At 59.8% G+C, this 57,671-nt stretch carries 49 protein-coding genes, 1 tRNA gene and 2 rRNA genes (1 of these 52 running past the window's edge); 19 read left to right on the forward strand and 33 right to left on the reverse strand.

Going from position 1 to position 57,671, the window contains the following annotated elements; all coding sequences use genetic code 11:
- The 3 genes from SPBM01_RS12940 to SPBM01_RS12950 all read left to right on the forward strand — a co-directional run.
- Nucleotides 1–1,654, forward strand: a 23S ribosomal RNA gene (locus SPBM01_RS12940) (it extends 1,146 nt beyond the left edge of the window).
- Nucleotides 1,655–1,823: 169 nt separating this feature from the next.
- Nucleotides 1,824–1,938, forward strand: a 5S ribosomal RNA gene (gene rrf / locus SPBM01_RS12945).
- Nucleotides 1,939–2,026: 88 nt separating this feature from the next.
- Nucleotides 2,027–2,103 (forward strand) — tRNA-Met (locus SPBM01_RS12950).
- Here the strand turns inward: SPBM01_RS12950 and SPBM01_RS12955 are convergent.
- The 4 genes from SPBM01_RS12955 to SPBM01_RS12970 all read right to left on the reverse strand — a co-directional run bounded on the left by SPBM01_RS12955 (nt 2,060) and on the right by SPBM01_RS12970 (nt 6,068).
- Nucleotides 2,060–3,736, reverse strand: coding sequence for a recombinase family protein (locus tag SPBM01_RS12955; protein WP_188065713.1), 1,677 nt, complete (start codon nt 3,734–3,736; stop codon nt 2,060–2,062). The two genes, SPBM01_RS12950 and SPBM01_RS12955, sit on opposite strands and share 44 nt — an antisense overlap.
- 18 nt (nt 3,737–3,754) lie before the next feature.
- On the reverse strand, nt 3,755–3,940 hold the full coding sequence (locus tag SPBM01_RS12960) for a hypothetical protein (protein ID WP_119750733.1): 186 nt from the start codon (nt 3,938–3,940) through the stop codon (nt 3,755–3,757).
- A 393-nt stretch (nt 3,941–4,333) separates the two neighbouring features.
- A complete protein-coding gene (locus tag SPBM01_RS12965; RefSeq protein WP_119750731.1) occupies nt 4,334–4,669 on the reverse strand; it encodes a TfoX/Sxy family protein in 336 nt (111 codons plus the stop codon).
- A 358-nt stretch (nt 4,670–5,027) separates the two neighbouring features.
- A complete protein-coding gene (locus tag SPBM01_RS12970; RefSeq protein ID WP_188062203.1) occupies nt 5,028–6,068 on the reverse strand; it encodes an IS110 family transposase in 1,041 nt (346 codons plus the stop codon).
- Nucleotides 6,069–6,496: 428 nt separating this feature from the next.
- Between SPBM01_RS12970 and SPBM01_RS12975 the strand changes: the two genes are divergently transcribed.
- The 3 genes from SPBM01_RS12975 to SPBM01_RS12985 all read left to right on the forward strand — a co-directional run bounded on the left by SPBM01_RS12975 (nt 6,497) and on the right by SPBM01_RS12985 (nt 8,438).
- Nucleotides 6,497–6,994 carry a helix-turn-helix domain-containing protein gene (locus SPBM01_RS12975; protein ID WP_188062204.1) on the forward strand — a complete coding sequence of 166 codons (498 nt, stop codon included), beginning with the start codon at nt 6,497–6,499 and terminating at the stop codon, nt 6,992–6,994.
- Between the two features lie 257 nt (nt 6,995–7,251).
- Nucleotides 7,252–7,539 carry a hypothetical protein gene (locus SPBM01_RS12980; protein ID WP_169575103.1) on the forward strand — a complete coding sequence of 96 codons (288 nt, stop codon included), beginning with the start codon at nt 7,252–7,254 and terminating at the stop codon, nt 7,537–7,539.
- Nucleotides 7,536–8,438: a TIR domain-containing protein gene (locus tag SPBM01_RS12985; protein WP_188062205.1), complete on the forward strand. Its 903-nt coding sequence runs from the start codon at nt 7,536–7,538 to the stop codon at nt 8,436–8,438. Before SPBM01_RS12980 ends, SPBM01_RS12985 begins: the two co-directional genes overlap by 4 nt.
- A gap of 114 nt (nt 8,439–8,552) precedes the next feature.
- Here SPBM01_RS12985 and SPBM01_RS12990 read toward each other — a convergent pair whose 3' ends face one another.
- The gene (locus tag SPBM01_RS12990) at nt 8,553–11,531 is read right to left on the reverse strand and encodes a RelA/SpoT domain-containing protein (protein ID WP_188062206.1); all 2,979 of its coding nucleotides are present in this window, start codon (nt 11,529–11,531) and stop codon (nt 8,553–8,555) included.
- Nucleotides 11,532–11,587: 56 nt separating this feature from the next.
- Between SPBM01_RS12990 and SPBM01_RS12995 the strand changes: the two genes are divergently transcribed.
- Nucleotides 11,588–12,862 (forward strand): hypothetical protein, encoded by a 1,275-nt coding sequence (locus SPBM01_RS12995; RefSeq protein ID WP_188062207.1) that lies wholly within the window; start codon nt 11,588–11,590, stop codon nt 12,860–12,862.
- 31 nt (nt 12,863–12,893) lie between these two features.
- Here the strand turns inward: SPBM01_RS12995 and SPBM01_RS13000 are convergent, their stop codons facing one another.
- From SPBM01_RS13000 to SPBM01_RS13015, 4 genes are all read right to left on the reverse strand, one after another.
- Complete coding sequence (locus tag SPBM01_RS13000) at nt 12,894–13,187, reverse strand: hypothetical protein (RefSeq protein WP_169575099.1); 294 nt, start codon at nt 13,185–13,187, stop codon at nt 12,894–12,896.
- Complete coding sequence (locus tag SPBM01_RS13005) at nt 13,187–13,825, reverse strand: hypothetical protein (protein WP_188062208.1); 639 nt, start codon at nt 13,823–13,825, stop codon at nt 13,187–13,189. The genes SPBM01_RS13000 and SPBM01_RS13005 overlap by 1 nt, the downstream gene beginning before the upstream one ends.
- Nucleotides 13,822–14,514 carry an HNH endonuclease gene (locus tag SPBM01_RS13010; RefSeq protein ID WP_188062209.1) on the reverse strand — a complete coding sequence of 231 codons (693 nt, stop codon included), beginning with the start codon at nt 14,512–14,514 and terminating at the stop codon, nt 13,822–13,824. Before SPBM01_RS13010 ends, SPBM01_RS13005 begins: the two co-directional genes overlap by 4 nt.
- Nucleotides 14,515–14,809: 295 nt before the next feature.
- Nucleotides 14,810–16,180, reverse strand: a complete 1,371-nt coding sequence (locus tag SPBM01_RS13015; RefSeq protein ID WP_119748350.1) for a Fic family protein — start codon at nt 16,178–16,180, stop codon at nt 14,810–14,812.
- 336 nt (nt 16,181–16,516) lie between these two features.
- Here SPBM01_RS13015 and SPBM01_RS13020 point away from each other — a divergent pair, with 336 nt between their 5' ends.
- Nucleotides 16,517–16,960 (forward strand): hypothetical protein, encoded by a 444-nt coding sequence (locus SPBM01_RS13020; protein ID WP_188062210.1) that lies wholly within the window; start codon nt 16,517–16,519, stop codon nt 16,958–16,960.
- On the opposite strand, the gene SPBM01_RS13025 is transcribed toward SPBM01_RS13020, so the two are convergent.
- The 20 genes from SPBM01_RS13025 to SPBM01_RS13120 all read right to left on the reverse strand — a co-directional run bounded on the left by SPBM01_RS13025 (nt 16,957) and on the right by SPBM01_RS13120 (nt 38,300).
- A complete protein-coding gene (locus SPBM01_RS13025; protein WP_188062211.1) occupies nt 16,957–20,667 on the reverse strand; it encodes a conjugal transfer protein TraG N-terminal domain-containing protein in 3,711 nt (1,236 codons plus the stop codon). The genes SPBM01_RS13020 and SPBM01_RS13025 overlap by 4 nt on opposite strands.
- A 22-nt stretch (nt 20,668–20,689) precedes the next feature.
- A complete protein-coding gene (locus SPBM01_RS13030; protein ID WP_119748346.1) occupies nt 20,690–22,111 on the reverse strand; it encodes a conjugal transfer protein TraH in 1,422 nt (473 codons plus the stop codon).
- Nucleotides 22,112–22,202: 91 nt separating this feature from the next.
- Nucleotides 22,203–22,784, reverse strand: a complete 582-nt coding sequence (locus SPBM01_RS13035) for a hypothetical protein (protein WP_188062212.1) — start codon at nt 22,782–22,784, stop codon at nt 22,203–22,205.
- Entirely contained in the window at nt 22,781–23,572 is a 792-nt protein-coding gene (locus tag SPBM01_RS13040) for a conjugal transfer protein TraF (protein WP_370569406.1), read from the reverse strand. Before SPBM01_RS13040 ends, SPBM01_RS13035 begins: the two co-directional genes overlap by 4 nt.
- Before the next feature lie 113 nt (nt 23,573–23,685).
- Nucleotides 23,686–24,282 (reverse strand): S26 family signal peptidase, encoded by a 597-nt coding sequence (locus SPBM01_RS13045; RefSeq protein ID WP_188062213.1) that lies wholly within the window; start codon nt 24,280–24,282, stop codon nt 23,686–23,688.
- Nucleotides 24,254–24,985: a type-F conjugative transfer system pilin assembly protein TrbC gene (locus SPBM01_RS13050; protein WP_262504158.1), complete on the reverse strand. Its 732-nt coding sequence runs from the start codon at nt 24,983–24,985 to the stop codon at nt 24,254–24,256. The genes SPBM01_RS13045 and SPBM01_RS13050 overlap by 29 nt, the downstream gene beginning before the upstream one ends.
- Before the next feature lie 112 nt (nt 24,986–25,097).
- Nucleotides 25,098–26,201 (reverse strand): conjugal transfer protein TraN, encoded by a 1,104-nt coding sequence (traN, locus tag SPBM01_RS13055; RefSeq protein ID WP_188062215.1) that lies wholly within the window; start codon nt 26,199–26,201, stop codon nt 25,098–25,100.
- Nucleotides 26,201–28,132, reverse strand: a complete 1,932-nt coding sequence (locus SPBM01_RS13060; protein ID WP_188062216.1) for a hypothetical protein — start codon at nt 28,130–28,132, stop codon at nt 26,201–26,203. The genes traN and SPBM01_RS13060 overlap by 1 nt, the downstream gene beginning before the upstream one ends.
- Nucleotides 28,133–28,379: 247 nt before the next feature.
- Nucleotides 28,380–29,396 (reverse strand): TraU family protein, encoded by a 1,017-nt coding sequence (locus tag SPBM01_RS13065; RefSeq protein WP_188062217.1) that lies wholly within the window; start codon nt 29,394–29,396, stop codon nt 28,380–28,382.
- Complete coding sequence (locus tag SPBM01_RS13070) at nt 29,393–29,989, reverse strand: conjugal transfer protein TraW (RefSeq protein WP_188065714.1); 597 nt, start codon at nt 29,987–29,989, stop codon at nt 29,393–29,395. The genes SPBM01_RS13065 and SPBM01_RS13070 overlap by 4 nt, the downstream gene beginning before the upstream one ends.
- Before the next feature lie 50 nt (nt 29,990–30,039).
- A complete protein-coding gene (locus SPBM01_RS13075) occupies nt 30,040–30,306 on the reverse strand; it encodes a hypothetical protein (protein ID WP_223177693.1) in 267 nt (88 codons plus the stop codon).
- The gene (locus SPBM01_RS13080; protein ID WP_188062219.1) at nt 30,303–30,662 is read right to left on the reverse strand and encodes a hypothetical protein; all 360 of its coding nucleotides are present in this window, start codon (nt 30,660–30,662) and stop codon (nt 30,303–30,305) included. The genes SPBM01_RS13075 and SPBM01_RS13080 overlap by 4 nt, the downstream gene beginning before the upstream one ends.
- Complete coding sequence (locus SPBM01_RS13085) at nt 30,662–33,181, reverse strand: TraC family protein (protein WP_188062220.1); 2,520 nt, start codon at nt 33,179–33,181, stop codon at nt 30,662–30,664. The genes SPBM01_RS13080 and SPBM01_RS13085 overlap by 1 nt, the downstream gene beginning before the upstream one ends.
- On the reverse strand, nt 33,178–33,843 hold the full coding sequence (locus SPBM01_RS13090) for a TraV family lipoprotein (RefSeq protein WP_188062221.1): 666 nt from the start codon (nt 33,841–33,843) through the stop codon (nt 33,178–33,180). The genes SPBM01_RS13085 and SPBM01_RS13090 overlap by 4 nt, the downstream gene beginning before the upstream one ends.
- Nucleotides 33,843–35,093, reverse strand: coding sequence for a TraB/VirB10 family protein (locus tag SPBM01_RS13095; RefSeq protein WP_410483058.1), 1,251 nt, complete (start codon nt 35,091–35,093; stop codon nt 33,843–33,845). Before SPBM01_RS13095 ends, SPBM01_RS13090 begins: the two co-directional genes overlap by 1 nt.
- Before the next feature lie 95 nt (nt 35,094–35,188).
- Nucleotides 35,189–35,986: a type-F conjugative transfer system secretin TraK gene (locus SPBM01_RS13100; protein WP_188062223.1), complete on the reverse strand. Its 798-nt coding sequence runs from the start codon at nt 35,984–35,986 to the stop codon at nt 35,189–35,191.
- Nucleotides 35,970–36,608, reverse strand: coding sequence for a TraE/TraK family type IV conjugative transfer system protein (locus SPBM01_RS13105; RefSeq protein ID WP_188062224.1), 639 nt, complete (start codon nt 36,606–36,608; stop codon nt 35,970–35,972). The genes SPBM01_RS13100 and SPBM01_RS13105 overlap by 17 nt, the downstream gene beginning before the upstream one ends.
- Nucleotides 36,609–36,620: 12 nt before the next feature.
- Nucleotides 36,621–36,887: a type IV conjugative transfer system protein TraL gene (locus tag SPBM01_RS13110; protein WP_188062225.1), complete on the reverse strand. Its 267-nt coding sequence runs from the start codon at nt 36,885–36,887 to the stop codon at nt 36,621–36,623.
- Between the two features lie 120 nt (nt 36,888–37,007).
- Nucleotides 37,008–37,325, reverse strand: coding sequence for a hypothetical protein (locus SPBM01_RS13115; RefSeq protein ID WP_188062226.1), 318 nt, complete (start codon nt 37,323–37,325; stop codon nt 37,008–37,010).
- A gap of 174 nt (nt 37,326–37,499) precedes the next feature.
- A complete protein-coding gene (locus SPBM01_RS13120; RefSeq protein ID WP_188062227.1) occupies nt 37,500–38,300 on the reverse strand; it encodes a DsbC family protein in 801 nt (266 codons plus the stop codon).
- A 585-nt stretch (nt 38,301–38,885) separates the two neighbouring features.
- On the opposite strand from SPBM01_RS13120, the gene SPBM01_RS13125 reads away from it, so the two are divergent.
- The 6 genes from SPBM01_RS13125 to SPBM01_RS13150 all read left to right on the forward strand — a co-directional run bounded on the left by SPBM01_RS13125 (nt 38,886) and on the right by SPBM01_RS13150 (nt 43,342).
- On the forward strand, nt 38,886–39,305 hold the full coding sequence (locus SPBM01_RS13125; protein WP_188062228.1) for a hypothetical protein: 420 nt from the start codon (nt 38,886–38,888) through the stop codon (nt 39,303–39,305).
- 210 nt (nt 39,306–39,515) lie between these two features.
- Nucleotides 39,516–39,938, forward strand: coding sequence for a helix-turn-helix domain-containing protein (locus SPBM01_RS13130; RefSeq protein ID WP_188062229.1), 423 nt, complete (start codon nt 39,516–39,518; stop codon nt 39,936–39,938).
- A gap of 8 nt (nt 39,939–39,946) precedes the next feature.
- Nucleotides 39,947–40,576, forward strand: a complete 630-nt coding sequence (locus SPBM01_RS13135) for a GntR family transcriptional regulator (RefSeq protein WP_188062230.1) — start codon at nt 39,947–39,949, stop codon at nt 40,574–40,576.
- Between the two features lie 171 nt (nt 40,577–40,747).
- Nucleotides 40,748–40,882 carry a benenodin family lasso peptide gene (locus tag SPBM01_RS13140; RefSeq protein ID WP_119748366.1) on the forward strand — a complete coding sequence of 45 codons (135 nt, stop codon included), beginning with the start codon at nt 40,748–40,750 and terminating at the stop codon, nt 40,880–40,882.
- A gap of 67 nt (nt 40,883–40,949) precedes the next feature.
- A complete protein-coding gene (locus SPBM01_RS13145) occupies nt 40,950–41,594 on the forward strand; it encodes a lasso peptide biosynthesis B2 protein (protein ID WP_223177695.1) in 645 nt (214 codons plus the stop codon).
- Nucleotides 41,594–43,342 (forward strand): asparagine synthase C-terminal domain-containing protein, encoded by a 1,749-nt coding sequence (locus SPBM01_RS13150; RefSeq protein ID WP_262504441.1) that lies wholly within the window; start codon nt 41,594–41,596, stop codon nt 43,340–43,342. The genes SPBM01_RS13145 and SPBM01_RS13150 overlap by 1 nt, the downstream gene beginning before the upstream one ends.
- A gap of 34 nt (nt 43,343–43,376) precedes the next feature.
- Here the strand turns inward: SPBM01_RS13150 and SPBM01_RS13155 are convergent, their stop codons facing one another.
- The 4 genes from SPBM01_RS13155 to SPBM01_RS13170 all read right to left on the reverse strand — a co-directional run bounded on the left by SPBM01_RS13155 (nt 43,377) and on the right by SPBM01_RS13170 (nt 49,697).
- Entirely contained in the window at nt 43,377–45,440 is a 2,064-nt protein-coding gene (locus tag SPBM01_RS13155) for an Atxe2 family lasso peptide isopeptidase (protein ID WP_188062233.1), read from the reverse strand.
- Nucleotides 45,440–48,013 carry a TonB-dependent receptor gene (locus tag SPBM01_RS13160; protein WP_188062234.1) on the reverse strand — a complete coding sequence of 858 codons (2,574 nt, stop codon included), beginning with the start codon at nt 48,011–48,013 and terminating at the stop codon, nt 45,440–45,442. Before SPBM01_RS13160 ends, SPBM01_RS13155 begins: the two co-directional genes overlap by 1 nt.
- An 87-nt stretch (nt 48,014–48,100) precedes the next feature.
- A complete protein-coding gene (locus tag SPBM01_RS13165; protein ID WP_188062235.1) occupies nt 48,101–49,147 on the reverse strand; it encodes a FecR family protein in 1,047 nt (348 codons plus the stop codon).
- Nucleotides 49,137–49,697 (reverse strand): RNA polymerase sigma factor, encoded by a 561-nt coding sequence (locus SPBM01_RS13170; RefSeq protein ID WP_188062236.1) that lies wholly within the window; start codon nt 49,695–49,697, stop codon nt 49,137–49,139. Before SPBM01_RS13170 ends, SPBM01_RS13165 begins: the two co-directional genes overlap by 11 nt.
- 580 nt (nt 49,698–50,277) lie before the next feature.
- Here SPBM01_RS13170 and SPBM01_RS13175 point away from each other — a divergent pair.
- From SPBM01_RS13175 to SPBM01_RS13195, 5 genes are all read left to right on the forward strand, one after another.
- The gene (locus tag SPBM01_RS13175) at nt 50,278–50,604 is read left to right on the forward strand and encodes a hypothetical protein (protein ID WP_223177696.1); all 327 of its coding nucleotides are present in this window, start codon (nt 50,278–50,280) and stop codon (nt 50,602–50,604) included.
- Nucleotides 50,605–50,957: 353 nt separating this feature from the next.
- Nucleotides 50,958–52,580 carry a hypothetical protein gene (locus SPBM01_RS13180; RefSeq protein ID WP_188062238.1) on the forward strand — a complete coding sequence of 541 codons (1,623 nt, stop codon included), beginning with the start codon at nt 50,958–50,960 and terminating at the stop codon, nt 52,578–52,580.
- A 379-nt stretch (nt 52,581–52,959) separates the two neighbouring features.
- Nucleotides 52,960–53,739 (forward strand): hypothetical protein, encoded by a 780-nt coding sequence (locus tag SPBM01_RS13185; RefSeq protein WP_169573998.1) that lies wholly within the window; start codon nt 52,960–52,962, stop codon nt 53,737–53,739.
- A 153-nt stretch (nt 53,740–53,892) separates the two neighbouring features.
- Nucleotides 53,893–54,879: an AAA family ATPase gene (locus SPBM01_RS13190; protein ID WP_169573999.1), complete on the forward strand. Its 987-nt coding sequence runs from the start codon at nt 53,893–53,895 to the stop codon at nt 54,877–54,879.
- A gap of 10 nt (nt 54,880–54,889) precedes the next feature.
- Nucleotides 54,890–57,229, forward strand: coding sequence for a S8 family peptidase (locus SPBM01_RS13195; protein ID WP_223177697.1), 2,340 nt, complete (start codon nt 54,890–54,892; stop codon nt 57,227–57,229).
- Nucleotides 57,230–57,671 lie beyond the last annotated feature (442 nt).

A 57,671-nucleotide genomic window follows, 5' to 3' on the forward strand; every position in this document is an offset into this window, starting at 1 on the left:
AATAAGAGATCCTGCGGCGAAGATGTAACGGGGCTAAAGTGATGCACCGAAGCTTAGGGTGTGATCGTTTACGATCACGCGGTAGCGGAGCGTTCCGTAGGCCGTTGAAGCGATCTGGTAATGGGTCGTGGAGGTATCGGAAGTGCGAATGCAGACATGAGTAGCGATTAACAGTGTGAGATGCACTGTCGCCGAAATTCCAAGGGTTCCTGCTTAAAGCTAATCTGAGCAGGGTAAGCCGGCCCCTAAGACGAGCCCGAAGGGGGTAGTCGATGGGAACCACGTTAATATTCGTGGGCCTGGAGGTGTGTGACGGATGGTGTAAATGGTCTGGGCTTATTGGATTGCTCCAGGCTGTGAAATCGTCCCAGGAAATAGCCCCTCCGTATAGACCGTACCCTAAACCGACACAGGTGGAATGGTAGAGTATACCAAGGCGTTTGAGAGAAGTATCCTGAAGGAACTCGGCAAATTGCCTCCGTACCTTCGGAAGAAGGAGGCCCCACATAAGCGCAAGCTCTTGTGGGGGGCACAGGCCAGGGGGTAGCGACTGTTTAGCAAAAACACAGGGCTCTGCTAAGTCGGCTTCAAGACGACGTATAGGGCCTGACGCCTGCCCGGTGCCTGAAGGTTAAGAGGAGGTGTGCAAGCACTGAATTGAAGCCCAGGTAAACGGCGGCCGTAACTATAACGGTCCTAAGGTAGCGAAATTCCTTGTCGGGTAAGTTCCGACCTGCACGAATGGCGTAACGACTTCCCCACTGTCTCCAGGATATGCTCAGCGAAATTGAATTCTCCGTGAAGATGCGGAGTACCCGCGGTTAGACGGAAAGACCCCGTGCACCTTTACTGCAACTTCAGAGTGGCATTAGGAAAGAGCTGTGTAGCATAGGTGGGAGGCTTTGAAGCATCGACGCCAGTTGATGTGGAGCCATAGGTGAAATACCACCCTGCTGTTTTCTGATGTCTAACCTCGCACCGTTATCCGGTGCAGGGACCCTCTGTGGTGGGTAGTTTGACTGGGGCGGTCGCCTCCTAAAGAGTAACGGAGGCGCGCGATGGTGGGCTCAGGACGGTTGGAAACCGTCTGTTAGAGTGCAATGGCATAAGCCCGCCTGACTGCGAGACTGACAAGTCGAGCAGAGACGAAAGTCGGTCATAGTGATCCGGTGGTCCCTCGTGGAAGGGCCATCGCTCAACGGATAAAAGGTACGCCGGGGATAACAGGCTGATGATTCCCAAGAGCTCATATCGACGGAATCGTTTGGCACCTCGATGTCGGCTCATCACATCCTGGGGCTGGAGCAGGTCCCAAGGGTTTGGCTGTTCGCCAATTAAAGTGGTACGTGAGCTGGGTTCAGAACGTCGCGAGACAGTTTGGTCCCTATCTGCCGTGGGCGTCGAAATTTGAGAGGAGTTGACCCTAGTACGAGAGGACCGGGTTGAACATACCTCTGGTGTACCTGTCGTCACGCCAGTGGCGCAGCAGGGTAGCTATGTATGGACGGGATAACCGCTGAAAGCATCTAAGCGGGAAGCCTCCCTCAAGATAAGATTTCTTAGGACGGTCGAAGACCACGACCTTGATAGATCGGATGTGGAAGTGGAGTAATCCATGAAGCTAACCGATACTAATTGTCCTATTCGCGCTTAAAGGTCCCCTACAAAAGTATTACTTTTGCAGGAACCTAGAGTCCCACCATCAATGACAGCCCTGGAAACAGGCCGTCAGAACATGGTCGGTTGTTAAGCCAGCTAGATGAATTACAAAAACACCGTGCACGGTATCGATTAAAACCCCCTTATATGCGCCTGCTTCATTGCTTGGTGACCATAGCGTCTGTGACCCACCCGATCCCATCCCGAACTCGGCCGTGAAACCTGACTGCGCCGATGGTACTATTGCTCAAGCACTGGAAGAGTAGGGCGTCGCCAGGCATTGAAGCACGCGCATATCAGGACACAAAAACCCATTCACTTGTTCTTAAAAGGGCGACCCAAAAGGTCGCCCTTTTACCGTTGGTATCGCGGGATGGAGCAGCCCGGTAGCTCGTCAGGCTCATAACCTGAAGGTCGTAGGTTCAAATCCTACTCCCGCAACCATCTGAAATTGCGATACCCCACAGGGGGCCGCAGCCTTCGAAGAACCCGCCCTAGAGGCGGGTTTTTTGCGTTCTACAGCAATCGCGAGGATGCCCGCCAGATCGCCGCGCACGTCGATCTTGAGTTCTCCACCTTCTGGCACCAATATGATCGCGTCGATGAGCGAACGAATGACCTCAGCCGCCTCGAAGCGCTTGTTCTCGTCATCATGCTCCAGGGCCTGATAGAGATTATCAAGCTGAGCCCGATAATGGTGCGCCATATTGGGATGGAGCAGGGGAGGGGGCTCCTGGGCCTGGGCTAGGTCGCGCTCCAGCTCTTTCTTGCGCGCTTCGAGACCTACCATTTTGGCGTTGATCTTGTCTGCGGCGCCGCCGCGCAGGATCAGGTTCACAAGCACATCCAGATCCCGGTCGATCTTTTTGATCTCTGCCTGTGCGCTGGCTATGGCCGCGCCTGCATCGCCCCTTAGCCGATTGGTTTCGCGCGTGAACTCGTCGCAAAACTCGGCAAACAGGGCAGGATCCATCAGATGATGGCGAAGGGCGTGAAGCACGCGCCCTTCCAGACGATCGCGTCGGATATTGAGGCGGTTGTCACAGATACCCTTGTTCCGGGCTGCCGAGCAGCCCAGCATCATCGCTGAAATCATCGAATATCCGCCGCCGCAGCAACCGCATTGCAACAGGCCGGACAGGAGATATTTCTGGCGGCGGCGATCGCGGAAATTTGCAGAGTTCATGGGGCCATCAGCTTGATTCACCCGGCAGGATCTTTGCCGTTCCTTGGCCTGCTGCCAGAGAGCATCATTGATGAGGCGCAGTTCGGGCACGTCCTGGATGATCCATTCGGATTCTGGGTTGGGCCGGGCTTGCCGTTTGCCAGTATCTGGATCCTTGATGAAGCGTTGCCGATTCCACACCAGCTTGCCGATATAAAGCTCATTGTTGAGGATGCCGGTGCCGCGCTTGGGATTGCCATTTATGGTGCTAAAGCCCCAGGTGCCGCCGGTCGGTGCCTCGATACCCTCTTTGTTCAGTTCGGTTGCTATCCGTTTGGCCGATTTGCCAGCGACATAGTCGCGAAAGATGCGCTGGATCACGCTTGCCTGTGCGTCATTGATGGAGCGGTCGCCCCGGATCAGTTCGCCGTTGGCATCGAGCCGTTTGACGACGTCATAACCATAGCTGTTACCACCGCCCGACTTGCCTTTTTCGACCCGGCCGCGCTGGCCACGCCGTGTCTTGTCGGCGAGGTCCTTGAGAAACAGGGCGTTCATCGTACCCTTTAGGCCGATATGCAGATGGGTGATCTCGCCTTCGGACAGGGTGACCATCTTCACGTCACCATAAGCCATCCGCTTGAACAGCCCGGCAATATCCTCCTGATCGCGCGACAGGCGATCCATGGCCTCGGCCAGCACGAAGTTGAAGCGGCCGCGGCTGGCGTCTGCGATCAGCGCCTGAATGCCAGGACGGAGCAGCGAAGCGCCGGAAATGGCATGATCGGTATATTCCTCGACAATCTGCCAGCCCTGCTTTTCGGCATGCAGGCGACAGATGCGCAACTGGTCGGCAATGGAGGCGTCACGTTGATTGTCGGAAGAATAGCGGGCGTATAAAGCAACCTTCACGGAACGGAACTCCTCGTCTCAGGAGCGGGTCGTGCGGCGCTCCTCCAGCATCTCCAGATACGCCTTCCGCGCGGCACGACGGGCAAGCAGGCGAACCAGCTTGACCAGACGCGGATCGGGGCCGCTGTCGCAGGAGGCAAGGTTGAGCACCGACTCATCAGGCCGAGGGAACTTCTGTCGCTGCTGACGGCTACCGGTTGCCATCGTGAATCCGATTACAGCAGATTGCAAGATAGGTTGGGCTCAGTTCGTCGCGGATCGAGGAGTTTTTGCCTCGCGGCTCGACGTCTGCCGAACTCGCAATTAAAACAGACAAGGGCCGTCGGGGTTCGACGGGAAAAGGCACTTGGTTCACTTGGCACACCCACAAAAGGGCCTGCCCGCCACGCTTCAGATCATGCCTTGGAATGCGGCGTTCTGCAACAGCCTCAGTTTTGCAAATTGTTGCTGGCACCGAGGTTGCCGAAATTATAGCTAAGCCTAGAATCGTGATCGAAAAGTGCAACTGCCGACCCTTCCCGGGCATTCAAGGATCCCACCTCCACATTCCGAAGGCAGACACTAGTTTGTCGAAAACGGGCTGCTGCCAGGCGTGCATCAACCGGATTTGCGCTTGGTCCTGACCTTGGGAGCAGGCAATTCCTGAGATGTGATACGAACGATCTCGGCAAGCCACTCACGGTCATCCCACTTTTCCGCGTCGATCAGGAGACAAGGCTTAGCACCGGGATATGGAGGGGCTTCTTCCGAACCGGCAGCGAAGGCCCACCCTCCAACCGTGGGCTTTACGAATAGGTGGTCGTCGCAGACCAATGCGACCATTTTCCCATCGCAATAAATGCCGAATTCGCCAAACATCGCCTTGGCTGAAACGGTGCCGCCGCCTGCCATTTGCTCAACAAGGAATTCAACGGTTCTACGATCGGACGCCATAAGGCGATATCGCCGGTCCTGATGAAAAGGTCGAGGGTCAATCGACCCTTCTTTGCCATTCACGGGTAAATTTTCGATACCCAGGTCCGGACGGTCCTCTGTGGATGGCTCCCGCGTTGCAAGCATAAAGTGATGATCTGACGTTCCGTCGGGTGCAGTCGTCTGTCCGGCCTGTTGATGCAGTCGGTGTAGACTGCTGGCCCTGATGGGGTTCGCGAACAAGGTCCGATCGGCTTTGCAGGCTATTACGCCTAGGACCGTCCTTGGGTTGTCCTTGTTCCCGGTCCGACCGGTTTTGCCATCACATCCTTCGCTCTCACAACCTCGTGAAGCTGATCTCCTCAGCTAAGCTTTTGATCTATGCTGCCGCCAGCATAGGCGCATGCCCGCGTTCGAAGACGCCGCCGCGCGCCATAACTGCCCATGCGATCCGCGCCATCTTGTTAGCGATGGCGACCGAGGCGACACGCGCGGGCTTTCTGGCAAGCAGAGCGACAAAGCGCGGATCGACCGTGCTGGGTTTCTGCTTGGCGTATCGGACGAGCGCGGTTGCGCCGACAACCAGGAGCTGCCGCAGATATCGGTCGCCCATCTTGGTAATGCGCCCCAAGCGTTCCTTGCCGCCACTCGAACTCTGTCGCGGGGTCAGCCCTAGCCAGGCGGCGAATTGGCGCCCTGACGAGAACTGGCTTGGATCGGTCACCGACGCGGCGAGTGCGGTCGCGCCGATCGGCCCGATACCAGGGATCGTCGCCAGACGCCGGGCCCGCTCGTCGCTCCGCTGCAGAGCGGCGAGACGCAGGTCGAGCTTGCGTAACTGGGCGTGAAGCTGGAGCAGTTGCCCTGCCAGCACTGTGACGACGTTCGCCGCTTCGGTTGGCAGATCGAGCTCAGACTCTCCGTCGACGATTTCCCGCGCCATCTGCAGTGCCTTCACGATCCCGACCGGGATGGCGACGCCCAGTTCTGCGAGCACGCTGCGCATCATGTTCACCAGCTGCGTGCGCTGTTTGATCAACAGCTGGCGCACGCGGTGCAGCGACAACGCCGCCTGCTGCTCGCGCGACTTGATGGGCACGAACCGCATCGTCTGACGTGTAACTGCCTCGCAGATCGCCTCGGCATCGGCGGCGTCGTTTTTGCCCCGCTTTACGTAAGGCTTCACGTAAGCCGCCGGCATCAGCCGCACCTCATGACCCAGCTTGGTCAGTTCGCGCGCCCAGTGATGCGACGTCCCGCAAGCCTCGGCGCCTACCAGGCACGGCGGCAGCTTCTCGAAGAACGGTAGCATCTGCGATCGTCGCAGCGCCTTGCGAATGACGACCTCACCGGTCGCGCTGATACCGTGAACCTGAAAAACGTTCTTGGCCAAATCGAGGCCGATCGTGCTAATCTCCATGGCGGGTGGCTCCTTCTCGGGTTGCATGACAGCAACCCATCTTGGCACTTAGATGCCGTGAGCGGGAGCCATCCACCGCATCCGCTACTTGAATGGCTACGCCCAAGAAGCGCCGATTGCGGATCGTCAGCTTCTAGCAGCAGAAAGGCGGAACCTGCCGTTCGTGGCGTTCACTCAAATTCTAGACCTACTTGGCGCCGGAATTTTATTGACCGACCAGTCATCCGCGACCGGTCCGCTTAGAGTGCTATGTTCGTATGCCCTTATGTCGATGTGCAGGTTAACCGGCTGTCCTGTTTCATCGGACGTAGGCGACCTGTCAGGACCAGACGCTGATGTCCATGCGCGATCGGACATAGAAGTCCACTCGGCTGCCATTGCAAGTAGCCAGAAATCGCCACATATTGCGTTCAACGAGGTAACGCAACATGGTCAAAATCGTCTCATCTATCGAGCCTACCAAAGTCTTGCCGATCAAACCAAAGGCCGACACCCGCAAGGCGTCGGAGAAGAAATACGGCAAGCCGGTCATGGACCTGGGTTTCTGTATCGTACCATCGCTGCTGATGCAGGCGCAGGCACGCCTTGGCATTAACCCGGTGCAGTTCAACATAATTATGCATCTGGCCGACATCTGGTGGGACGTCGCGCAACGGCCTTGGCCGAAAAAGCAGCTGCTGGCTGAGCGCATGGGTATGAGCGAGCGGCAGGTGCAGCGTCAGATAGCCGAGCTGGAAAGTGCCGGCCTTGTTCAGCGTATCGAGCGCACCCGGCCTGGGCGCGGCAAAACCAGCAACGAATACGACCTGTCCGGTCTGGTGAAGCGATTGAAAGAACTGGAGCCAGAGTTCACTGAAATGAAGCAGGAGAACCAGAAGCGCCGCAAGGCGGTTTCCCTGCCCAAGCATCGCCGGGTCTCGGCGTAAGGTTTAAAGGTCGCGGTCCACCGCAGACTTTCAGGACATAGGACATGGCGCTTCGACCAGAAGCATCGGCCCCTTCCATAAGGGCAGGATGACTCCGCCACGTCCTATGTTCAATTATGTAGTGCTGTGCGCGGGATTCGCGAGAGTTTCTTACCGTAGCAGTCCGTCCAAGATTCCGTGTCGCAGGGGCACTCTGACATATTCGTTCGCCCGGCCATAGGCGTAGGATAGGCTAAAGGTTCATCTAAGGGGTACCCATGGTCAAGATTTCCGGTCTCAATAAACTGACCCGCACACTCAACGACGCCCAGAAGGCCATCGCCGCGATCGACGGCGAACTGGGAGCCGTCAATTTCAATCCCAACGATCCGGGTAGCATCGAGGCGGCTATCGCCCAGATGGAAGCAATGATCGACGAGCGCCTCGGAGGCTACGCTTCCAATCCCATTGTCGCGCCGATGATGGAAGGGATGAAGGAGCGCTATCGTGACGCAATTATTGAACGCGCCGCGCAGGCCCGTGTGGAAGGCGATAGCGACCAATGAGCCACAGTCCTGATCTGTTTGAACAAATCAATAATGCGGTGCTCGATCTTCAGAGCGCCCAATATCAGAGTTACGATCGTCCGCTGAAGACGCTGGCGCATTTGCTGAAGAACCCGGATTTGGCGCCCTACAACGTGCAACTGACCGATGGGCTGGACCTCGATGCCTTCTTAGCTGAAAATGAATCGCGTGGTGGCATGGTTGGTGGTGACAAGCTGGCCTGGCCGGTCGAACCAGAGAAAGTGTTAGGTCTAACTCTGCTACTCATTCAGCGATTCGCGGAAAAGCCGCACGACATGGCGAGTTTCGGACACACCTACTATTACACTGGCCGTAAGATCATCGGCGATGTTCGCGCCGTTACATCCCAGGTCATCATCCCCTTCGCACGAGATTATAAAGCCTATGTCATGAGCCACGGCAGCTCTGCCCCAGCACTGGCGCGCCCTTCGTCACACAATACCAAAGTGTTCATCGTCCACGGGCATGACGGCGAGGCGCGCGAGACGGTTGCCCGCTATCTGGAAAAAATCGGGTTTGCCCCGATCATTCTGCATGAGCAGGCCAATCGCGGCCGCACCGTCATCGAAAAGGTGGAGGCCAATAGCGATGTGGGTTTTGCCGTCGTTTTGCTGACCCCGGATGACGAAGGCTGTAAAAAGGGAGATTCCCCAGAACCGCGTGCCAGACAGAATGTGCTTCTTGAACTGGGCTACTTTATCGGGAAGCTGGGCCGCGACCGCGTGTGCGCTTTCCAGCGCGGTACGGTGAATATTCCGAGTGACTTCGCCGGAGTGGTTTGGACCATGATGGATGAGAGCAATGGCTGGAAGCAGGAGCTGGCGCGCGAACTTTCGGCTGCCGGTTATGCGATTGACTGGAATACTGTCATGAAGTGACCAAATGCTTGCACACGTCGAGGCGGGCGTTGAGCCGCGGCGACTATCTCTCGCTGATGCGCAAGGAGGGTTTGCTGATCGAGGTGCTGTGACCGCCGACCGTCTGGTTGGACATCATTCCTCGTTCCAGTGGCGCCGTCGTTGGGCCACGTCGCGCGCCGCCCTTCGCTGTTCCCACGCCATATGCTGGGCAAGCTCGCGCGCCCGGTCCCTCGCATAAGCCCGCACGCGCGGCCTTGCATCGTCGCGATAACGCTCGATCAACTCCTTGCGCCGGGCATGCGCCTCGACGAAGCCGAACTCACCGGTCACGACACCGGTCGCGCCCAGCATATCCGAGACCCGGTTGAGGAGCTTGTCGCCCGGCTCGAGGCGATCGACCACCTCCATCGCGACGGGATACAGCTGTTCGTCCCCCTCATAGGGTGCGAGGCTCTTGAGGATGAACTTCAGATCTCGCTCATCGCCTCGCCGGGCGAGGTCGGTGAGCTGTTCCGAGACCGCATCGGTCAGCTTGGGAAAAGTGTGCTTGAGAAGCCGGCCGCCGCGATATTCGTGGAAGCTCGGCTCCTCGTCATACCATTGACGCACCGCCGGCAGGAGGAGGTCCGCATGGGGTGACAGCACCTTCGCCAGATCATGCGGTTCGAACGGAACCGGGTCGAAGCGATCGCGGGATTCGCCGCGCTCTCTCCCCAAGCGGGTGCCGAAAAAATCTATGATCAGCTGCGGATGCCGGCTCCCGACATCAACCAGCAGCCGCACAGCCCGATAGTCGAGCATTGGGATGTCAATGAACGAGGTCAGCAGCACATCGGCTTGTTCCGGGGTCAGGTCCCGGAGAATTTGCCCATAGCCGTGCGCGTGGAAGCTGCCGATCCAGTGGGGCAGCCGATGGTCGGACGCGTAGCGGGCGACCGGTATCAGCACGAGCTCGATTAGAGCCGGATCGGCCGCGCCATTATACCATTTCGCTGCGATCGTTGCCGTGCTCACCACCGAGACCTGTTCGTCCCGCTCGATTGCCTTCGACACATAGGCGGTCAGCCGCTCTATGTCAGGAGCCGGCTTGCGGTTGAGATAGTCGCCGATCGCCGAAAGGTAGTGCCCGTCCGCAAGCCAGCGATCGATCAACGCCAGGGCCGCATCCAGGCGCCCCGCGCGCTCAAGCCCAGCGAGAATGTCGGAGAGAAAATAGGAGCCCTGCTCGCTGACACCCTCTGCCATCAGCAACCCGACCTCGGGCTTCTGTTCGGCCAGAAGGCCAAGGAAGGTACGCATCGGCATGAAATGTCCGCCATCGAAGCCGACGGCATCGCTATAACGGTCGATGCGCGCCTTCCATTCCGGAACAGTTTGAGCTGTCACCTCGGCGATGATTGCTGGGTAGCAGTCACGCCGCCACTCGTCTGTCGCCTCATAGTCGAAATGGTCGCCGTCCCAGGCCCCGGGATGGACGCTGTCGTGCCCGATCAGTGTCTTATAGAGCATGAAGTCGGGATCGGCGGCGAGCTGATCGCGCAGGCCGAGCAAAGCGTCGATCAACGCCCTCTGCGCTTCGACGAGTTCGGGCTTCTCCGCCAGGGTCGGCGGCAGGACATGGTAGCGATAATGGGTTTGGAGCGCGTCCACCTCACGGCCGCGACGCAATTCCAGTCCCCAGTGCGGCGCGCGATCGAGAATGAGGCGCGCGACGCGAGCGCCGTCCTCAAGCAGCATCAGCATGAGCTCATCCCCGCCCTGCATGGGCATGGAGTCAGCCTTGCCAAGCGCCTGCAGGATCGGCAGCCGCTCGGCATCGCTGGCCGCGGCATCAAGCCACTGTTCCAGCTCGGCGATCGACCTGTTCCGCAGGGCGCGTAGGACGTCCGACGGCCGAACCGCACCCTGGTGGATCATCACGCTGTCGGAGCGCCACGTCGCGCCGCCGACTTCGGCCGAAAGGACATGCGCCAGCATCGCCACAAGCAGCGGGCGCGCCTCGACGATCGCGTCGCCGTCGAGCCGATCCAGCTCGTCCAGGATTACCTGCTGTGCTTCCGGACCATATTGCTTCCAGACAGCAAGATTATGCTTTGCGAGTTCCTCGCCGGCCTCGATCCAGAGCCGTCGCTCATCCTCTTTGCGCGCGCCTTGGTAAAGCCGAACCAGCGCATGGAAGGTGCGGTCGGGCTCGAAATAGCGGTGCGAGCGGATCAACTGGGCGACCCGCCACGCGACATCGTGACCGGACTTCCCGGGAAGTTCACCATGCTCCCATCGAATGGGAATGACCGGATAGTCGCGCGATCGCTCGACCGCATCTATTAGAGCCTCGAGCCGGACTGAAAACTCTGCATCGGGCTCGTCGAAATGTGGCAGGACGAGATCGGTATAGGTCTCGAGCGCATCCTCGAGTTCGTTGTTATTGTCTGCGTACTCGATCGTCGCGATCATCGCTTCCGAAGCGCCATCGGCCCGTAGCAGCCGGCCGAAGTCGCCCGCGATCTTGTCGAAATCATGCCCGGCCGGAATCAGGTGATCCTGCATGACCTTGTTCATGCGTTCGCCGATCGCTGCCATCCGCGCCTTGCCGACATGAGTGAGCTTGGGCTTCTTGTAGATGGTGTCGTGCCCCATCTCGGCCCAGGCATGATTGAGGAGCGTTTGAATCTGGATTTCGGCGCTGAGGCCCTCGAATTGGCGATATTCCGTGAGCGCCAACCGCTCCGGCTTCAGCCGGACCAGGTAATTGGTGCTGTCAAACAGCTTCGTCTCGGTATCAGTGCCCGGCACCGGGTGATGGACGTTAACGCTCAGCACCTCGAAATTCTCGTGGAGTGCGCGGGTGTTATTGAAGGCGTCGACCTGGGAATTGGTCAGGAACACGACCCGACATCCTGCCAGATCCTTGATCTCGTCCATCGGCTGATCGAGCCCGATTTCGCGATCCCCTAGCTTTTTACGAAGTGAAGCAAACTCCTTCGCTCGGCCGGTCAGCCCGTGCGCGACCATCTCATGCTGGGCGAGCGCATGCCGAAGAATGTTTTGCACGGCGTCAACGAGCGCGAGATAGCGCCCGCGCCCGCCCTGCTGATAATCCTCGAATGTCATTCGCCCCCCATCTACTGTGCCAGACCGTCCCGTTACTCACACGATTGGCTAATAGCATGCGTCTCACAGTCCTCTACCCCGAAGTGATGCCGCACATTGTCGAGTTTGCCGCGGGGTTGATGCCTGTTCGTCTGGGCGATGATGAGCGGCTTTCCCTCGTCGTGAAAACGCAGAAGGAAGCGATCCTTGCTGCCCAGATGCACGGACTGTTCGCCTTCTACCTGCCGGCGCTGCCCGCGTCCTCGGGCACAACCACCTCGCTCATCACCGCGTTTTTCGATGACGATGACGAGCCGCTCGCCATTCGCACGCCCTTGTTCGGCGATGATGCCTTCTCGCAGGGCATCATCGAGATCCTGAAATATGACGAGGTCGACGTCTATTTCTTCGACGAGCACAATTACGAGTGGATGAGCTATCGAACGGCTCTGGAGGATAATGGAAGCTGCCTCATTGGCGACGAGAATATCTGCCTGCTCGGCTACCATCCTGAAACGGTGAAGAGCATCCACGCCGTGTTGAACGACTGGTTCGGTGCGCGCACGGCCGAGGATGACGAGCGCACGATCCAGGCCGTGTTCAAGGAGGCGCTATCGCCGGGCGATCTTTTCGTCCTCGACATGACGCCGGAAATGAACGGCTATCAAGGCGGCACCGGCTTCCGCCACGACACGTTGACGAGAACCGATCCCGGTTATCATCAGGAGCGGGACATTTCGGCATGCCTGCTGCGAGCCTTTGAGCCCGGCCAAATCATCATGAACCCCAGGCGCAAGGATAATTGCAAGGAAATCCTCGATCATCTGGTCCTGACCGACGAGCTGGCGATCCTCGTCCAGGCAAAGGACAGTCCAACGACGGAAGCCGGGATAACCCGAACGCTCCAGCGCAAGCGACTGGCAACCCATAACCAGATCGACGCGGCGATACGGCAGATCAACGGAGCCGCCCGTTACCTGGATCGCGACGGCGCTGCGAAGCTGGTCGTTGTCGGACAGGATATCGATGTCGACCTCGGCGATCGGCGCGTCATCGGTCTCGCGATTGTCAAGGAGATGTTCGACGATGAAGGCACCGCCTATGCGGCAGCATGCGCGAAGATGGCGGGCCTTTCCGGGGGCGGCATGGTGATGGACTATAATTCCTTCCATGCCTTCACCCATCGCTTCGCGTCGCACGATGCCTTCGTGGAGGCGCTTGAGAAGCTCATAGCCCATGTGCGGATTAAAGGATGGATTCGGGTAAAAGACGAAGTGTTTGACGGTATTCTGGATTGGATAGAGCGTTACCGCGCCAACGGATCGGAAGGCAGCGACACCCCCAGCCTGTGAGAAGGCATGCGCGAAGTTGTAGGCGCGCCGATTAACTCCGTGGGGCGATGGCCAGCTGCGCGAGCGGGACGCACTTTTCCCTCGTCACAAAATCAGTGTGGCGCGCTTCGGAGGGCTGCATGTAGAGAATGTGGAGCGGCAGGCACTCGCCTGCTGCCTGCATCTCCCGTTTGAGTTGGGACAGAGCGTCGCCGCCGAGGCCGACGATCAGGATGTCGATATCCTCGCCGATCCCGCGCAGGGTCGAACCGAACATGTATGACTCAAACTGCCCCAGCGATCCGCAACAGCTCAACAGATGGGCGGCAACCTCACCGGCGGTCATCAGGCCGTTCTCAGATATTCCCTCAGTTCGTCCCATTTCATCACCTCGCACCCAAGCTCATGCCCAGCGTTAATCGCGTCGGGCGAAGGATTTCCGTTAGGATTGATGTTCCAAACGGTGTCGACGGGCCCGAAGTCGTCCCAAAGGCTGCGAACGGCCTCGGCGGTGGGTTCATAATCTGCAATCATGCCGATCCTGACACTGGTCCCGCTTTTGAGCGAAACCCGGTGGATACGATCATATTCCCGGATCACCTCCTGCACCTGACCATATTGACGAAGGAGCCTGTCAGCGAATTTGTACACCTTGTGGGACGCGCTATTAGCATTTCCATCGAGCGCGGCCGAGCCGAGGGTTCCGAGGCTTCCCCAGCCGATGCCGGCGTCTTCGAGATACTGGATGGCTTCACCGTACCAGACGCAGGTTTTCCGATAGCCACACAGAAAATCCAGTTCGGGATACTTCTCCCTGTAACTCGCCGCCGTCGCCGCACCGATCTCGTTTGCGGCCGATATCGCAGCCGATACGTCCGGCTGATCCGGCGTCGCGATCCGGATCAGCTCGCCCTCCACATGCTCCGCGGTTGACCGCGTCTCCTTGGCAATATTGGCGAGCGCGTATTTGACCTGCCAGTTCAAGAAAAAATGCCTTCCATCGTTTCGGGGAAACGGATTGCGCGGCCGGCGACGCCGCAGACGTGGCGTTCCGACAGACCACGAACATGTTCCTGATATTCTGCAAATGTCCGGCGTTCGTCGTCAGTGGCAAGCCCCAGGTTCGCCTTGATAATCGCCTGAGCGTGATAGTGGTTGGGGAGGATGACGCTCCTCATCCGCTGCCTCCAGGCTTGGGAGGCTTCGGACTCCGGATCATACTCGAATTCGGAGCCATGCTCGGGGGCGAACTTGTCCCAGATTGCTTTGTTCTCGGCCATCACCCCGACGACGGCAGCTCTTACCTGAGCGCGATCTTCATAAGCCCTGATCCCTTGCTGTGAGGCCAGGTTAGCGAGGTGGTTCTGCTTCCACTCCAGGAGGATGGTGCGCGGGAAACCATCGGGATCCTTATCGATCTTCGTATGGCACGTCGGGCACAGCAAGATCAGGTTTTCAAAGGCGTCGGGGTCGAAATCGCCAGCCGGTCTATCTCCATGACGCGGTCCGGCCTCGCCATGCGGAATGACATGCGCCATTTCAGCAATGTGCTTGTCCCCGCCCAGTTCGACCGGGAAAAGAGCATCGAGGCATTCCGGCTTCTGACAATAACCTGCTGCTTCGGAAAACAACCGAAGTCGTGTAGCCACCGGTAATGCCTTTCGGTCTGCCATCAAGAAACCTCATCTTTTTGCTCACGGCCAACATAGGAATGGCCGCATGATCGTCAGCAGTCCAGCTTCCTTCGGTTGAAAGAATGGCGAGCGTATTTTGGCCTCCGATCAGCGCGGCAAGCCAGATGAACGTACGGCAGGTTCCAAGATCAGGAATTTAGGTGCTGAAAGGCCAGAAGAGGGCGCGAAGCGGCAACGCCGCACCACGCCGAAAATGTCCGCTATCCTATTGGATTTGCTCTGAAGCGGACCGGGCATAAAGTCCCAATGCAAGCCATTGAGGTAAGCGTAGCAATCAGCCTGCGTTCCAGATTTGTTGCCATACAGCAAATTCCGACGGACGAACCAGGTATCGCGCGAAATTGCCCTCGTGCAAGCCCAGCAACTCCGTTTCTGCGACCTCGGCAAACTGGTCCTGATCGGCCGTTGGGATGAATTCACGGGACGTCGTGACCAGATGCGCGCGTGTCGCCTGTCGGCTCATGGCACCGAGCACAACATCCCGAACGACATCGCGCAACTGTTCCCGATAGCGCAGGCGGAAGGGGTCTGGCTCACCCATTGATTGACGAACGGCGGCGTAGCGCGCTGCGGATCGCTGATAGGCCCAAAGGAATACGTCGCGCAGCAATGTTATGTCGTTGCGTTCATAGACGCCAAGCGTGGCGCGCGTGTAAAGGTCGCCTGGAACCTCGGTGAACGACAATGGCGCAAGGTTCGCCCGGATCATGGGAATATTGGCGGCGAGGCGTGATACGCGCTTATTCACATCGTCAAAGGGCTGAAGATAAGGAAGCTGCACCATTATGAAAAAGGCCTGCTCGAATGGATCGTCGATGGCCGCCGCTGTGGCAAGGATTTGATCGAAGCACTCCTCGATGAGACCCGGACCTTCCAGTGGATGAAAAGTTGAACCGTCTATCCCTACGATGATGTGGCGCAGTCGCCCCACCGCCGTCGGGTCAGCTAACAGATTGTTCGCCAATAACGCATGCAGGTTGAGTATCGTATAGCGATTGAACCCGACATCGTTGGCGTTGGCGACGAGAAACTCGATCGCATCCTTATGATTGAGGATCATCTGCGCTTCGCGCGGTCCGCGCCCCTCTGCGGCTTCCCCGAAATCCAGCAGCCGCCGCGTATCGAGCAGCGAATATGTGTTGCCTTCGAGACGGCTGGAATTCCATGCAAGGTCGATAAGCAGCCTGTTCAATATCTGCTTCGCGTAGGTGCCTGCCGCTGCGGCCTCAATCTGCGGCTTGCCGATTGTAGCCAGATGATCGCGCTGCTGCTGGGTCAGATAGAAGGTTTCGTTGGGCCGGTAACGATCCAGGAAGCTGCGTTCATAGCCGACCGGTTGTCGCACCGCGACGGGCTGGCGCACATAGGCAAGGACAGCGCTGCCTTCAGGTGATATCGGGACGATGTCGGCTGGGCCAGGCTGGGCGATGATCTCATCACCATGGTGATATCGGGCTGCACGCCCTTCGCCGATAAGGCGTAGCCGACCCGCGTCAACCAAGGCGCGAAGACGATATTGGAGGGTACGACGGGCACCAGGTTCCGCGAGCGCGCCAGTGATCTGCGCTGCTGACGCACCATCCGGGAATTGGGCCACAGCGGCCTCGATCGCTTGTAGGTCAGCTTCAGGTATTAGTCGTGCCACATAACTTCCTTAGTTGCGCAAAAGATAAATCGCGCAACTATAAGAGTCAATGCGCAACTAATCGCGGTTATGCGCAATTTCGCGGGAATTCGCGCAAGCTCGCGAGCGGGGGCCGTGTTCGGCTTGAAAGGCAGAGAAGGCGGGTCCTGGAATTGGCCGTTTTTTTTGTCTTGTTGCTCTCATGCGCTTTGCGAAGATTAAAGAAAGGGTACTTTCCGACCAACCTTTCAGCGATTCCAAGGGGAGGAGAGGGGGAGGTTGAATGCTCTCATTTTGGGAGTGATTTTTTATCTGCGGAACCCCGGGCGTGATAGTATCGACGAGAAGGAGCATTGCATGAGCGGAACGGATGACAAACCCATTCCACGTGAGCCGCCGCAGACCCCCGATCTGGCAAAGCCAAAAGCGGCACATTGGCTCTGGCGGCCATGGTATGCCAAGTCATGGTGGACAGCAGCTGCAATATTCTGGCTGATTGCGTTTTTCGCGCCCTATCTCTCTCTCAATGCAGACCATATTACCCCCATCATCCTGCTTTTCCATCCATTCTTGATCGTGCCAGTGATGGGTTTTGGTTTTTTCCGCGCGTGGATACGCTATCATTTTCTTATTGAGGCTGGCTGGATAAATGCCCGAGGCTCTATTGATCCTTTTGGCGCAGATGGAGATATGTTCCGAAGAATGGATCCCACTAATCCCGCAGACTCTCGCTATTATTGGCACCCCGGCAATCCCGGCAGTGAAGCTTGGCGCAACGAACATGTGCGTGGACTGCGTTAGCGTTTTTTGTATTCAGATGTTCCGTCACCGAGCCCTGTATCACGATCACCACTGAAACGGCCGCTCTCCAAAATACGATGTTGTTCAAAAGACGTGAGTGGCGCCATCATATCAACAGTTCCCCGACTGGCATCGGCCTGACCAAGATAGCGATTGCGTAGCCCATTCTCTCCCAGAACTTGCCGATCGAGTTCGCGCGTGAATGTTTCAGCGGGTTGTGTCGAGCGCGACGCCGAGCGCTCTGCCTCTGCAATGGCGTTACGCACGTCGTAGTTGACGATGTCGGTGCTGGCACGTGCGTCTGTCACCCCCATGCCGACATCACTTGTCTCAAAGCCAACCTGTCCTCCGGCGCGGCCATGTGTCCGACCCTTGCCACCAGAGCGCTCTCCTCCGCTCTCGACCGAACCACCTGTATTGATGTTGACGGACGAGCTATTCGATACCTGGTGGCTCGCACTGCGCGAGAGCGACCGCGTCCATCCCGTCTGCGTCATGATTGCCTGGACATCACGCTGAAGCGTATCGGCAACCTGCGGTTTCAATCGCCATTCGCCCTTGCGATCCATCTCGAATCCGCCGCGCAGCCAGTTAGCCATCATGGCATGGCCTTCCGCCCCGCCGCCCAGGAAGTGCTCGACCGTATCTGGCCCAGCCTGTTTGCCTGCCTCAAACCGAGTACTGCTGTCCGAGCGCGCCGACTGGCTGAATCCGGTGCTGCTCGATACCAATAGGTCGTTGTGGGCAAAACTCAGCCGCGCCCGCCCACCCTTTGCAATCGCGCCGAGCTGGCTTTCGTTGATAAGGCCCGCCTGCCACATCTGCGCAGCGGTCTGCGGCGTAAGATTGAGGTTGAGGTCGCCATTCTGGTCCATTGCAATCTGCCTTTTGGTAAGGTTGACACCATTGTCGCGCAGCAATCCTTGCATCCGGGTCAGCCTCTCATTCTCGACGATGCGGCCAAGCCGTTCGTTGCGCGCCCGATCGGCGATGCCCGCCGCGCCGCCCTCGGCCATGTCGACCTGGTTCCCGGCGGTACGGCTGAGCGCCTGGATGAAGCTGTCGAGCCGCGCGGCCTCGCGCACCGAAGTCCCTGCCGCTGCCGCTCCTTGCGCAAACCCAAAATTCTCGCTCTGCCGCCGCTGTTCGCCAATGCGCGCGGCCGAGCGCGTTCCGTCCGGGCCAACTTCGCGCTGCGAGTCGAGCTTTCCCGACCGCTCGGCAAAATCATAGCCCGCCGCTTCCCGCGTCCGTCCATAGACGCTCGTGCCTTCACGCGCAGCCTCCGCAGTCGCACCATCGGCTGTTCCCACCTGGGCTGCGGCATTATAGCTTTCCAGTGCATGCATAACCTGCGCCTCATTGCGCCCGGTCGCACGCGAAAGCTGAGTGATGGCACTCGAGCGTGCTTCTCCAGTCAGCGCGTTGATGAAGGATACACGCCGCCCTGTTTCGTCGATCGACAGGCCGAGCATGGAGGCTGCTTCTCTTTGCCCCGCATTGCTGCCCGTCCGCCAGCCCTGCTCGGTTGCCACATTGCCACGCTCCACCTGGGTGACATGGTCCCCGGCATAGTCACGGCGACCTTCCATCGCGCCGACCGTCACCTGCGCTGCGGTCAGGTCATTGCGCAACATCTGCTCCTGATCGAAAGCATTGGCGCTGAGCTTGGCGAAAGTCGGATCAGCAGCAGCCTGCCCGATCAGGGTCGAAGCCTTGAGCGCTGCGTCCTTCGTATCATAGCCGTTGCGCTCAAAATGGCGCTGGGTGCCAGACAACATCATGTCATAGGCGCGATTGTCGCCGAAGGCCTTCCACTGCACCATATTCTGGGCAAACGCCGCAAACGCCCGCTCGCCCGATTGCCCTTCGCCAAAATAGCTGGTGCCAAGCGCCCGCAACGCATCCTTCTGGGCAAAGTCATGAATAGCGCCGGTCGTGGCGCTGGCGCGAACCGCTTGTGCCGTCGCGGGATCGGCAAGGTTGCGCCCGCCAAGCGCTGGCGACAGCCCGCCCAACTCTCGCGCCGCATCAATGCCGCCCAGCGCCATCGCGCTGTTTCCAGCGAGCCCACTGCCATGATCGCCGATCACGCTGCCCGCTGAACCAAAGGCGCGGTTGCCGCCAAAGGTTGAGCGCTCACCAAAGTCCCCGAAGCTCGATGCTGCACCGCGCCGGGCCATCGTCCCGCTAGCCGATGCCTGCGATTCCAGCGCCGAGGCAAACCCTTCCCGCGTCATAAGGGGTGCGGCCGCCGCGCTACCCTGGCCCTGTGCCTGCAACGCGCCACCGGTGAAGGAAGAGAAGACATTGCCCGAAAAGCGGAACACCGTGAACACGAATGCGCCTGCAAGGCCAGCGGCAGCCGTGCGAAACGTCCCGAATATCGCCAGCGCCTTCATCGCCGAAGAGGGGGCGAGCATCCAGGCATTGACGGCTACATGGTTGGACCGCATTTCGGCAAGCACCCCCATCGCCCGCCCCAGGGTGAGCTGATAAATGCCCGCATCGATCACGCCCCACATGGCGACGAATACGAACAGTCCGAGCGCAAAACTGGCTACCCGAAGATTGATGGGGGTAAGGATGAACAGCAGCGCAATCGGCATCATGAACAGCATGATGCCAAAGACCGTCGCGCGAATGGTTGGCATCCATTGATTGGCGACCGACATGGTCGAAAGCCCGCTTGAAACGACTGCCCGGTTCGCCATGATCCGCGCGGCAGTCGCTGGACTATCCTCGTACAGCACCTCGCCCACGCTGTTGCCCAGCAATATGTCACTCATGAACGCCTGGAGCGTGAGCGGCGTCCCCATCATCACCTCGCCCATTTGTCCAAGACGGGTGCGACAGCGCGCGAGCTGACTGGCGTCTGCCACATCATAGCCTGTGCTCTGGCACACTTGGCGGGAATACTCCTCAAACAGCGTCGAGTCATTGAGACGCGACTGAATATGATCCCATGCCTCCTGGCAGGACATGGTCGTGCCGCCCTTGTCGGCCGAGGTGAACACTGTGCTGAACGTCGCTGGTCCCGCCATGGCGGCGAAGGCAGCGGGAAGGTCGGTCGTGCCGCGGAACAACTGGTCGTCATCCACGCCGTAGGCAGGCGATATGCGAGCCACCGGATAGCATTGCCGGACATAATCCTTGATCGTGGCATCGAGAAAGCTGTCGGTCATCGGCCCGCGCGGTGACACTGCGTTCAAGAACAGGTCGAAGGAATGACCGCCTGCGCCAAATTCCAGCTTGGCATTGGGATCAAGACTATTGTCATCGATGGTTTCCGCGAGCGCCCGTTCCATCAAGTTGGTGACGCCTGCGACCAGGACGATCAGGTTGGGCACGTCGCCGACCGCCTGATAGGCATTGCGCACCCGGTCATAGACATGGACGGTACCGGTCGTGGCGATCAGCCCGACAAAGAGGCCAACACCCATCAGCATCTGGAAGCCGAACCCGACAAGGCCCATACCCTGGCCACGAATGGAGGCCAGCACGACGCCCAGCGCTAATCCTACGACCGCGCAGATCAGGACCAGCGTTTCATAGCGTGGGTCGCCAAAGATCATCGAGACCAGGCGGAACGCATCGACCGTTTCGGCAAAGCCATCATAGGTATGGAAACTCGATTCCAGCGCAAAGGCCTGCGTGGAGCCAAGTAGAAGGGGGAGCGCGGACAGGGCGCGAACAAGGCGACGCATCGGTGGAGCCTTTCTGGGATGTTCAGCGATTAGTGCCGGAAACGGTGCCGGTCGCCTCGCGCGCGTCGCGATCGCGGGTGCGGAGCAGGCTCGCATAATTGGCCGAGAGATTGGCCTGGGCGAGCGCTGCCATATAGCTTTGCCGCATCTGCGCGCGCTGGCGCAGCACTTCGTCGCGCAGGTCGCGCAGCTGCTCCATGCCCTTGGTTAGGATGCGGGTCTGACAGATATTGGCATTCGCGCCATCGGCTGCGCCTGCAACGTTCGCCCCCCGCTCCGCATTCGACACCGCGAAGTCGATCGAGCGGGTGAGATCGTTGAGCATCTGATAGGCAAGCGTCAGCGCAACAAGTTCGTCCGTGTCGGCAATGACACTGTCGGACACGCCCTGGCGCACCCCCCATTCGAGCAGGCGATAGACCGGCAAGGTGCGCACATTGGCGACAAATTGTCGTTCCTCGGCGGACAGGGCGGCGCGTGTGCGGATTTTCGTGGCGATCGAGTTCATGCGCGCCTGCGCCAGTTCGAGCGCACCCTTGCCGCCGTCTGCGGCGCAGTCTGTGGCGGTGGGCGGTATGGCGAGCGCCCGGCTCTGGACTTTGCCGGCCAGAAAATCCTGCGAACTCTCGCTGTCCTGATGCGGGCAGGCCGGGATGGCGGAGAAGATCGGCACCTTGTCGGTCGCGTCCCAGCGCATATAGACGTCGCCGACCCGCGCGCGCATGACGCCTGCCCAGTCGCCTGCACCCACGCGGGTTGCGGCATGCGACAGCAGCGAACCGGTGCGGAAGATGTCGGTCACCTCGGCCGGACAATTGGCCAGAGCGTCCTTCAAATCCTCGGTTGGATTATTCTGGTTTGCCTGGATCTTCTCGCGGCTTTGCTGATAGCTTTTGGCAAAGCCCTGTTTCACCGATTTATAGCCAGTCATTTCCTCGATGATGCCCGACATATTCTCATCGCCTTTGGCGATCTGGACCATGCGATTGGCGAGGCGGCAGTCATTGACCTGGATGGAATTGAGGAAATTGGTCGCAGCCTCCATCTTCGAGATGATATTTCCCATTTTTTCGTCGAGCGTTTCGAGCAGATATTGGAAAGCGACGGCGGGCGCGGCCTGGAGAATGCTTTCCAGCTTCTGCACCAGATAGTCGGGGTCAAGGAAGGACATGCCGCCCAGAAACATGTCGATGCCGCCACAGCCTGCCTTCACCTTGGGCAGGGTCAGCGACATAAGATAATCGTCATGGACATCGACGCGCCCGGACATGCCGCCAGCGGTCACATAGCCGCGCGTCTGGTCCTCAAAGGAGCCAGGCGCGGTGTAGGTCACATTGTCGAACCAGCTTTCCGCCCAGCCCTGGGCATAGGCAGGAGTGGTCGCGCCGCAGGTGGCGAGAAGCGCGCAGACCGTCAGTGAAAGGCGTTGGGAAAATGAACGCATGGCGGGCTTCCTTGAGAGTGAGCAGACAAGGAGGCGTCCGCCCGCCAGCGGGACGCCTTTGCGAGATTGAGATAAATATGGTTGGGGCCACTCAACGCGATGACCCCGACTGCGCGGGTGGAGCGCCTACGATTCCAGTAAATTTCGCCATGGCGCGCAGGCCCACGGCCGGGCGAACGCCGGTCAGCATTTTGGCGGCGAGATAGGCGTTGCGCGCGAGATTTTGCGGCTGGTCGGTGCCGATCGCTATCGGGATGATGCGATTGGGGTCGCTGAGCGGTCGGACCCAGGCGACCGGGTGGCCGACCCATGGAAGCCCAAGGCGACCCGATCGCAGCAGGGCTTCCTGATCGCTGATGGTACGGACCTGCCAACGATAGGTGCGTGAGAAGCGGCCAAGCTTGGCCCAGAGATCGTCGCAGGGGAGACAGGCTGGGGTGGTGGTCATCTCGATGATGTAAAGTGGGGCTTGTTGTCCCAGCGTTGCTGCAAAATCGGCGGGGAAATCCCGCGTCACCGGCACGCGTGCCAGCCATGACTGCATGGCAGCGCTGGTAGCAACTGGATGGATGGCGGCGCGCATGGCGTCGTCGCGCGAAGGCGAACGGGCTTGCGCCAATGTCCATGGCGCGATGATCGCCGCCAGGACAAACAGGAAGCGCTGCCACTTCATGGCTCAAGCATCCCACCGGTCGCCGAAACTTGTCCCTCGACGCTGCTCGTTGAAACTGGCCCATTGGCAAGCGCATCGAAAAAGCCGTCTTCTTCACCGGCACCGGTGAGAAACTGCTCTGGCCGAATATCGCCCGACAGCAGGCGCACAGCCTGATAGGCGGTCTGGATGAGATTGGGATAGGCTTCGACCCCGGTGGCGATCACCATGCGCTGCGCGCTGCCGCGCCGGATGACCATGGTGGTCGGCGTTACCTCGACCCCATAGCGCTGGGTAATCTCTGGCCGCCGGTCGAGATCCTGGAGCGTGACCTGCCAGCCCATCTCGTCCTGGAACCGCTGGACCACAGGCCATTGCACCCGGCAATAGCCACAACTGGCGCGCGAGAACATGACGAGGGCAAAGTCCCGGGCCTGCGCGCGCAGATAGGCGCGGCGCACAGCATCCTTTTGCGCCAACATCTGGTCGCGCGCATCGCTCACCATCGGATTGGCGGATTTGGCGTTCAGTTCAGGATGCTGGAGCATGGCGATCTGGGTGACGCCGGCGAAGGCGCGCGCCTTGCGCCGGGCAAAATCTTGCAAGCGCCAGAAATCGGACACGGCTTCAACGCTCAGCACGGTCGCGGCATAGTCGCGCTGTTCCTCGATCAGCTTGCGTATTTTGGGCGGGGTCCAGCGCGCCAGTTCTGTCATCGGCGGGATGACGGGCTTATTCAAGACGTCGGGTTCGGCCTTGTCGTCGCTTGCTTTTAGCGCTGGCGCATACCACCAATAGCCCTGCTTCATGGCCGGGACGGATGGCGTTGCTGTTACAGGCGTCGATGTACCGCGGGAGAGCTGTGCATATACAGGTTGGGGCAGCAAAAGAGCGGCCCACAAGGCGGCCGTGACAGGGCGCATCATAGCAGCTTCTCCATTCGGATAAGGCGCGAGATGGCTACCGGACCATAATAACGGCTGTCGAACCCGCTCGCATGGGCTGAACCGACATAGATATGCCCTGCAGCGATGCGCTGCGCGTCCGGTGTCCAGTGGCTAAGCCGCTGGCCATCATGCCCCACCGCCTTGCTGATGCCGAGCAGATGTCCATTGCAATAATAGCGGCCATCCCATGCGCCCGGCGTTATTGAAGACGTCTCGACGATCTCTATCCGGTCACCGGGAAAACAGAGTGCATATTTGGTGACATCGACCGGCGCGGGTCCGGCCAGCGGATGGACGAGTTTGAACGAAACCAGATCGCCGCGGTGGATAGGCCCCGGCGCTTTGCGCACCACCCAGGCGTCGATCGAAGGCGACATGATGAGCGTTAGGTGCGGGAGCCCCCATGCGGTGACGGCCGCAATCGGGAGAATGATCGCGCAAGCTTTGACCAGCTGGAGGGGGCGGCCCGGTTCATCAGATCGCGCCGCTCCCAGCGCTAGCGCGGCCTCCTTTGGCAGCGCGCGCAGCCGTGGCGCGATACCTCTAGCGGTGTTCCAGGCGAGCCTGAACATCGGCGACCTCCCTGGCTCCGCCCAGACGGGCATATTCTTCCAGCAATCCCGACAGTGCCGCATCGCCATAGATGATGTGCTGGCTTTGCGGGCTGCTCTCCTCGCGTTCACAATAGGGCTGGGTCGGATCGGCAGGGATCAGACCCAGCGCGGGTACGCGTACGATCCCGTGCTGGCGGAACACCAACGGATCGACGATGATCTGCACATTGCGCATCGCGCAGGCCGGGCCTTGGCAGCCCGGGTCGATCCGTAATATCTGCGCGCTCAGCTTTGCCATCGGCGCGACCTGCGACAGTCCGCCGGGCATGCCGCGAAAGGCGATCACACCGCCGACGCGCTCAAGCTGGGCAGCATAGGAACGTAATATCGCAACAGGCATGGAGGATGAGGCAAAAAGCAGCGCAGTCCTGCCTGATTGTGCGGGCGGCGCTATGACAGCTCCTACCGCCTGCATGTCCGGCGCTTCGAGGCCCAAGGCCTGTGCCAGGCGTTTTGCGGCAATTTCGCGTTCGGCAGCTAAGCCTGTCTTGCCTTTGTCGAGAGCCGCGCGCGCCCGTGCATCCATGACCGGCGATGCGCCATGTTTTCGTAACCCCTCAAATGCCCGCCGCCGCTGTTCATCGGGAAGTGCGGGAAGTTGTGTCGGCCCGGCGGTGGTATCGGGCTTGCGTCTGGCGATACTCTCCTTCAGCCGGTCCATGGCAACAGCGCCTTGCGCTTGCGCCTGGTCGCGCGCGTTTGGCGTGGATGGTAAATCCTGCCCGATAGCGGGCATAGCGATCAGCATCAGTCCCGCCGCGCTCCAGGCGCGTTCAGGGATTGACCGTCTGCAGATACGCATCGATCCTGTCCTCCATATCGATCTGAATATCGCTCTGTGCGCGCGCCTCGATGTCGGCATAATAGTCCGACAGATCCATCCGCGAGAAATCGAGCGCCTGAAATTCCTGGGGGGTAAAGCCCCGGCAATAGGGTTGTTTTGCGGTTCCCCAGCCCAGCGCATTAAAGCTTTTAAGCTGAGGTCGGCCCTGTTCCTGAATGATCCGGCCAAGCTTGCTGTTGAAGCAGCAATGCCCTTTGGCCTTCTGCACGCAGACGCCAAGGATGCTGGAGGCGCAATAGGTGCCGACCTCATGGCACATGCCTGAGCCCCTTAGCATGCCCACTTCCATATCCTGTTGGTCACAGCCCGAGAGCAGGAAATCCATCATGACATTGATGGCAAGGCTGATCGCGATCGAGGTGGGATCAATGCCGATGATGATTGCATTGGCCCCGGCGCTGGCCGCCTGACTGGCTGACGCCCCTGCCTTGAACGCGGTATAGGCCGCTTTCATGCCGGTCCAGACGCCTTTGGCGACGGCGATCTTGGTGCCGATCGAAGAGAGGGACGATCCCATGCCGTCCTTGACGATCTTACCCTGATCTTTGCAGCAATTGGAAAAGCTGGTGTTGAGGCCGGCGGGACGGCAGCGCACAGCACGGCCCGAAAATATCTCGATCGTACCCATGCAATTGCCGTGGGCATCGACAACACCGTCATTTGACGCGCCAGGATCATCGACCAGCGGCTCCTCAACCACCACCGCTCCGCCGACAACGGGCGTGCAGGCATGGGGCGAACAGGCGGGCGTTCCGCCATTGACCGGCGTGCGGCAGGCATATTGGTTTCCCAGCGGACAGCTATAGGTGCCGCCGGCATCCTCGACACAGCTTGCCTGCTGAATGGGGCATAGCGCGCCACTACCCGTCGCTTCGTCGCATATTGCGGTTTCACCCGGATCAGCGGCATCGCCATTGCCATTGCGGTCGGCCGCGCAAAGCTGTTGGGCAGTCGCCGCGGACGGAGTAGCAAACAGGCTGGCGGTCATCACCCATGCGGCGATAGCGAGCCCGGCAGGAAGAGTGACGCGCATCACCGGGCTTCCGCTCTGCAGACAAGGTCGGCACCAGACAGACGAACCGTCTGCATCATGACGACGGCCTCGGGAAAATCATCGAGGCAGCCACAGGCCGAGATCAGTTCTTCGCCTTCGCCCAGCGGACAGGCGTTGTTAGTTGTGCAACTATGAAAATAGATGTCCCACCCGGCCGGATCATTCTGTCGGGCGCCCACGATCCCGTCGACTGCGACATCGCTATTGGCTTTGGGCGCGCGGGTCTTGCAGATGGGTTCGCACGTAGCGACCGATCCCCGGTCGGGCATGGTGAAGGGCCGGGTCGATGTGGCGACCGTCCCATCAGCGGCAATCGTGCGATCGGCGAGCAGAGTCTCGGTGGAATGGTCGAGGATATAGGCGCCACGGGTGAGATCGGGCTGCGTCGCGCTGCCCAAATCGACCGTGCAGGCATAGCGTCGGCTGCGCTCGAAAAAGTCGCGCATATATTGGACGCTGCAGGCACCGGTACCAAACAGCCTGGTTGAGGGCAGGGGTTTAAGACCGGTGTTGACGCCGTTGCGCAAGGTCGTGACGCCATCGACCGTCTCGCTGGCAAGATAGCATGCCGGATCGGCGGCATAGCCTGAGCACAGGTCCACCAACCTTTCGCTGATCTCGCAGGCAGTATCCACCTGAACTTCGAGCGTGACATAGCCCCAATTGCCCTCGCCGCCGCCGCGCACGCGTGCGCCCACGATCATGGCCCCTGCCTTAAGCTGAGCGGTCACATCGATGGTGGTATGCTCAACCCAGGGATCGTCGCTGATCCGGCAGTCGCCGGACGGCAGCGCCTCGCCCGGCCAGGGTCGCTTACCGGCAGAACCGATAATCTGGCCATTGACCCGCGCCTGCACCCAGTCGTCCGCGCCCATTTCGACGATGCGCGCCGACAGGATCCGGTCAGGCGCGATGGGGTCGAAGGTGGCGCTATGGATGGGCGGAATATTGCCGCAATTTCCCGGTCCCCGGATCTGGTAGCGGCGGCATCCCACGCCGCAACTGGTCACCGACGCAATCGAGCCGCCAACGCCCATAATGTCGTCATAGTCCCAGGACTTGACCGCAATGTCGCGGGTGATCGTGCAGACGCGGATTTCCTGGGCCTTGCCGCTGCCGATCGCGGAACCGGCAAGCGCCTGAAACAGGCTGCTGGCTTTTGCTGTATTATAGGCGTCGCCCTGTATCGCGGCAGGATCGCTCCGATAGGCGGTGGCGGTGACCGACGGATTGGCGGTGCAGGCGGTCATCTGCGCGCCGGTATATCGGATGACCGGGCCGTCGATTTGTGCCTGGGCGATGCCTATGCGCGGATCGGCGGTGGTGAGCGCGCCTACCACCCCGCCGCCCAGATCCTTCAGGACCGAAGCCATATTGCCCCAGACCAGATTGTCGCCGCAGCTATTATTGACGCAATAGCAGCCTGCCAGTGCGGTGAGCTCGACCTGGGCCAGCCTGATCTCGCCAGCGCCGCCAACGGTCCACTGGAAATTGCGACACTGGTCCCAGCTTGCCTGATTGCAGGCAATGACGCCGTTGGCGCAGATGCCTGAAATCGGCACGGGCACATTGAGCGTCTCGTCAAACGTACCGTCCAGATCCTTGTCGCGCGCCAGGCGCAGGGTCGTGATATCGCCACCGGGTCCAGGCTGTGCCAATATTTCCAGCGCCGTTGCCGATTTCTGGCAGGCAAGATTGGATGTGAACTGCTGGCTATTGTCGATGGTGGCGATCGGCTGTCCACCAATGCCTGGGGTCAGATAGTGGTTCTGCAACGCATCGCTGTCGCTGCTCTTGTTGCGGGAGGCTTGCGCGGCGGTGCGTGCCCGCTCCTCCATCGTCTGTGCCAGAACATTGCTGGTAAGGCAGGCTAGAGCACAACCGCCAGCGAGGATCAGGCCCCGCTTCATGGGCACACCTTTAAGCAGGCCCAAATAAGGTGGGTGGTCAGCACGGTCGCTGCGACGACAGGACGGAGAGGGGCATTGTCTTTTATCGCATGGGGTTTTGCGGCCGTGCTGACCATAGGTGGAGCGACAACGTCGGGGCACGACGCCATCGCTCCGTCCTCGCACCGTGCGGGACCGCAACCACGGCTGTGGCGGGCAGGCGCGGAACAAGCCCGCACCGGTGCGAGGGAGGGAAATAGAAGACTGCTCATGGGGTCGAGATCCCGGCGCAGCAGATGATCTTCTCAAACAGCATGAACTGGGCATTGTCTTTACCCGGCGCATGTTTGGCGCTCGACCAGAGCGCGCCGGGACGCCCGATGTTGACGCATTTGCCGCCCTTGACCGGCTCCATCAGCTGCAGCTTGTAGCGGCTCTTGGTCCAGATCGGCTGCGGTTTGAACGAACAGCCATCAGGCGACGAGATGGTCAGCGCGCCAAGCCGCCCCATCATGAAGGTACCGCGTGCGGCTAATCCCGCCCAGGCCTCGACACTGTCATCGAAATGGATGTCGCCTGCGATCGGATAGGTCGCGCCCCAGCTTCCCATGCACCAGAAGAGCGGATCGATGACCTTGCCCGCTGCCGCCGCGGCGCTGTCGGCCATGCAGGCAAGGCCCGCTGCGGGGTTGCCGAACAAGATGCCTTCAGGTTGAATGATCGCGCCAAGCGTGCCTGACTGCCAGGTTGGCAGGACCTCGGTAATCATCGCGACGTCGAACCCGTCATCTTCGATGCAGGGCAGGTCGGTGAACATGTTGAGCATCTTCCAGACCGGCGCGATATAATAGTGCATCTGCGCGAACATCTTGCGACTATTGGTGCCGTCGGCGATTGAGGACTGGCTGCCCTGGAGCTTGCCACCGGTCGGCATGAGATCGGCACCCAGCGCCATCATGCAGCCTGGTTCGGTCACGACATCGACCATGCGATTGGGAGACCAGAAGCTGACCTTCACCCCAAACCAGAAGCTGGCCCCCTTTCGGCAGGCGCATAAAGGTTTGGAGGCCGACTGGGCATCGAGTGCTTTGTCAAGTTTGTCAAAACTGCCGACCCGGACGCCGCCGATGGTCATCGGGAAGATGCAGTTCCAGCGAACCTTGGTTACGGGATTGAAGATCGTGCCTGCCTCGCATTTGGAGGCGAGGGCCGGTGTCGTTGGCGAAATCAGGGCAATCGTCATGCCGATCGCGGCCGAACGCAAAAGGGTGCGGGCGCGGATCATCGGCTTGCCTTTGCGCCAGCACGAGGATCAACCCGCACTTCCCGCAGTTCAAGGCGCTGCCCCATCTGGCGCACAATGACCGGCGCGTGGGTGATGCCGAGCCGCTCTTTCACCCGATCCTCCAGGATGAACAGCGCGCGGCCATGCCGCTCCCCCAGCTTAATCGCGTCCGCATCGCCAGCACTGCCCGACGCGAGCAGGATGAAATCGGTCAGCGCGGCATGATCGAGGGCCCATGGAAGGTCGCGCGGGGTGACGATCACCAGTCTTTGGGGCAGCGACACATAGGTCAGCGGGTTGAAGGTGAACCCTTTGGGATAGAGTAATCTGCCATCGGGAAGGCGGATCTCCCGATCGAGAGTGTAGAAGGGCACGACGAAGCGCGTACGATCCTGGGTCGTCTGAGCCAGAGAGGCGGACTGCATCGCCGACCAACCGGAACGCGGCCCGAAGCTGGCTGCCATATTGGCAGGCTGGCGCGCGGCCCGGGCTTCAATTTCCGCAAGTGCATCAGCCTCGGCGATAGGCCAGGTCCGTCCGATCGTAGCGCTATTGGCCAGTGCCGCGGCAGGGACAGCCGTTGCAAGTAGCATGGTCGTCGCCCGGCAGCGCGCTCGGCCAGCGGAATCAGACATTATGCGCTTCATCGCCCTGCCTCCCGCATGGCGGCGGTGGCGTGGCCGCGCCGGGGTCGCCAGACCTCTCCATCACCACCGCTTCCACCATGAACAGCGCTTGCAAAAGCGACCAGGGCAAGCATCGCGGTGCCGCCCAAGATAAGCCGGAGCGGCATATCGATGATGCTTGTCGACCAAGCGAGGAGCCCTGCCTCAATGATGAGCAGCAAATGCGCGCCGATCATCAACCGGATCGCGGTCTGGCAGGGCCGGGGCGAGAATATCCCGTTCATGGCCGCCGCCATGGGAGGATCGCATCGCTGCGCCGTGACCGCCATTGGCGGGTCCTGGACAAAAGCTTGCCCATTAAGCCGGTCAGCAAAATGAGCAGGATGCCCGTACTCAGGCACGTCGCACCAATCAAAAGCGCGCCGCGCGCAATGATCGCGGTGGGCTGGTGGAGAACCAGCCCGGTGACGATCACCATCGTGGTGAGAAGCACGGTTTCCACGATCATCAGCCGGAACCGCCAGCGTACCGCCTCAGCCTCGGCGCGGATCGCAACCCGCGCCTCGATCATGCGCTCGATCTCGGCATCCTTGCCAAATCCGAGCGGCAATTGGTCTGGATGGGGGGCTGTCCGGCGCATCAGACAATCTCCTCGCCGGATCGGGAAGGCAATATCTGCGCCGGATCGACGCCTGCCAGTTCGCACACGGCTTCCAACGGACTGCGCCCCGCCCGGATCAATGCGTCGAATGCGGCCACCTCATTGGGGGCTGACGTATTGATCCAGTAGGAGAAGGGATCGACCACGAGGCGGGCCACGCCAAGGCCCAGCGGGGAGTCGATGAAGACCTCGCTATAATGGGGCTTGTTGTTGCGGACCGACTTCAACAGATCGAGCACGAACTCGGAATAATCGAGTATCTTATTCTCTACCGCCTGGGCATAGGTCGATCCCTGCAGCAGGAAACGGGTGGCGGCATTTTCCAGGATCACCTGGCCCGTGCCACCAAAGAGCAGCAGGTCATTGAGCGACTGGAGCACCACTCCGAAACTGCCCTGATATTTGCGCGCTCGCCTGTAGCCCTGGCCGAACGCTTCGGCGAGCCGGGAGAGATCCTGGCCTTCGCTCCGCGTCATGAACTGGGCGGCTTCATCGCACAGGACAAAGCGGGGCCGGTCGCGTGCCGAAAGGTAGAGCTCCTGCGTGACTGCATTCACCACCACCATCACGATGACGTTGAACAGGTCCGGCATGGATTTGAGCCGTTCGAGCTCCAGCACGACAAATTCGTCGTGGCTGATGTCGAAGGTGGACGGCCCGTTGAAAAAATGGCCGTACGCGCCTTCGCTGCCAAAATCGCGCAGATTGAAGGCAAGCTCGCGCGCTACGGGAACCAGATGATCGACCCGGTCGAGATCGGAAGTCGCAAATTGCGGATAGGCGCCAAGCCATGCGCGGACCGCATCAATGCCTTCCTCGGCATGGCCTTCATCAATCGTCCACTGGACCGCAGATTTGAGCAGATTCCATTCCGAGGTCGAGACGCCCTTGCGGGTAGCGGCATTGGCCATTTCTGCGACGATGGCGACCGCCATGGAAATGGCCGACTGGCGGTCGTCGCCATCGAGCGCAAACCCCATGTCGAAGGGATTGAGAACCAGGCGCTCCTCGCCAATGTCGATATAGCGTCCTGAGCAGAGCGTGCAGAGTTTGCGATAGCTCCCGCCGATATCGATGATGCGGATGAGCGCGCCTTGGGCATAATATTGCTGGCACAGATTATTAAGCAGGAAGCTCTTGCCCGCGCCGCTTTCGGCCGAAACGATGAAATTATAATTGTTGATGCGCGGATCGAACAGGTCGAGCGTGATAAGCTGGCCCTTGCGCCCCGTGTAGAGCAGCGCCGGGCGCCCGCCACCGCGAAAGTCACTCTGCACCGGGGCCAGGAGCACCGCGGCTTTGACCGGCATGCGAAAGTCGCGTTCCAGCAGGCGCATCATGCGTTTCTCCGGATAAAGCCCAAAGGGCAGGCTCATCGGCAGCAGGACCGGATTGAGATAGCTCTCCTCCTGCATCATCCAGGGAAGCGGTTCGCTCTCCCACAGGCGCTTGGCGCGTGCCGCCATTTCGCGCGCCTGGGCGCTGTCGCGACCAAACACCCAGACCATCGGGATGACCGAGAGGAAGCGACTATTACCTGCTTCGTCCAGCACCCAGCCAATTTCCTCGATCTGCTTGCCGACCTCGACCGCGAAACTGCCTGCGGCCTTTTGTGCAGACAAAATCTGGGCGCGTTTGTGAATTTCAAACTGGCTATGATCAAAGAGGATGTTGAGCGTGATGAGGAAGGGACCACCAATCTGATCGCTATCTTCGGCAGCTCCGCGCATGCCGCCCAGGAGCCGGTTGGCGCGCTCTGCGGTGATACGTCGCGCGGGGGCCCGCGGCGTCAGGCAGCGCGCGACCTGGCGCCCCAGAAAGACCTCCGACCCGTCGAACAGCAGATCGGGTCCGGCATCGATGATCTGCTTGCGGATAGGTGGAGCGGGATGACCATTGCTGCCATCGGCAAATATGCCAGGTGCAGTCGCGAAGAGACCGTTGAATATCCTGCGATAGAAGCGCACCAGTTCTTCTGGCGGCAACCTGCGGATGCCAAGCTTGGACAGCTGCTCTTCGACCTGCCGTCGCAGATCCGAGCCCAGTTTCACCCGCGTCTTGATCGAGAGAAATAGCTGAAAATTACGGACGGGAATGCCATGCAGCGCGTCCAACCCCTGGGTACCGGCGCGCATATAATCGGCGGTGCGCTGCGCTGAGGCCTGGATCAGGGGATCGGGCCGGGTCTTCAGGTCCAGAAATGCGTCAAGCGCGTCATCGATCAGCGGATCGGCAAAGCCGTGGAGCTGAAGAACCGTGCCATCGGGAAAATGGACGTTGAGCAAACCCAGCAGCGCCTGATGGACATGGGCAAACATATAGGCCGATGGCACAAGTTCCCAGGCGTGGCCCCAGCCATCATCGATGCACAGGAATGCTTCTTCCTGCGCGTCCCAGGCGACCATCGGCAGAAAGTCGGAATAGGCGTCGCGCGCAACCGCGCGGTGCAACGCCGAGATGGTGAGGCCGCCGCCATGGCGCGCATCAAGCGGGCTCATTGCTGTGTCTCCACAGGCAAAGCAGGCACGGCGGCAGGTTCGCCTTGGCTGGCGCGATCAACTGAAGGCCGCTCGCGTATCTGTTCTAATATGGGGACGCGGGCTGCAGGCTGGACGGGATTGACGAGATAATCGCCGACCACCCATTGGGGTCGTTCGAGAATGGCATAGACATAGCGCGGCATGTAGAGCCGGTCGGGCCGCTCGCGGTCGGCATAGGGCAGGATCAACGTGCGGACCGTGCGCCCTGGCCGGAGCATCGGCGTAACTGGCGCGTCGACCAGACCCTGGAGCTCTCGATACACGCTGTCGCGATAGCCGTAGAAGGGAGCAGGGCCGCTGTTTCTGCGCTTGCCCGCACCGCTGTTGGCAGGACTATAGGCTTTGTCACGCAGCAGTGCCTTGTCGTTGGTCACTGCCGGGTCGGAGCGCGACGGCACATCGGCGACCGCGTCGGCATAGGCTTTGTCCGGGTGGATGCATTGGCCATGGTCGCTATTCTTGCAGCTGAACTTTTCGCTATAGGGCGACATTAGCGAGCCGACAGTTGTGCAGGCGGGCAGCAGCAACACTGCGCCAGCCAGGAGGATGCTGCGTCCGCGGTATCCCGACGCAAAAGGCAGTGGCGGCGTGGTCCTCTTATTTTCGCTAAGGATCGACATCAGAATTTGCTCCCCGCTGTGGGTTTGATTTCGAGGGTCACGCCCTCCTGGATGACGACCACCACATCCTTGGCTGCGCCGACCTCGACGATGGGGCCGGCCTGGCGGGCGAGATCGAGATAGAAGTCGGTGAGCTTATCGGAGGATTTGGAGAGGCCGCCTGCCAGCCCGCTTTTGGCGGCATCGCCCGCATCGAGCGATCGCACCGATCCGAGCGCCGAGGTCGAGAGATCGCCAAAGCTGGTCTCGACCGAACTGGCAAAGCCGCTGACGGTGCCGGCGATGAAGGTTCGCGCCAGCGCAGCGCCGGCGCGTGTCACGACTTTGCCTGACAGGCCCTTCTTGCCATCGGTATCGACGAAAAAGCCTTTGACGGGCATGTCGACCACCGAATGTTCGTCGAAATCGACGCAGGACAGCGAGACCAGCTGAACCTCGACCCGTTCCTTAGCGAGGCTGCCCGTCGCATTGCCGATGACGAAGCAGCCGGCCAGATTAGCTTTGACATCATTGGGCAGGACCGCGGGGGCCTGGACGCGGGCGATCAGCGGTTCCGGATTGGATGTCGCGTCGCGGCTCGCCAGCGCGTCGATACCGGTGAGCAGTCGCGCCTTCATGAAACCAGGCGGCAAATAAATCGTCCGGGTCTTTTTTCGCGATGCCGACGGCGTCCCCTCCTTTCCCGCTACGGCCGAAAGGGTGGCGGTCGCCGCGCCGATCGCGCCGACGGTCTTTTCCACCGGTGGCGCTGGAGGTGCCGGCGGTGCGATCGGTGGGGCAGGAGGCGGAATATCGCCCAGCGCGCTGTTCAGTTCGGCATTGTCCGGAGGGTCTGGAAAAGCGGGTGCGCTGCCTGGCAAGGCGGAGGGGAGGTCTTCGCCGTCCGACAAAGAGCCCGGTGGCTTGCTGCCGGGCATGACCTTGCCCTCTTCAATCGCGGTGATGCGATCGCCAAGCAATGTCTGGCCGTCGAGGATCTTGCGGACATCGCCGCGCAGCTTGGTTTCGAGGCTGTCTCCGCGCAGGCCTGCACCCATATCAAGCTTGGAGGCAGCAGGGATGACCGGCTGATCAGCCGATGAACTGCCAGAAGCGGTGTATAGGCCATAGCCGAGCACCGCGACAGTGGCGGCAAGGCCTGCCTGTTTGGCCCGCAGCTTCTGGCTCGCTGACATGGCGGCCCAATGGATCTTGAGGTCGAGCAGGGCTGGACCGCGAGAGATAGACGGGCCAGGTTCGGGGGGTGCGATCTGGGAGGCGTCTGTTTCGTAAGGCTTGTCGACTTCGCTGGCCTGCGGTTTGAATGGGGCAGCGCGGCTGCGGCTGCGCGGCGGAACTTTCTCGCTCACAGCCCCTCTCCCCGACGCACGATGATGACCCGCGCTGTTTCACCAGCCTTAAGATCCAGTCTGTCGGCGGTAACCGAGAATATCCGTGCGCCCAGTGCTGAATCGAGGAACAGCCGTTCATCCAGCAGAGTCTCTGTCGGCACCTCGACTCTATATTCCGATGCGGAAAGACCAGAGCCCTCGACCGCGACACGGCGTATTTCGTTGATGCGGGCGTCAGGCAGGGTGGCGACATGGATAGGACCGGCACGCGGCGCAACGGCGGAGAAGCTCGCCGGGATACGGTCCTGAAGCATGGCCAGCGTGATCGAGACGGTACGCTCTTCCTCGACCAGCGGCGCCAACAGCTCATCATTGGCGCGAGCCCGCTGGGCGCTGCCTGGCACGAGCGTGACGGTCTGGGCGGGTATATCCGATGGCTCGGCATAGAGCGGATAGATGGCGCCATTGCAGGTGACGAAGAATTCCGACGCCGTTGTCACGAAGCTACGCGTGACGGCGCCTGCGTCGTCGACCTCCTTTACCAGAAATTTGATCCAGGCGTCCGAACCGCCTTTCTCGACACTGATCGCTTTCTCCGCCGAGAATTTGACATCCTCGATTTCGCCGCCAACGCAGACCAGATGATTGACGTCGCGGTTGGAGAGGCGGATTGTGCTGGTCTGATCGGGCAGGGCGGTGATCGACTGTCCGAAGGCAGGCATAGCCATGACAAGAGCAAGGCAGCAGAGTGGCTTGCGAGGGAGCAGCGCGCAGGAGAGCGGCGCACGTAAGCCTTTACCCAAGTTCGGCATCGAATTTCTCCTCGGACAGGCGGGTGAGCCAGAAGCGGCCATTTTCGATGGCGTAGCCAATGCGCAGCGTGCCGCGGAATTTGCGGATGACGCCGCCGATGACACGAACCTTTTCGACCGGAACCATGATCTGGTTGTCGGTCCAGCTGACGGGCTGATCGGGCCGGATATAGGTGGCGATCGACAGGGTCGGATTGGTCGAGAGTTCGTCGAGCACCCCGTTCAGCGTGTCACGCATGCTTTCATAGGCGGAAGGGTGCACGATCGAGAGCAGTTCCTGGAACTGGCGATCAGCGGAGTAGGCCGAATAGGTGCCCGACAGAGTGACGATGTTACGCGTCATCGCGCGCAGATAGCCGCTCGATGGCGTGGAACCGGTCACATAGAGATCGCCGCTGGCGCCGAAGGGTACGACGACCGTGCGCCGGTTCTGGTCGCTGGAATAGACAACTGCGCCCAATACCGCGGTGATACCGAACAAGCCGACAATCGCAAATTTGAGCAGGCGGTTTTCTTCAAAGAGGTTCGAGGAACCCTGTAGATAGCGGTGAATGCCAAAGCTGGCAGACTTGCCGATCAGCGGATCGGGCGGAACACCGGCCTTGCGGGTAAAGAGCGACATTTGCCTTCTCCCTCACTCGTAGAAGCGGGTCTGGGTGGGCCCTGGATAATGGGGAAAGGCCAGCAGTCCCCAGCGCCAGGCGAGATGCGGCAGGAAACCGCGGGGTTTGGAGCGCTTCCAGGGGATGAAAAGGAGAAGGGCACCAACGAGCGACCAGCCGATCAGTCCGCCAACGATTAGTCCGACGAAGATGGTCGACAGGACCAGTATGAACTCGTCCGACCCGAACCAGAGAATCTGGACAGGCCGATGCAGATACTGGGGTAGACGTTCGTCCATGATACCCTTCTCCTCAGGCTTCGCTACCCGCTCGGCGGGGCGTTCTGAAAAGCCACCATTGGCTTTCCAGCTCGGAAGGCATGGCGTTCGGGCGAACGCCCGAAACCCGTGCCAATCAGGTCAGATGGTCATCCCGAAGGACTGGAGGATGCTGTCGGCCTTGATGAGGCAGACCGCCGCCACGATGGTCGGGATACCGATCATGATATTGGAAAACAGGCGCGATACGCCAAACAGGAATGCCGCAACGCCGCCGACAAAGCCCAGCGGTCCCTTGACGCCCTGGTTCACCACGATGTCGTAAATATCGTAGCCAAGGTCGCCGGCGGCGGGCGCGGAAAAAGCATGGGCGATACCGGTCATGGCGAGCAGCGCCACAAGGCCAGTCGCGCCATGGTCGGCAAGGGCAAGCGCGCGGTTGCGCGATAGGGTCATCATCTTGGGTCTCCATCGAAAAGGGAGCCGTCCGCAGCTACGCCTCGCCGGCGAATGATCTCGCTGGCATGCCAAAGGTCGCATGGGACAGCTCCATGAGCGCGCGACCGCCGGCATTCCGGTCCGCCTGTTCCCCCATGGGCGGGAGACAAGTGAGCCATGGCAGGATGAGAGGCATCACCGTTTTGCATCGGACGATGCCTTCGAAGGGGTTTTTCCTCGTGGCGTACCTTGTGGCGTATCGAGAAACGCCTCCAGCTGCGCCTGCTGGAACCCTGAAATGATCATGCCACTGGCGATCAGGGTGGGGGTCCCGCTCACGCCGATCTTGCGGACCAGCGCAGCGTCAGCCTCGACCTTGGCGCGTCCTTTGGCACAGGTCTCCAGCTTTGCAGGTTTCGCGCCATCATATATGGCTTTGAACGCAGCTGCCGGTTCAGGCGAGCAAAGGATATGCTCGGCCTTTGATGCGGCGTCCGGGTGAATGCCCGACACGAAGAAGATGAGGCGGCGCACCGGCTTCCCGTCGGCAGCCTTCGTCGCCCAGAAGCGGTCGAGCGCGCGGCAATAGGGACAGTCGGGATCGGTAAACTCGATGATTATGGGCGCAGTCTTCGGGCCAATCGCCAGCGCCTGCGCCGGATCGATCGCGGATAATTGCTTGCGCGCCCGGTTTTCCTGATCCAGCGCAGTGAGGTTGAGGCCATTGCGATCATAGATGGTCGCAAAGAGGATATGCTCGCTTTGCGGAGCATAATAGATAAGCCGACCACCCGCACTTGCCTGATAAATCGGCCCTGCGACCGGCGATGGCCCAAAATCCTCGAACTGGAGATTGGTGAAGGTCTGGCGCAGCTGTTTCTCAGCGGCTTTTGCAACAATGGCAAGGCTGGGTTCCGACGTCGCGTCCTGGGCCTGGCTGGGACCGGCAAGCGCGAAAATGGAGGCGAGGGCGGTGAGCGCAGGGGCGTATCTCATCGGGCCAGTTCCCCGTAACGCTGGGCCTGGGCCCGAAGGAGGCGTGCATCGATCCTGATCGATGCGCCGATCGGCAGAAGATCAGACGAGGTCGGGGATGCAGCCGGTTTGGGACGGATCACAAATTGCCCGTTCGCCTCTCCGATATCGAGATGCGCCAGGGGCGTAAGGGCCACCGGCATTTTCGCCGGGCGTGACCATCCGATTGATGGTGCCAGCAAGGCAGCCGATACCATCCCTGCCGCAACGGCAGGCCCAATTGCCAGTCTCATATAGGTCTCCTGTTGCGAAGGCTTTCAGCCCTTCGGTGCGACGCAAGATGACGGTCAGGCTTGGGCATTTCTCTGCCGCAGCAGCCTGAAATTCGTCGTCCGCATCGCGATGGCCATCAGTTGCGTCAGCTTTTTAAGGGTCGCAATGGGGAGGGCACTGAGATGCCGAAAGCGGCACTGAAGTGCCGAAATCGGCATCTCAGTGCCGCTTTTTGGGCAACCTTGAGAAAAAATTGGAGGTGAGCGACTTCAAATTCATGCTCGGTCGTCTTGATCAGGGGGTCATCCACCCGAATCGCAAAGGGCTTGAGGCATGACAGGGCATCGTTCGCGGACGTACCGGCTGCGCTTGTCGGAAGAGGGGACAGACCTTTTCCTTGCCCAGCACCACCGTCTCGCCCGGATCGCCAGGAGCTTCATTCCCTATGGCGCAACCCTGGGCGTTGCTGTGATGCTCATGGAAAAGGTGGAAACCGACGCGCTCGTAGCAGAGCTGGCAATGCCATCGCTCAAGCGTCTGGCAGGCAAATGCGAGCACTTCGTCGGGACAACGGCTGCGATCAATGACGCGACGGGCGCCATTCTCAATCGGCTCGAGGAATCGGATTTGATCGGTGTCCGTCTCTCTGCAGGGGCATTGCACAATCTGGCGATCGCGCTGATGGAAAGCTGCGAAGATCATGAGCTTGCCAATGCCTGGCAGCGCGTGCAGGCGCGCATCGAAAAGAAATAGCAGGGTCGACCGACAGCGAGAAATCTGATCCGATCAGGACAATTGCGGCACTGGACCGCCATGTCTGCCTATCCCGAGCGCGACGGTGCTATGGGGGAACCGATAGTCTCAAAATGGAAACGAATATATTTGACGCATTGCGTCATCCACGCGAATCTGTGGCCGTTGGAACGTGCATGGACGCTTTGAGACGCGATCAGGGAGGACCTGATGATCTCATCTCAAGGTGGCGCCTTTGAAGAGGGGGCGTCGATACTGGCCGAGGTCAAGTCGATCTCTGGTCGCCGCATTGAAGAACGGCGCAGGCGCCATCGTATAACCCAACAGCAACTTGCCGCCGATGTCGGGATCGGCGTGCGCTGGCTGCGCGAAATCGAGGCGGGCAACCCGAAGTCCCGTTTCGACGATCATGTCGCCTGCACGCACGCCCTTGGCCTTTCGGCGGCGCATCTCCTCATTCCCATGCTGTTTCTGGAGCATCATATGCACTTTCCACGCCATTTTTTCCTCGATGACATGTATGAGCTCGAAGCCCGCTGCATAGAATTCATATCTGGCCTGAGCCTGAGGACCTTTCTCCGCCCGACGGGTGGTGGGCAAAATGGTCCGCTAGACTCAGGCTCTGCAGCATAGGTGGCGCCATGGCGCCTGACGCCTATACGGCCGCCCGGGTTCACAGGGAGATTAAGCAGCTGATCATGGCAGGCAAGTTTCAGCCGGGCCTGCCATTGGTCGCCCACACCCTTGCCGAGAGGTTCGGGACCAGTATTTCCCCAGTCCGCGATGCTTTGAACCGGCTGGTCGGCGAGCGACTTGTCGACATGCAGGGCGGTGGGGGCTTCGCGATTCCGATGCTTAGCAGGCGCAGCGCCTTCCATCTCTATAGTTGGCATGCCGACATCGTTCGCCTGATCGTGAAGGTGATGATCCGTTTCGAGGAAATTGGCGCTCCGCCGGTTGCCCTTGTCAGCAAGAGCGCCGATGGTGCTGCCATCGCCGACGCTGCGGCCGAGTTCTTCGCGTTGCTGGCAGGCTGTTCACCCAATGGCGAGCATCTCGACGCCATCATCCAGGCGGGAGAGCGACTCGCCATCTTGCGGCTCCATGAGGGGGGGATCGGGCGGCAGGGTGAAGAACTCGCGACCCTCTGGAATGTCACCCGTTCGGGCAACAGAAATGCGACGCGTGTCGCGATGTGGCAATATCACCGTCGACGTCTGTTACACGCTGATGAGATTTCATTGGCTGCCACCAGAGGAGTGAGGATTTAGCAACAGCGCTAGATGAACGGCTTAACAAGCCGGAGACTAAACGACTGTGAGTCGATTGACGGATCAAGCTTATAAGCTCTCAGAATGGGAGCATATAAGATCGGATATATGTCATCTGCCGCCTACCATTATGGACGCCGCAAATAGTGCGGCTTTGTGATGGAGATGAACATGACGAACATCATCGAACATGACGAACTGGTCGTCGATCTGGGCGCTGCCTCGGTGGAGACAAAGGGTGCCGGCGTCGGCAACGCCGACAGTCTGGGCACCGAAATCCGGCAAATGGGCATTGCCGACGACTGATCGTGGAAAGGCGCGCATCCCTGGCGATGCGCGCCTTTCTTCTCGCCACTCAGCAATAGGTGCGAGCATGGCTTACAGGCTTCGCGACGGTCTTCATTTTTGCGTGTCCGACGGCCGCACGATATTCTTCGATGTGCCCGGCGACCGCTATTTCGCGCTCAAACCGGAATGGGACAGCGCCTTTCAAAAATTCTCGCAGGATGAAAAGCCGGTGCCCGAACTCGCGGAGCTGGAGCGCGCGCGCATTCTCATCCGCTGCGATGGCACCTGCGCGCCAATCCGCCCGGCTGCTATCGATAGGGCAACCAGGGATATCTGTTTCAAACCGTCATCGCTCTTTGTCCGCTATGCGATGAGAAGTATCCTCTGCCAGCTTCGTGCAATTGTGTGGCTGCGCCTGTCCAGTTTCGAGGTGATTATCAACCGACTTGGGACGCGCAGTCCGGCCACTACCGCCAACCGCGCGGAGGATTTCATTGCTTTGAGCCAGGCATTTGCTGCGACTGCGCCATTGCGCCCCCGGCATCGCCATTGCCTCTCAAGCTCGATCGCCTATGTCGATATGGTCCGTGCATCTGGCATGGCCGCGACATTGGTGATGGGCGTAAGTGCCCAACCTTTCTCTGCGCATTGCTGGGTGCAGTCCGGCGATACCGTCCTCAATGACCGACTTGAGAATATCCGACCCTTCCAGCCAATTTTTTGCGTCTGATGCTGCGTCAGTTTCTCATATTTTCGAGTTCGGCGCAGGTTGCGCTCGACGGGCTGATCCAGCGAGCGCGGAGCGCGACCGGCCTGCGTCACGCCATCCAGCAACAAGGGCTCGCGATCCTTGTCCGGTCGATCGAGGATGTTCTGATCGTCCCGGGTGGCAGGGGATATATCCTTGGCACCCTGTTTGCAAAATATGGGCCTGCCCGCAGAATAGCGCCTGATGATCCACCATGGATCGAGCCTTTGGCGCAATCTGATCCTATAGGTTCGCTGCGTGACCGCTGCTGGGGTGGATATGTCGCCCTGCTTGCCGATGGCGGCAGTTTCACAATGATGCGGGATCCCTCCGGCGCGATGCCCTGCTATATTATCCCGCTATCGGGTGGCTGGGCAGCGGCGTCCGACATATCTCTCCTCGTGTCCGCCGGTCTTTTGAAGCCGACAATCGCGTGGGATGAAATACCGCGTTATCTCGCTGCAAAAGATTTGCCTGCTGCTACGACGGCGATCCAACATGTTCGGGAAATTTTGCCGGGAACCTGTGAGCGTCTTGCGGACGGGCGGAACAGTGTAACGAGCTTCTGGTCACCTTGGGACCATATATCGCCGGTAGAGCGGCCTGGCGCGGCGGCGATGGAGGAGCGCCTAAAGCGGACTGTGGATCATTGCGTTGCATCATGGGCGTCAACGACAGGCTCTGCGCTTTTGACCCTGTCGGGTGGCCTTGATTCCTCAATTGTCGCTTCGGCTTTGGGAACGAGCAAACGGCCCTTCAGCTGTGTCACGATCAGCACCGGCGATGGGCTTGGGAATGAACGGGACTATGCCCATGCTATGGCCAGCGCTGTCGGTGCTTCGCTGATAGAGGAGGACTATGATCTGGCTGACATCGATCTGTCCATTTCGACTGCGAGACATTTTCCCAAGCCGATTGGCCTGATCCATGAAACCGCTTTTCACGCCGCGGCGATGCGTGTGGCAGGGGTGGCGGAAGCCGATGCGATCTACACCGGCAGTGGTGGAGACAATGTCTTTTACAACAGCAATTCGCTGCGCCCGCTGCTGGATTGCATAAGAGCACGAGGCCTTGGTGCCGACGCCTTGCGAACATTGTATGATATTGCCGGAAAATTGGAGATATCGGCATGGACGGTCTTGTGGCAGGCCGTGCGTCAATATCGACAGCTAAAACGCCCCTATGCCTGGCAGTATAATCTTCAATTCATGACGCGTGAGGCCCGGCAAGATATAATGTCCCGGCCCCTATCCCATCCGTGGCTTGAAGAGCAGGATGGCGCGCGCGCAGGCAAGGTAGGGCATGTCGCTTTTCTGCTGCGCATCCAGAATCACATCGAGGGCTATCTGCGCGCCTTCGACATGCCGCTCATAAATCCGCTCATCTCCCAGCCCATTGTTGAACTGGCGCTTGCAATACCAGGCTGGCACATGGTCGAGGGCGGCCGTGACCGCGCCGTCGCACGCAAGGCCTATCATGATGAATTGCCGCCGATCATCCGGGACCGGCGGCGCAAGGGCAGCCCAAGCAGTTTTGCAATCGCTCTTCTCCGCAGCAAAAGGAAGGAAGTCCGCGACCGCCTGATGGACGGCGAGCTGGTCGCGCGGGGCATGGTTGATGCCGACACTCTAGCCGCAGCATTGGTATCCGATTCCGGCTTAGAGCTGAGCTATATGCGCCTATCGGCTCTGCTCGACATGGAAGCCTGGATCGAACATTGGCGCGGATGATGTAGCGGCTATGTAGCGCGCTGAGCATCTAATCCTATGTCGGCAAATCTATCGCGCCTTGTTTCCAATCTCTCCTCATCTGTGCCCAGCGCGACGCTTCCTCACGCTCGATGCCATCGGCGGGCGTCTTGTCCATCAGCCAGAAATCGAACCATCGTAGATTGCGGCGATAGATGTTCAGACGGTGGCTGGGCTGGCGCTTGATATGGAGTTCGTCCGGGAAGATATAGACATCAACCGGACTATTGGCAGCGCGCAGCGCGCGTACGGCTTCCAGCGTGGGGTAAAGCTCACCATCAGCCACTTGCATGAGAATGGGGAAAGCAACGCGGCTGGCATTGCGGGAAAGCGACATTTGTGACCAGATGGCTGAACCGGCTTCTGGCGAAGCGGGCCAGCCTATGCTTTGATAATGTTGCTGGATGGCGGCACCCAGAAGCCAGGTCTGGGAGGGCTCCCAGCAGCAGCCGCTAATCGATGCAGCCTTGAACATTTGGCTGTGCAGCGCCGCAAATTGCGTCGTTGTCGAGCCGTCACTCAGCCCAGTGATCCCGATCCTGTCCGGATCGACCAGGCCTGCGTCTATCAGTTCCAAGACCTTGGTCTCTATGGTCGACAGAATATTGCGTCGTGCGAAAAAGTCGGCATTTTCGCGCCTCTGCCGTTCAAGTGGGGCAAGATGCTTGGCGGAGACGGGCGATTGGGGGCGCTCGATGTTGAGGACCAGATAGCCTGCCTTTGCGAAAAGCTGGATGGGGAATTCATCGCCCGTGCCCCCGCGCAGAAAACCCCTACTTTCATATTGGGTGATAATCAGCGGATAGCGGCGGCCCGGCTGGAATGTCGGTGGATAGACGAGGTCGCCAAAGCTGGGGATTCCCATCGCGTTGATCCATTGCAGCCGCTCAACTCTACCGCGGATGATCTTTGCATGATCGGGATTGGGCTCGAAGATGGGCCTGCTCTTGCCGTCCTGCAGACTGATCCTGTCTATATATCGGGGCCGGGTCGCGTTTTCGCGCACGCACAGGACATCATCGTCGATGGGTACGCATCCCATGAGCAGGTCGCTCGTCTGGAAAAGGCGGGCAGGATCGGTGTCGCCGCCCTTCCATTCGTAAATGGCAGTGAGGCTTCGGCCCCATCCTTCTCGCCTCACGAACCGGATATGTCCGGCCTGCGTGACCCATGGCTGACCTTCGATGTCGGTGCAGCTGGCGCTGCGACAAAACTGCTCCGCCGTCCCGATCAGCATATGGATCCGGCTCATGCCCTCGGCATCCGCCTTGACATCGACCATTATCGCGCCGTTGCGCAGAGCCGCGGATCGATCGTTGGCGAAGGCGGCGATCTCCGCCTCACTTGCTGGCCCGCGAGCGCTGCCGTCCAGATCCACTCTATAAAAACGATAGGCAGCACCACCGCGCGGAAAGGGCGCGCGCGACGCGAATGGAAAGAAGCGCTCATCGAGCCGGTAGCCCCGCAGCGCTTCCTGGTTCAACTCTTCCGTCGGCGGACCATCCGCGCGCTGCTTGTACACAAGGCTTTTGCCGTCGGCCCCGAAGCGAAAATCGACAATGTCATCTTCTGGCGCTGCGACGGGGCGACTATGGCCCCCCACATCCCAACGCCACAATTGCAACCGATCCTTGACGAGCTTCAGGAAAGCCAGATTTTCTCCGTTTGAAGACCAAAGAGGCGTGATGACCTTGGTGACGCCAGTAGGAAATCCTCGTGTGCCAAAGAAATTATCATAGCGCCAGAAGGCGACGCCGGGTCCCGCGTCGATCAGCGATGCTTGCCCATCCTGGCTGACGATATAGATGCCCGAGCAATAGCTGTTGGACCTCCCGTCGGCCCTTCGCACGGCCACAGCGAGGCGTGATCGATCGGGCGAAAGGGTAAAAACAGGATCGCTTTCCATCCCGCCATTGGAGCCGATATCCAGGGTCTCGATGAGATCGGTGGCCTCTATTGGGCGAGGGGCTCCCGCCGGCCGGCGAACCTCTAACATCTTCGCGCAATCCAGATCCGCAGCTACGACCGGCAGGGCGGCCGTAGCTGCGCCAGCAAGGCTCATCGCGAGGGAGATGAGCATTACCAGGCCTTGGAAAGGGTAAGACTGATGGTGCGCCCGATCGCGGGATAATTTGTCGCATCATAATTGGGCAGGGCGACGCTTGTCGTGCGAATAAGCGACGGCTTCCGATTCAAGATGTTCTGGCTCGCAAGTAGGAATGACCAACCAGCCCAGAGGCCGCTACCTTGAGGCTTCCAACCAATGGTGGCGTCAGCCGAATGAAAGGCTTTGACCCGGTAGGTCGTGCTGGTTCGGCTGTCTTTGGTGCCGCCAAGATAATTATAGGCGATCGCTATGCTTATCTCGCCGCGCTTCCAGCTGGCGCTCGCGCTCCCGCGCCAGTGCGGTGGTCGGAATATGGTGCCGGCCTGTTCGAAGACGGGTTGTCCCGCGCTTAGCTGCTGATCGCTTTTGAGGTAGCTGGCATTGGCTTCAAGCTTGAAATCGCTGCTGCCGGAAAAGAAGGCATAGGCGATCGAACTATCCACCCCCTGAATATGTTGACGGGCGACATTCTGATATCCGGTGTAGACGATCGCAGCAAGGTTTGCAGGATCATAAGCGGTGCCACTTAGATTTTGAACGCCGAGCGGCAGGCTGGCAGTTGCCGCCAATACCTGATCGAGGGTCGGATTGAGAATGATGAGGTCGGCATATTCGTCCCTGAATGCCTGCGAACTGGACGCTATGGGATAGGTTACGCGGTTTTTGTAGCGGACGTCGAAGAAACTGGCCTCGAGTTTCAGACCCGCTATCGATGAAGGCTCCAACTGGACGGTGAATGTAAGGGTCCTGGCCTTTTCAGCCTCCAGCGCCTTTCGACTTCCGTCGATCTGCAGAACATTTTCGTTGGTTGGGGGCGCTGGCAGGTATCGGCTTGAAGCGTACAGCGTCGCCTGCGGAGCAATATTCAATTGGCTGAGCGTCGGCGCCTTGAACGATTTCCCCCACGCGGCCTTGAGCGTCAGATCGGCGATCGGCTGATAGGCAATGCCAAGCTTGGGTGTCGCAAGGCTGCCCATCTTGTCATAGCGTTCATATCGCAACGCGCCGGTGATCTGTAGCGCGTGAATGAGTGGCAATGCATTTGCGCCAGCGATAAGCGGTAGAAACATCTCGCCATAAGCGAATAGAGCGGTCTGCGAGTCTGTATAATTTTGGATGGCAAAGGTTACAGCGGACGTCGTTCTGAAGATCGAGCCATCCAGGCCATTGGCACGCAGTCCGGCCCCCAGCGCGACACGTGCGTCGCCACCTGGTAAGGAAATGAGAGGGCCTTCACTGCTGAACTCTGCTGACCAAAGATCATTCTGGTAGCGCACATCGTTGACGAACAACCGGCTGTTGCCTGAGAAGACTTCCGCCTTGACCCCGCTATCGCTGATAGCGCGCGTGAAGCGGGCGGTCATTTCCCAGTCGGCAGGCAGGTGGAAGGTGAGGGACGGGCTGATGGACCAGCTCTCGACATCCGGGGAGGCGGTGGCGCCGGACTGAATATTGGTGCCGCTGCCATTGGGCAGTGAGAAACTGGATTTACGGCGGATATAATGGGCATCGAGCCCGAACTCCATAACGTCGCCCAAGGATTGATGGCCTGCAACTACAGCGCTCAATTGCTTGTTTGACGGAAATATGGTCATTTCAGGGTTCACGGCGCCATGTGTGTAGGAACGCTGGCCGGCAGAGACGTCGGTCGCCTTGGCGAAATCACCGGCGATCATGATGCCGCCGCTATTCCATCGGCGACCGGTCACCCCGCTATATTGCTGCTGAAACGCCCCGCCATCGGTAGCGCCGCCAATTCTCGCGCTGGTTTCCAGGCCGTCGAAATCGCGGCGGAGGATGATGTTGGCGACGCCGCCGACCGCATCGGAACCATAAAGTGCCGATGCGCCGTCAGCGACAATTTCGACCCGCTCGACTGCGGCCAGCGGGATAGCCGATATGTCGATGCCCTGGCTCACCGCGTCATAGGCAAGCCGATGTCCGTTGAGCAAAGTGAGCGTAGCGTCTGCGCCCAGTCCTCTGAGGTTAAGGGCGGACGACGATGTGACATTTTCCGAACCATTCTGCCGAGCGGACACCACGCCGGGGTTCTGGCCGCCATTATAATTTTGCGGGATGCTCCGTGCGAATGATCCAAGGTCGCTATGGCCGAGCTCGACGATTCTTTCGCGGCTGGCCGATATTACCGGAGATGTTGGCTTCGCGCCGCGAATGCGGGATCCGGTGACCGACAGTTCGATGTCCGTCGCGCTGGTTACCGCCTCGCGCGACGGCGCTTCTCGCCCCCGCAGGGTGATGGTGCGCTCCCTGATGTCAGCGGTGAGGCCCGAAGGCGCGAGGAGGGCGGCTACAGCGTCTTCGAGCGTGTAGGTCCCGGCGAGAGACGGGGCGCGACGACCCTTGAGCGACCGGCCGTCGGCAACGAGTTGATAATCGCTCATCCTGGCTATGGCGCGCAGCGCATCGCCAAGATCCTGCTCAGGCAGATCGTAGCTTTTGGGTGCTTCCTGGGCATGGATCTGGGGAACCAGAATGCACATGGAAAGTGCAACGCCGCTGAGAAGCCCAATTTTACCGATACGCATGAAACTTGCCCCCTTGTTCCGCAGGGCCTCTTATTGAGGCTCAGAACGGAAGACGGGCGCGTGCCTATCTAAAGCTGCAATGCGTCATTATTTTTCGGCGGTGAGCAGCAATATGTCTTTCTGGGTTCGTTCGATCTTGAGGTTGAGAAAGCCGCTCAAGGCTTGGGCAACGCGCTCAATATTGCGGATTTCGATGTCAGCGAAAATCTCGCGCGCGCCCAGGGTCGGCTGGGCCAGAAAGATCTTGGTCTCGCTATAGCTGTTTGCTTCGGCGATGACGTCGCTGATCGGGACATAATCATAGCTCTTCACGCCGCTCACCCATTGCTGCTCTGACGGTTTGGCAGAATTGACGGAAAAATTCGGGATTTGTCCAGCCTTGAGCGTCAATAGCTGGCCGGAATGCAATGTAAGGGCTTTGGGCCGCTCGCGAGAGAAAGTGCGGGGTAGTGTGACATTGACCTCGCCTTCGATGGCATGAACGCGCGTGCCCTCACGGATCGTCATGTCGAACTGGCCGACGCCTGCCGTCACCTCAATGCCGCGCCCATGTACCATAAAGGGCCTTGCCGTCTGGCTGGCAACGGTGAAGCGGGCACGTCCACGCTTGAGTTCGATCGTGCGGCGCTCAGCAGTATATCCGATCAGAACCAACGTGTCGGTATCCAATAAGATAGAGCTGCCATCTTCAAGGCGCTCCGTGCGCACCTCGCCGACCCGTGTCTCCAGCGGCGTGCGCGCCTCGCTCTGCCCGATCAGCGAGGGAGGCCCATCGGTTGAACGCCAAAGCAGAGCCGTTGCCGCAATAAAGCAAAGTGCGATTGACGCGGCGAGGAGACGCTGCGGTTGGCGGCTGTCCACTTTTCGCGTCTGGCGCAGGAGAGGCCTGTGCAAATGCGTTTGGGCCGCGGCTTGGCTTGCCTGCTGCACGGTGTCTACCACGCGCAGATAGGCGAGCTTACCGGAAGGGTTTTCGGCGATCCACACGTCAAACGCACGCTGATGTGGACCTAGCCTGTCGAGATTCCTGGGATCTGGCACATCGTCCGCGTCGGCCATGATCAGCATGGCCCATTCATGGGCATCGCGCGATCCTTCGTGGGGATCATGATCGGCAGGCAGGTCAGTCATCATTCGCCTCGCGATAGGCGGTAACATGGCGAATGGCTTTGACCATCTGTTTCTGCACGACCCAGAGCGGAAGATCGAGCTCTGCTGCAATCGCGACATAGGTCTGCCCTTCGACCCGATTGCGCAGGAAGATATCTAGCGTTTGTGGCGGAAGTTGGTTGAGGATCAGCTTCCAGCGCGCCAGATCCTGCTTTGCCTGCAACTCGCGATGGGTGTCGGATGGGGCAATTGCATACAGGCCATCGTCGAGCGGCTTGGTGCGTTTCGACAACAGGGTGGATCCGCGCTCGACGAAATCGCGCAGCAGGTTCGTCGCGATGCGCGTGAGATAAGCCTGTGGGCTGGCAAGCGCTTGTGCGGGCGCTGCGCGCACGAAACGAGTGAAGCTCTCCTGGGCAAGTTCGTCGGCATCGGCCTGATTGCCAAGCTGGCGCGTGAAGAAGCGCATGAGGCGGGGCTTCTCCCTTGTGTAGAATTCCGGGAAGCTGAACCTGCCGGAATCTCTGATTATGACCGGATCGCGCAGGCGATCCTCGCTTCTGCCCTGGCTCATTCGTCGCACCTATGTCCACTCGGGGCGACGGCCAAAGCCGGATGTTGGAAACCTGTCTTGCGGCAGGCGCATGCGCCTTTACCGTTGCCGGCTGGACATGCGCGCATGCCACCCGGCCCCAGTGAAACTGTGACCGAGCTGCAAGAAAGAGGTTTCCACGCCCCGCTTCCGCGCTTTCAGCGGAAGCGAGGCTACCTTGCCGGATTGGCGGGGCAGCGCAACCCCCTAAGAAGCCCATTATGACGTTTTTACGAAGCGGATTAGCAGCTGAAGGAAGGGGTGGGCGACTGCCCGCTGCGCGGGCATCGCGCTCTTGTCGGCACGGCGTGCCGCCGCGCCGACCGGGCTCGGCTGCGCCGATCCCGGCCCTACGGGCGGTGATCGCTGTCGCAGCGGTGAGGGCAAGGTTTGAAGCGGGGAAGTGCCGAGGGGGAAAGGGGTAGGTAGAACGCGCTGATCCCTCGCGCACGAGAAACAGTATTTTCGCGGGTCCTTGGGAGGGAAGGGGGAACGGGTTGGGGACTGAACCCGATATGCGGAGTGTCCTGCTGTGACCTTGCTACCTGTCCTGCGCCACGCATTGGCGAAATTGATTTTGTGCGTTCAAAACTTGGCGGACGATGACCGTTGCTGCGCCCGGATCGACCGCTATCTCGATACTGTTGACCTGCAGATGATGGCTGGGCCGATCGGCGTGGGCGGCGGCGAGGAAGCTGCGCGGATCAGGCAAGTCGTCGCCAAAATGGAGCCGCTGACCCGTCGTATACTCATTCTAGTCGTCGGGCGAAAAATGAGCGTGGCGGAAGTATCACTGCGTTTTGGGATGCGCGAGGAGCGGGTATGTCGACATTACCGGGCAGCCGTGGGCGAGGTCGCGGCGCGATGCGGCGCGGACGGTGCGAGGTAAATCGTTGGCCCGCCTGCTAAGCACCTCGACGGCGAGGATTGGGACATTCGCGTCTGTCCGCTTCAAATTGAGAATTTAAGGAAGCGGACGTTACCAGCATATGGCTGGCCAACCGTCTCTTGATCGAAATGCGCCTCACGCCGATCATCAACGTAATGATGGTAATAAACAGCTGGGCAGATCCTATCACAAAATCGACATCAAACATGGCGGCCACTTGCCGACCTGCGTGAGGGTACAGCTCTATTTTCCGGCAGATCGTGGTTGAGTGGGCTGGCGCGCGGTGGCCATCCAGAATGCATATCCGGCGAAAGATATGGCTGCTCCGCGCGCTGTGATGCTACGCCTCCAATATGACATTAGACGGCTTCATCACCTTTCTTGGCCTCATCGCTGCGGCGCTGGCAATCGTATCTCCGGTGACGCGGCTGCAATTGTCGATGGCCCGGACCACACTGATCCTGTGGTCGACGATATTCACCCTATCGGTTCTGTATTTCGAGTTTTTCGACCTCATGGCAATGCCTTGCCCGAAATGGACATCACTCTATTGTCCGACCCTTTCGAAGGATGGCCCGGTCACGCCACAGCAAGCAGCCTTTTTGGTTGTATTCCTCTGGCTCGGAGTTCTGGCTTATGCTTGGTTGCGACCGCGACCGAAAGTCGGGTCGCTCCCGGCATTGAGGAGTTTGATCGACCGATTTGCAGAAACAGGGCGCTATGGCGACATCGTCGATCTCGCCAACGATTCGGTCGGACTGGCGGATGACTGTGCGGCGGGTGAGCTCCCCTATCAGGTTCGACGTGCCCGCCTCACAGGTGCCAAGCAGCGGCCGCCGCTCGACCCCGTCCTGATCGGTCTGGAAGAGGAGCAACCGCGAGATCGGCCGCCCCTTTTCTCCGAACTCAGGAACAAAACCGGACGCGCGTTCGCGCGGCTACTTCCGTCGGATGAGAAGATGCGCGAAGCGGCGGATGGCATCCTTCAGACCCTTCTCTCCCGGCGCGCCTTCGTGGACTGGGTCGCGGAGCATCGTCCGCGATTCGGCGCCCGGCTCCTCGGCCTGCGCTCATACAAGGTCGGTGACTATTCAACGCGATTGCTGGGCTGGCTGATTTCCCATCCGGGAAGTGCGCTCTACGACGAGATCCGCAGCAATCAGAATCTCGACCGATGCGGCTACGTGATCCCCGAGCGCAACTGGTTCCTTCATGCGCTGCTGTCTGATGCGCGCGTCGCCGAGAATCTCGAGGCCTACCAGCCGATCGGAGAGCATATGATCGCAGTCCTGCGAGTGGACAATGCGCCTGATTATGTCGAGACGCTCAACCGAGCCTTCGACCATCATTGGGACGACGAAGGACGGTGGCGCGATCCGGTATTCGTCGGGTTGCGCTTCTTCGACATCATGGTGCAGGCCGCCGCCTGTCAGAATGTCCCTTGGCACATGTGGCTCTTCTATACGCACCATGTCGTGGAGCGGCTGGAGGAGATCTACGAGGATGAGGCGGGGAGCGAGGTCTTCGGGGAGTATCCCACTCGCGCCGCGCGGCTTCTGTATATCGCCATGGACAATCTGGCGGACTGGATAGCGCTTGCGGCGGTAGTCGATCCGCAGGGCCATCATCATACGCCGAAATTGGCAACCCTCGTCCATGAGAATGACAATATTCCCAAGTCCGCCGCTCTGGCGGTCGGCATCTGTATGCGGAAGGTGGTCCTTTCCGATCGTCTCGGCGAACCGTTCAAGAGCACACTTCTTGAAGTCGCCATACGCCCATTACGCGACTCGCGCATGCGCAAGGGACACGACATCCTGCGGGCAGTGCTGGTCAAATCGATTGTGGAAGGCGGCATTCTAAGCGGTGGCCCGGACTATCTCGCTCGGTTGCGTCACCTTTACGCCGAAATTGACAAGCCCTGGCATAACGATGTCGAGGACTTTCGTGAGGCGCTGGAGGCTGCTCGCGCCTGAAAGCCGGATCGACTGTTGGGTGCTTCTGCGCGCTGCTGATATGGTGAGCCGTTTTCGTCCTTCCGACGGTAGAATGCCGATTAAAAGACCACCATGTCAGCTGCGTAGAATTGCCGCAGTGGAAGATTTTTGGGGCTTGTGCCGTTACTGGTCCCCGTCCCCCGGTCTTATGTCCGGAACGAGTCTCGTCGCGTCACAGATGTTCAATCATCACGGTTTACCTGTGAGATATCTGGCGAATGTGAAGTTTTTCGGAATCCGCCCGTAATAGGAGGATAACAGAAGAGGAGCCGGCGGGCGGAGCGACCGACCTTATCCTGATTGTCATTTCGGTGGCGAACCGTCAGACATAGCGTTTGACATCGAAAGGGGACGATGGGTGGCGCTGATCGCATTGGAAGAGGCTCGGAAGCAGCCCGGCTTGCTGATCGAGATCCGTGGAACAATAAGCGCAAACATCGCCGCCGATCTGTTGAAAGCTCACAACAAGGCGTTCAGGGCGTGGTGTCGCGCAAACGGTGAACAGCCCCGCGATCTGGTAATTGTCGATAGTGGCACCGGCAGCTACTGGGCAAGGCTGAAGGATGCCGTCGAGGTTGCTGGATTGCTGCAACTGGGGTCGGATGTTCTGCCTGGCTTCATGACGAACTTGGCCTCGATCGTTCATCTGGGGTTCGCCAGCGACCCCTCCGAATTCCATAGTCTTTTCACTGATCTGCTTAAGGCCTATCGCCGGGCAATCACGCACAAAGCGGTTGAGGCGGTTGTCATCAGCGGCCTTGCGATCGAGTCCATCACGATCACGAGCGTCAAGCAGATTGACCAGATCATCGCGAAGGCCACGCTCCAGCGAATTCCCAAGGTCCCGGCGCCATCGGTCGGTCAGCAGGTTGCGCACGCCGAACTTGACTGGAAATTCCCCACAGGACTGCGTGGTCATGGCTTCAAGCGTCACGGGACGGTGAGACTGTTCGACGGCACTGTCTATGTCAGATTAGAAGGGATGCAGGGTACGATGCTGCCTGCGCATGGTCGGCAGGTGCATGAGCTGGGAGACGGGCTCAGCTACGCTTTTGAGGGGCACACGCTTACGAACGACGCCAAAGAGACCATTGGTTATGTGATTGAACTCGCTGAACCTGCCTCGCTATGGGGATAGAATACCGATCGTGAGGCGCTTCCTTCTCCCTGACCGCGACGATTAGCGTGCTCAGCCTGACGAAAAATGCTTCGCTGCCTTCGCGAACAGGTGGCAAAATCTGCCGATCCCGCTATCGTACTTCTACGGGACCGATTTGCTGGCAAGGATAACATGGCGCGCGGCGAGCTGATGAAAAGATTGCTGGCGAGTTACGGCCGGGACGAGGAGTTCCGGGCGGTCGCCGAGCAAATCATCACGGAAGAAGAAGCGAAGAACAACAAGGTGCTTGCGCGTTCGCTCCGGCGCTCGCTTGAGGTTGCCCCTCCCAAGGCCAGCCGACCGAAGGCGCTTGCCTCGCTCATTCCGTTTCCGGACGCCGCTGGCGATTTCATCGAGCTGGTCGAGCCGAGCCACAACAAGCAGGACATCGTTCTCTCAGCGGAGAATACCCGCATCTTCCTGGGGCTAATGGATGAGTTTCGGCGTGGCGAGGAAATTCGCCGACGGGGCCTTTCCGTTCGGTCCAAGATGCTGTTCTGCGGCCCGCCAGGCTGCGGGAAAACGCTCTGCGCAGAGATTTTTGCAGCCGAACTGGGCTTGCCCCTATATGTGGTCAAGCTCGATCGCCTGATCTCGTCCTACCTTGGTGAGACAGCGACAAATGTCCGCAAAATATTCGAATTTGCGCGCAAGCAGCCCTCGGTTCTGTTTTTCGATGAGTTCGATGCGATCGCCCGCGCGCGCGACGAGGGTGGCGAGCACAACGAACTGCGGCGCGTCGTCAACAGTCTGCTGATCTTCATCGATCGGATACAGCCGAAAGGCTATCTCGTCGCGGCGACCAATCTCGATCATTCGCTCGACGCAGCGATATGGCGTCGGTTCGACGAAGTTATCTGGTTCGACCGGCCCGATGCGCGCATGATTGCGCGCTTCCTCAAGATGAAGTTCAAGAATGTGGCAATTGCCTTCGATCCCGAGGATCATCTCTCGGAGCTTGAAGGCTATTCCTATGCGGAGCTGAACCGGATCTGTGTTCAGTCCATGAAGAGCGCGATTATCGATCGCCGGAAGCAGGTCGGGGAATCCGATTTCAAAGTTGCGGTCGCCGATGAACAGCGGCGGAAGCGTCGAACCAGACGCATGGCGGCGGACTGACCTCTACTAAATGGCCCGCTATGATCATTTGCAGCTGGTACGGCTGCCTGAGCGACTGCCGCGTCGAAAGACAGGCGGCGGCGGACCTCCGCCCCAGCGAGAGCCTGGTGGCCACAGCCGCAGACTCGGTGAAGAACTCGACCAAGCCGTGGAAGTCCAACGGCAGCGTCGACGCCCGGATGCGGTCAACCCTGCGCTGATCCTTCGCGTCAGTATGAGCGGGCCATTGCTGGAGGAGGAGTGGGCCAAGGTCGGATTGACCGTGCTTTCGAGCGACGAAGATCGGTCACTCATCCTGTTCGCCTCCAATGATGAACTGACTGATTTCCGGCGCAAGATGACAGCTTATGGTCAAGGCGTGCGTGGCGACCAAATCAATCCGTCCTATGCGGGCTTCATCGCCAACGTCGAAGGGATCGCCGCAGTAGCGCCGCGCGATCGCATTGGCCTTCGCGCACGCGAAGCAGCCCTCGTTGAGACAGAAGATTTCCAGCCTGGCACACAGTATATCGTCGATCTCGAACTCTGGGATCTCGGGCGGCGTGAGCTGCGGGAGCGAAAGCTGGACGAGATCGTCGCCTATGCTGAAGCGCTTGGTGCCGAAGAGCTGGATCGGCATATCGGCCCGAACATCACGATGGTTCGTCTGAGCGGTGATGGTCGAATGGTGCGTCCACTTCTTGCAATCGAAGAAATTGCTGAAATCGACTTCCCGCCCGAACCGGATTTTATGGAGCGCGACACGGGCGATCTGGCGATTGGAGAACTGCCTCCCGTCGAAGAATTGGCCGCCGATGCCCCGCTGATCGGCATCATCGACAGTGGCGTGAACGACCATCCGTTGATCGAGGACATCATCGCCGGTGCTATCGGAGTGCCGGCGACGCTTGGGACGGCCGACGATTGGGGACATGGTACGTTCGTTGGAGGCATTGCAACCTTTGGCGATCTTCGGGCGCAGCTCGGCAATGAAGCACTTGTACGAAATGCGCGGCTCTGTTCCGCCAAGGTCGTGGATGAGCGCGGGCGTTTTCCCAACAGCCGATTGGTCCCGCGCCTTATGCGTGAGGCCATAACCAGACTAAATGACGAGTTTGGGTGCCGCATTTTCGTGATCTCCTTGGGCGACCGCACCAAACTGATCGAGGGGACGAAAGTCGGCGTGTGGGCTCAAACGCTCGATGAACTGGTGCGTGAACTCGATGTAGTCATCATCGTTTCGGCCGGGAATCGGCATCCGCGCAGCCATTTGCGGGTTGAGGAGGCTGTGACCGAATATCCTTCCTACCTGTCCGAGCCTGCCAACCGACTCTGCGAACCCGCCGGCGGCATGAACATTGTGACGGTCGGCGCACTCGCCCACGGAAATGGTCTTCCAGCCGCAGCTGCGGGGACGGTCGGAATTCGGCCCATCACCGAGCGGCTCGAACCGTCCCCCTTCTCGCGCGCGGGGCCAGGCGCAAGAGGCGCCATCAAACCTGATTTTACGGATATCGGTGGAACACTGATTTACGACGGTACGACAAACCTCCTTCAGGGTGGTGAGGTCCGCCCGGAAGCCGGTGTCCTCTCGCTTCACCATCGCCCGGTGGATCGTCTTTTCGCAACCCGGTCCGGTACGTCGCACGCCGCGCCGCTGGTTGCCTATAAAGCCAGCCAGATACTGGGAAGATTCCCCGATGCCTCGGCTAACCTTGTACGCGCGCTTCTTGCCAGCAGCGCAACAGTGCCATCTGAGGCTGCACATCGTCTTGCCTTGTTAGGCGAGGTGCCGACCCGCGCGCAGTGCGGCTACGGAATGGTCGATGCCGAGCTTGCCTCCTATTCCGATGACAATCGTGTTGTCCTTTACGCGGAGGACGAACTCACGATCGACCATTTTGCGGTCTATCAGATACCGATTCCGCGACCATTCCAGACAGAACGTGGTCGTCGAACGATCCGCGTAAGCCTGGCCTACGATCCACCTGTGCGCCACAGCCGGCTCGACTATAATGGTGTCTCGATGAGCTTCCGGCTCGTTCGTGGGTGCGAGCCGGAAACGATTTTCGAGCATTACCGGCAACGCACGCAGGCCGAGGGACCGATCCCGGAAATGGCCAACCGCAACAATTGCACCTTATCTCCGTCATCTACAGCGCGCGAAAAATCGAGCCTTCAAAGCGCGTCCGTTACCTTCTCACGAGACGTCAGCAGTTACGGTGACGCCTACTATCTGGTCGTGCGCTGCGCGGGAGGATGGTCAGGGGATGTCGGCCAGCAAGGCTTCGCTATTGTTGTCGAAATCTCGCACGAGGCGGAATTAACTTTGTATGAGCGCCTGCGGCAGCAATTGCGGGTTCGCGCCTGATCGACTTCTGACTGGAACAACGTCAGGACGGCCCTCGCAGAGGCATATAGCAATCGTGCCGTGACCGAGGCGGCCCATCGATATGTTTGTGGGATCGATGACGGCGCGCCGGATTTTGTCCGCCGGCATTCTGGACGGGCCAGTGCGGGACACTTCTACGGCAGATAGTTGAAAATATTGCCACCGAGCGAGGTCACTCACGCGCGCGACGTTAAGGGGCTGAATTTTGAAAAGCCGCCCGTCCGCACCTGAGGATCGAAAATCAGCGGCTGAACGGCTATGAAGGGTCGGTAGGCGGCAGCTGCCACTTTTCTGCCGTTCTCGACAACTACGACATCCGACAGCTCTCGCCAGTTTCCGACGTTCGTGGGCCACCAGTGTCGCGCCTTTTGGCGGAGGATGCCGCCCCCCTATGTGTAAGGGACTAAAAGCGGACTTGCGG

The organism is Sphingobium sp. KCTC 72723, from assembly GCF_014280435.1.
Taxonomy (GTDB): Bacteria; Pseudomonadota; Alphaproteobacteria; order Sphingomonadales; family Sphingomonadaceae; genus Sphingobium.

Excerpts from the sequence above, each read along its gene's own strand:
- SPBM01_RS13150 (WP_262504441.1), top strand. The coding sequence starts at position 41,594 with ATGCTGCGTCAGTTTCTCATATTTTCGAGTTCGGCGCAGGTTGCGCTC.
- SPBM01_RS13085 (WP_188062220.1), bottom strand. The coding sequence starts at position 33,181 with ATGAGCCCGCTTGATGCGCGCCATGGCGGCGGCCTCACCATCTCGGCG.
- SPBM01_RS13140 (WP_119748366.1), top strand. The coding sequence starts at position 40,748 with ATGACGAACATCATCGAACATGACGAACTGGTCGTCGATCTGGGCGCT.
- SPBM01_RS13170 (WP_188062236.1), bottom strand. The coding sequence starts at position 49,697 with ATGAGCCAGGGCAGAAGCGAGGATCGCCTGCGCGATCCGGTCATAATC.
- SPBM01_RS13035 (WP_188062212.1), bottom strand. The coding sequence starts at position 22,784 with ATGAAGTGGCAGCGCTTCCTGTTTGTCCTGGCGGCGATCATCGCGCCA.
- traN (WP_188062215.1), bottom strand. The coding sequence starts at position 26,201 with ATGCGCGTCACTCTTCCTGCCGGGCTCGCTATCGCCGCATGGGTGATG.
- SPBM01_RS13125 (WP_188062228.1), top strand. The coding sequence starts at position 38,886 with ATGACAGGGCATCGTTCGCGGACGTACCGGCTGCGCTTGTCGGAAGAG.
- SPBM01_RS13115 (WP_188062226.1), bottom strand. The coding sequence starts at position 37,325 with ATGATGACCCTATCGCGCAACCGCGCGCTTGCCCTTGCCGACCATGGC.
- SPBM01_RS13040 (WP_370569406.1), bottom strand. The coding sequence starts at position 23,572 with ATGAAGCAGGGCTATTGGTGGTATGCGCCAGCGCTAAAAGCAAGCGAC.
- SPBM01_RS13045 (WP_188062213.1), bottom strand. The coding sequence starts at position 24,282 with ATGTTCAGGCTCGCCTGGAACACCGCTAGAGGTATCGCGCCACGGCTG.
- SPBM01_RS13080 (WP_188062219.1), bottom strand. The coding sequence starts at position 30,662 with ATGCGCCGGACAGCCCCCCATCCAGACCAATTGCCGCTCGGATTTGGC.
- SPBM01_RS13120 (WP_188062227.1), bottom strand. The coding sequence starts at position 38,300 with ATGAGATACGCCCCTGCGCTCACCGCCCTCGCCTCCATTTTCGCGCTT.
- SPBM01_RS13030 (WP_119748346.1), bottom strand. The coding sequence starts at position 22,111 with ATGCGTTCATTTTCCCAACGCCTTTCACTGACGGTCTGCGCGCTTCTC.
- SPBM01_RS12975 (WP_188062204.1), top strand. The coding sequence starts at position 6,497 with ATGGTCAAAATCGTCTCATCTATCGAGCCTACCAAAGTCTTGCCGATC.
- SPBM01_RS13165 (WP_188062235.1), bottom strand. The coding sequence starts at position 49,147 with ATGATGACTGACCTGCCTGCCGATCATGATCCCCACGAAGGATCGCGC.
- SPBM01_RS13090 (WP_188062221.1), bottom strand. The coding sequence starts at position 33,843 with ATGTCGATCCTTAGCGAAAATAAGAGGACCACGCCGCCACTGCCTTTT.
- SPBM01_RS13160 (WP_188062234.1), bottom strand. The coding sequence starts at position 48,013 with ATGCGTATCGGTAAAATTGGGCTTCTCAGCGGCGTTGCACTTTCCATG.
- SPBM01_RS12985 (WP_188062205.1), top strand. The coding sequence starts at position 7,536 with ATGAGCCACAGTCCTGATCTGTTTGAACAAATCAATAATGCGGTGCTC.
- SPBM01_RS13145 (WP_223177695.1), top strand. The coding sequence starts at position 40,950 with ATGGCTTACAGGCTTCGCGACGGTCTTCATTTTTGCGTGTCCGACGGC.
- SPBM01_RS13180 (WP_188062238.1), top strand. The coding sequence starts at position 50,958 with ATGACATTAGACGGCTTCATCACCTTTCTTGGCCTCATCGCTGCGGCG.
- SPBM01_RS12980 (WP_169575103.1), top strand. The coding sequence starts at position 7,252 with ATGGTCAAGATTTCCGGTCTCAATAAACTGACCCGCACACTCAACGAC.
- SPBM01_RS13070 (WP_188065714.1), bottom strand. The coding sequence starts at position 29,989 with ATGCTACTTGCAACGGCTGTCCCTGCCGCGGCACTGGCCAATAGCGCT.
- SPBM01_RS13065 (WP_188062217.1), bottom strand. The coding sequence starts at position 29,396 with ATGATCCGCGCCCGCACCCTTTTGCGTTCGGCCGCGATCGGCATGACG.
- SPBM01_RS13025 (WP_188062211.1), bottom strand. The coding sequence starts at position 20,667 with ATGCGTCGCCTTGTTCGCGCCCTGTCCGCGCTCCCCCTTCTACTTGGC.
- SPBM01_RS13075 (WP_223177693.1), bottom strand. The coding sequence starts at position 30,306 with ATGAACGGGATATTCTCGCCCCGGCCCTGCCAGACCGCGATCCGGTTG.
- SPBM01_RS13190 (WP_169573999.1), top strand. The coding sequence starts at position 53,893 with ATGGCGCGCGGCGAGCTGATGAAAAGATTGCTGGCGAGTTACGGCCGG.
- SPBM01_RS13010 (WP_188062209.1), bottom strand. The coding sequence starts at position 14,514 with ATGGCAGACCGAAAGGCATTACCGGTGGCTACACGACTTCGGTTGTTT.
- SPBM01_RS13000 (WP_169575099.1), bottom strand. The coding sequence starts at position 13,187 with ATGACCGCCGGTGAGGTTGCCGCCCATCTGTTGAGCTGTTGCGGATCG.
- SPBM01_RS13110 (WP_188062225.1), bottom strand. The coding sequence starts at position 36,887 with ATGGACGAACGTCTACCCCAGTATCTGCATCGGCCTGTCCAGATTCTC.
- SPBM01_RS13060 (WP_188062216.1), bottom strand. The coding sequence starts at position 28,132 with ATGAAGCGGGGCCTGATCCTCGCTGGCGGTTGTGCTCTAGCCTGCCTT.
- SPBM01_RS13155 (WP_188062233.1), bottom strand. The coding sequence starts at position 45,440 with ATGCTCATCTCCCTCGCGATGAGCCTTGCTGGCGCAGCTACGGCCGCC.
- SPBM01_RS13105 (WP_188062224.1), bottom strand. The coding sequence starts at position 36,608 with ATGTCGCTCTTTACCCGCAAGGCCGGTGTTCCGCCCGATCCGCTGATC.
- SPBM01_RS13195 (WP_223177697.1), top strand. The coding sequence starts at position 54,890 with ATGGCCCGCTATGATCATTTGCAGCTGGTACGGCTGCCTGAGCGACTG.
- SPBM01_RS13135 (WP_188062230.1), top strand. The coding sequence starts at position 39,947 with ATGGCGCCTGACGCCTATACGGCCGCCCGGGTTCACAGGGAGATTAAG.
- SPBM01_RS13130 (WP_188062229.1), top strand. The coding sequence starts at position 39,516 with ATGATCTCATCTCAAGGTGGCGCCTTTGAAGAGGGGGCGTCGATACTG.
- SPBM01_RS13100 (WP_188062223.1), bottom strand. The coding sequence starts at position 35,986 with ATGCCGAACTTGGGTAAAGGCTTACGTGCGCCGCTCTCCTGCGCGCTG.
- SPBM01_RS12995 (WP_188062207.1), top strand. The coding sequence starts at position 11,588 with ATGCGTCTCACAGTCCTCTACCCCGAAGTGATGCCGCACATTGTCGAG.
- SPBM01_RS12990 (WP_188062206.1), bottom strand. The coding sequence starts at position 11,531 with ATGACATTCGAGGATTATCAGCAGGGCGGGCGCGGGCGCTATCTCGCG.
- SPBM01_RS12960 (WP_119750733.1), bottom strand. The coding sequence starts at position 3,940 with ATGGCAACCGGTAGCCGTCAGCAGCGACAGAAGTTCCCTCGGCCTGAT.
- SPBM01_RS12965 (WP_119750731.1), bottom strand. The coding sequence starts at position 4,669 with ATGGCGTCCGATCGTAGAACCGTTGAATTCCTTGTTGAGCAAATGGCA.
- SPBM01_RS13050 (WP_262504158.1), bottom strand. The coding sequence starts at position 24,985 with ATGGACCGGCTGAAGGAGAGTATCGCCAGACGCAAGCCCGATACCACC.
- SPBM01_RS12970 (WP_188062203.1), bottom strand. The coding sequence starts at position 6,068 with ATGGAGATTAGCACGATCGGCCTCGATTTGGCCAAGAACGTTTTTCAG.
- SPBM01_RS13020 (WP_188062210.1), top strand. The coding sequence starts at position 16,517 with ATGAGCGGAACGGATGACAAACCCATTCCACGTGAGCCGCCGCAGACC.